This window comes from Bradyrhizobium sp. AZCC 1610 (assembly GCF_036924515.1).
Taxonomy (GTDB): domain Bacteria; phylum Pseudomonadota; class Alphaproteobacteria; order Rhizobiales; family Xanthobacteraceae; genus Bradyrhizobium.
In genome coordinates this window covers 7686132-7743802 of the sequence record NZ_JAZHRR010000001.1, presented here as the reverse complement: position 1 = coordinate 7743802, position 57671 = coordinate 7686132, and the positions used below count along the sequence as shown (strand labels likewise).

Sequence of the window (57671 nt, the reverse complement as noted above, 5' to 3'; positions counted from 1 at the left end):
GCCACTTCCATGCTTTCAACCGCAATGACTTTTTGGAGACGGTCGGCGTCCTCGCAACAGCGGCGGCCGTTGGACTCATTGCTTTCAGTCCCCTGATCGAGCAAACGCCGAGCCGAGATCCGCTGGGTTTTCTTGCGATCCTGCCAATGTTGTGGGCGGCGCTGCGCCGCGGTCCACGTGACACCGCAACGGTTGCGCTGGTGCTTTCCGGCATCACGATTTGGGGGACACTCACGGGCGGCGGCCCCTTCACGACCGCGGATCTCAACGCTTCATTCCTGCTGGTGTTGATGTTCTTGATCAGTATTACCGTTCCAAGCTTGCTGTTGAGCGCCGACGTCGAGGTGCGCAAGAAGGGGGAGAAACGTCTGCGCCGCGCGCAGATCGAACTAGAACGGAAGGTCGCAGAGCGTACGCAAGAGCTTGAGCTCGCAAATGCAGCAAAATCGCGCTTTCTTGCCATGGCAAGCCACGATTTGCGGCAGCCATTACATGCACTAGGCTTGTTTATTGCACAGCTGCGCACGCCGCTCAGATCGGGGGAAAGGACAAGGACGATCGAGCTGGTCGATGCAACGCGCAAAGAAATGGATGAAATGTTCAATTCGCTCCTGGATATGTCCAGACTCGATGCTGGGATCCTTACACCCAAACTGACTGAATTCCCGATCGCGCGCCTGTTGCAAAAAATTGAGACGACGTTTGATCAGGCAACGCTAGCAAAGGGCTTGCGTCTACGCGTTAGGCGAAGTGACTCCTGGGTGAGGAGCGACGCCATGCTGCTCGAACGCATACTCTTCAACTTGGTATCCAATGCTGTGCGCTATACATTGCGCGGCGGGATCATTGTCGGCTGTCGTCGGCGCGGTGAAATGTTGCGTATCGAAGTATGGGATAGCGGTCCCGGCATTCCTGAGGATCAGAAGCAGAATATCTTTGGCGAGTTTTTTCAACTTGCTGCCCCAGAACGGTACCGGTACGGCGGCCTGGGGCTCGGCTTGGCTATTGTCGACAGGCTTCGCCTACTTCTCAACCATCAAATCGACTTAGCTTCGACTGTGGGCCGAGGTTCGCGATTCGCAATCCTGGTTCCGATGGCCGATGAATGCGTCACGTCCACCGAGCCCGTCGACTCACCTCACCCCGTAGCCTTTGCGGTCGAAGGCAGGGTAATTCTTGTTATTGCCGATGCCCCAATTGTGCAGGAGGGAACGGGCGGATTGCTTGGCAAATGGGGATACTCCGTCCTTACCGCCGGATCCGACGAAGCGGCACTTATCCAACTTGCTGAGCGCCAACAACGCCCCGATCTTATAATCTCGGACTATCATCTTGCGAGCGGAAAGACGGGGATCCGAGCCATTGAACAAATCAATGCGGCGTTTGGTTCATCAATTCCAGCTATTCTCATCAGCGGCGATACGGCACCTGAACCATTACGTGACGCTAAGGATAGAGGATACGTTTTACTGCACAAGCCTGTCGACCCAATGCGGCTCCGCGCTGTCATGCAAGAGCTCTTTATGGATCATGACGATAGGAGAGATACCGGGCCGGCTTTATGATTCAGATTTCGGCGACGATTCCCAGCCCATTTTTCCTACTTTTATTACTGCCTCGGTGCGGCTCGTTACGCCGAGCGCCTTGAGAACGACCGTGATGTGGTTCTTCACTGTCGGCACTGCCATATTGAGGGTCTTGGCAATGACCTTGTTGCTTTTTCCCTTCATCAGGAGCGCAAGCACTTCAATCTGCCGATCGGTCAACCCGAGACCTTTAAGAGAGTCGCGCGTCGCTAGCTCGTTTGTAAGCCGCGGAGACGTTGCTTCCTCCAGAATTTCCGAGGGAATGTAAATACCGCCGGAGAACACTAACTTAATGGCGTTAAGCATGACCTCTCGTTTGGTAGTTTTCGGGATGAAACCCAGAGCGCCAAGTTTGAAAGCGCGCTTGACTGTGTCTTGATCATCCGAGGACGAAAGAATGATGATAGCAATGGTCGGATAGCGGTCTCGCAGTTCGCGGAGGACAGAGAAGCCATCTCGATCCGGCAAATTGATATCAAGTAAAATGAGGCTGATGTCGGGATGTTCCTCGACTATGTGCATTGCCTGACGGCTGTTCGAAGCTTCAAATATGACGGCTTCTTGCTTCAGTTGTTTCAGGACAGCGTGCAACGCCTCGCGAATCAATGCATGGTCGTCGACAATAAGAACTTTCATGAAAAGCTCTCCGTCATCCCATTGCACGGAGATCCAAATAAAGGAAAATCATACACCCACCTTCAGGTCTTTGGCGAGGAAGAGGCTGTCGGAAGACTGGCTCCCGAAACCATCCATCCTCCATCCTTGGCCCAACCAGCGGTCCACCGTCAGCCACTCAAGGTAGGAGCCGAATGCCGTTGTGTGCTGCAATTGTAATCACCTCACGGTAGGACACCGAAAAAGCGAGTGCGGACGACGAGACTCGCGGGGCTCAGAGTCTCCTTCGTCCATGCGCAATGGTGAACGTCCATGATGCGTCTGACGGATGTCAATTGATGCCGAGATCTGTACGGTACCTTGATCATAGGACCTAGGAACCTCTCTGTGTGGACCTCCGGCTGATTGACGCGCTGTGCCGTTGAACGATGATCGTCAATAGCCTCACGCGCTAGGATGTTCTACCAAGCGCCGCCATATGATCGTTATCGCAATAGCTTTCGTCGCCGGGTTCGGCGTGAAGCAGCGCCAAACTGCGGCGTTGGTACGATCCGGCAGTGCGGCGGCGATGTTTTTATCAATTCGGTCCCTCTTGAAGCGTGCTCGCACGTCGGATGGGGCAACCAGATGCACGATCGAATCGCCACCCCAAAGCTATTGATCGGCGAGCTGCCGGAGCTGAAAGGCCAGGGCCGCGACCTGCGCATTGACGCCTGCCGCGGCATCGCACTGTGGTGCATCTTTCTTGACCATGTCCCCAACAACATCGGAACTTGGCTGACGCTGCGGAACTACGGCTTCAGCGATGCCGCGGAAGTATTCATGTTCGTCTCGGGCGTAACCTGCGCACTGGCCTACGGCAAGGCGTGGCGCTGCGAGGGCTGGACCGGAGTGGTCAGCCGGACGCTGCACCGAAGCTGGGACATTTATGTCGCATTTCTGCTGCTCACGCTCGCCTGCGCCATCATGGTTCACCTCGCAGGCGGTGGCCGTCTTGCTGACGAGAGCAATACGCGTATCTTGCTGGACCATCCGGGCGCGACGCTCGCGCGCGCAGCGGTCCTGCAATACCGTCTAGTCAATGCCGACGTGTTGCCGGTCTTCGTGCTTCTTCACCTCTTGTTCGCGCCGCTGCTGTGGCTGCTGCTGCGAGTGCCGAATGTGGCGCTTGGCGCCTCGCTGGCGCTTTATGCGCTGGTGCATGCCTTCGGCTGGACCGTCCCGGCGTGGCCGAACGGCCACTGGGCCTTCAATCCGCTGGCTTGGCAGCTGCTGGTCGTGCTTGGCGCGTGGTGGATGATCGAGGGCAAGAGATTCCGGCAGTGGGTGATCTCACGTACCGCGCTTGTGGCTGCCGTTCTCTATCTGGTGTTCAGCCTCAGCATCGCATTGAGCTCGAGCATCAAACCGCTGGAAGCGCTGGTCCCGCAGGCGCTGCTGACGCTGCTTTACCCGATGGACAAATCGAATCTCGATCCATTGCGACTGCTGCATTTTTTGGCCCTTGCGGTTTTGGCAGCGTGGTTCGTACCTCACAATTGGCGAGGGCTGACGACGGCGGTGATGCGCGGCGCGATCCGCTGTGGCCAGAATTCGCTGCCAATCTACTGCCTCGGCGTTCTGCTGACGTTCGCCAGCCACCTGGCGCTGCTCGACATCTCGGAGGGGCTGACGATGCAGATCGCGCTCAGTGTTGGTGGCGTCCTGGTGATGATTCTGGCGGCGACGCTGCTGAACTTGATCAAGATCAAACCCAGGCAGCAGCCGCACGCGAAGCCCGCCGACCTGCCCGTCGAGCGGCCAACCAAGTTTGAGCTGGTCATCAATCTCAAGACAGCCAAGGCGCTCGGCGTTGACATTCCGCCCACGCTGCTTGCCCGTGCCGACGAGGTTGATCGAATAAAGATGTTGTTTGCTCCGGTGCGCAAGTCCGGCTGCGGTGCTGATCCAGCGCCAGCAATCGCATACGCCTTCGGGCCACCAGCGAAAAATGTGGGTCAGGATGCGAATTAGATCACAAGGGGGCCATCGTACAGGAGCCAAGGCCATGATTTCCCACCCAAGGGCCCACAAGGTAGCGGTGCTAATCGCGGCGTACGTGATGTTTGCCTGCGTAGCGGCATTACTGTCGGTCAACCTGACATCACCCACCAGCGCCGCGCTCGGCGCTGACTGGCAGTGCAGCCGGTTTGCGCTCGTAGTTACGACCTGCACCCCGGTGCGTGCACACGAGACCGTTTCCACTGCCGTGCGCAAGCCGACCTAGTACACGACAAACCGAACACCATGCTGCGAATTCGGCCTGACGCGATGTCCTCGGTCGCGTCAGCGGACGCCGACAAGATGATCGCGATGGCTGCGAGTTTCGAGGTCGCCGATCCCACGGTGGATTCGCAGATCCTCACGCTCGCCAACACCAAGGCCGACGTCTTCCTGATCTACAGCGTGACGCCGCGCGCGTGCGCGCAAGCGATCCGAAAAGCCTACGAAACCGGCTGGCGTCCGATGCGTTTCATCTCCTCAGGCTGCGCCAACAAGGAAACGGTGATGGTGCCGGCCGGGCTCGAAGCGGCGACCGGCATCATGTCGGTCGGGGCGCTAAAACCTTATGCGGCCGACTCCACCGACCCCGATCTGGTCGCCTACCGGGATTTCATGAAGGCGCGGCTGCCCAATATCGATCCAGCCAATCTGGCGGCAGGCTATGGCTACATGGTTGCCCAGGCGCTGGTCGTGGTGCTGACGCAGTGCAAAGACGACCTGAGTCGCCAAAACATCATGGCGCAGGCGGCCAACCTCAAGGGCGTAGCGCTGCCGATGCTGATGCCAGGCGTCAAGCTCAACACATCGCCGACGGACTACCGTCCGATCAAGGACGGCTATATGGTCGAGTTTCGCGACAACCAGTTCAACGTGATCAGCGAATTGCTGCGGGGTTCGTGAGGAGGCGCCACGCCGTCGATGGCGGCGGCCGATAGACTGGCGCCCCAGAAAGCAAGTCGTCGTTCAAGCATTGCCGTAGGCAGCATGAAGCTGCTGATGAAGCGCTTCAATGCTGGGGAATTCGTCGAACTCGCGAAGATCACCAAGATTATACTCAAGACAAACGCCTATGTCCCGTTGGGACATATAGTTTGCGTGGATCAACGCCTCGCGTATTTGATCACTGGCCTCCGAGTACTCCCGTTCGTCTGGGTCGTGGCTCTTGAGCAAAAATTCCCGATAACATCTTTCTATAACTGGTCTTGAATGCCTCTGGATCTCGTCCACGACGCGGAGAATCTCAGTGATCTTGATGTCCACCGCTGCCGGGGTGCTGAAATATATGTTGCCATTTGGGTGGGCCGAATTGTTGCGGTCATCCACCAGCTTAACATAGGTGCCAATCTTTCCATTGTCGCAGGCGATAAGCTTTAGGAAGCGCAACATCGTGCGTTCAGGGACAATGCTGAATGCAAACGGTGAAGTCGCCTCGATCAAGGTTTTCTCATCGCGCCCAAATCCGATAAGACCCTTCTCGAAGTCGCCCGGCTCAGTCTGCTTGATCTGCCAAATGTTAAAATAGACGAAGCTCATGGTGAGCATATGATAGGCAAGGAAAGCAAATTGGTACTTACCGTTCGTGTAGTTCATTTCGAAGGCGTCCCAGAGAAATTCGATATATTCCTGCTCCTTTGGCGTTTTGAATGAGAGTGGCAGATAGTTGGCGAGTTCAGCCGCCTCTTCCATTTGCTTATGCCTCCGTAACGACTGACTCTTGTTCGCCCCAGATTCGAGCAAGGGTCGATTGGACCTTTTGTTCGAAGCGGATGATCAGTTCGTGGTTACCAGCGACTAAGGCTTGCTCGGCTTCGATCTCGGCTACAAGGGCTTCCTGCGTGGCGAGCGGTGGAAGCGGAACCGGAATACGCTCGACGATACCCTGATTGATCTTGGGCATGCTGCCGGCAGCGCCTACGGCGTTTCTGACAATGAACTCGCGAACGGGCTCGCTCTGAAGAACGGTTAGCAAATAGCTGCTTCGAATCTTTGATTCATCCGCTCGAACGCGAATCATCAGGTCGGGGTAAATAAAATTCTGTTCGTCTGCGTCGAATATCGCGGCCGTACCCACCAATTCCCTTGTGTTGCCTCGTTGGAGGTAGATATCCCCGCGCCGACATCGACAAGAAGACTCCAATGGAATGTCCTCATCGAGATACTTAAATTTCGATAGGTCCATCTTTCCCGACGTCGTCGCGCTCAGGGACAATACTTTCACGTTCGTGGGACGATCCACCGGGCTACCGGAATACCCATTCTTAGGCTTGCTCTCGATTACTTCGCCGAGCCCAACCATCGGCCATTCAGGATGGATCGGGATGTGCGGGCGGTAGTGGTCGAGGACAGTCCGGGCGCCGCCGATGACTTTCTGATAGCCCTCGATCTCGGCCACGATCTCATTTTGCAGCGCCAACGGTGGCAGGGGGATTTCGAGAGCCTTGAATGCGTCTATGTCAATGTTCTTTTGAGCATGACCTCGAGCGCAGCGATAGATACGATCTTGGCTGTTTAGCAAAACTTGAGCGACAAACGTCTTTGTCGCAAGGCCTATGAATTTTTCCGAAATCGAAAACGTGAACCCTGAATCGAGCAAGTAGAACTTACCTGCGACCGCTCGGACGCATTCGGCTGACATCGCAAAACGCGAAATCACGATATCGTTTTCCCGAGTAAACGAATCGGTACGAAAGCTTTCCCCTCCTCCTCCGTAGACCGGAAAGAGCGTTCCTTCGTAATCTTTTTTGGTGATACGCGTGCCGAATTCCAGTTTGAGTAGCTCGCCAAGCTTAACCTTTGGAAATGTTGTTTCGCGATCGATCAATTCTCGATAACGCTCGCCACTAAGATTATAGTCGCCGTTTTCAACGATCTTTTCTTTCGGCACAATTAGACCGCAGGTGAGTCGAAGGTCGGCTGTAGATTGCTTGTTTCGCAAGGCATGAAGGTAGGCGTTAAGTTCAGCCCTGATCTGCGGGAGCTCGCTTCCTCCAATGGCTCGCCTCTGGGCACCGAGGCCGAAGCCGTCGTTCTCCACCTTGAAGAAGGCGATAGTTTCGGCATCTTTGGCGAGAGATTTGTCGAGGAGCAAAATGGACGTCTTAACTCCAGAATAGGGATTGAAGCATCCTGCCGGCAGCGAGACGACAGCGACTAATGAATTCTCGACGAGCATTCGACGCAGCTCGGTGTAAGCGGTCTGACTCTGGAAAATGATACCCTCCGGGACGATAATGCCCGCGCGCCCACAAGGCGTGAGATGCTCGGCCATGTAGTCCACAAAAAGAACTTCGCTGCGCTTGGCCTGAATAGAGAAGCGGCGGTGAGGCTTGATTCCTCCCTTGGGAGACATGAAAGGCGGGTTGGCAAGGATTATGTCGGCAAATTCATTCCAACGATCCTCAGAGGTTAGTGTGTCGTATTCGTAAATGTGCGGATCGGAAAAACCATGGAGATAAAGATTCACCAGAGAAAGGCGCACCATGTCTGGCGAGATGTCGTAACCCTTAAAGTTGCTAGCGAGTGCACCGCGCTCTTCGGGCGTGAGCAGATCACCGCGAGATGGAGGGATTCTGGATGAGTCAAGCGCCGCCTTGTCATTTTCGTCGATGGCTTTCGAGCTAACCGCCGTGGGTGAGCTATTTGCTTTCAGAATATGCTTATAAGCTGAAATCAAAAAGCCTGCTGTGCCGCACGCTGGATCAAGCACGCTCTCGTTCTTTTTCGGATCGAGGATCTCAACAATGAAATCAATGATGTGGCGCGGCGTACGGAACTGTCCGGCATCGCCCTGCGAGCCGAGGACCGACAGGAGATACTCGAATGCGTCGCCGAGGCGTTCGCTGTGATCGTAAGTGAATTCGTCTATGATTTTTAAAAATGCCTTGAGCGTCTCGGGGTCGCGGTACGGGAGGTAGGCGTTCTTGAAAATGTCGCGGAAAAGCAGCGGTATGCCAGGATTCTCCGGCATCGTGGAGATGCCTTCGGCATAGAGGCCGAGCATTTCATGACCTCCAATGCCCGTACGCATCAGTTGGGCCCAGCCAAATCGGGCGAAGTCGCCAGTGAAAAACTTGCGCTTACCTCCCAACTCCTCAGCTTCAGCGTCCATGTCATCCATGAACTTGTAGATCAGAGCGATGGTGATCTGTTCGACTTGGGACTTGGGATCGGGGACCTTGCCCACGAGGATGTCACGCGCCGTATCGATGCGCCGTTTAGTGTCAGTGTCGAGCATTCGGGTTCCTAGGTGACGAACTGGTTCAAGGAGACATAGTCCTTGACGTATTCAGGGATGAGCTTCCGGTATTTCGCGGGCACGGCCCTAAATTCTCTCGTCGAGAAAATGGGGTTCGTGGCCAAATCGGTCAGGTGACCGGACTCAATGATGTGACGAATCTGATCGCTTGCAGCATAGGCCTTGAAATAGTTCTTGATGGCCGGAATGGCCCCGGCTTCGTCGGGCTTGTAGTCAGCAACAAACTTTGAGAACTCCTCCTCCAGGAGATCGTCCTTGGATTTGAAACGTGGAATCAAACCAAAGATTTTTTCGAGTATTTCACGGAGCGTGAGGCGCCGATCTACACCTGCAGCTCTCCGTAGCTTCTCAAGGGAGTAGTATTCACTCGGCTTGTCGAAAATTTCCTTGTTCAAGTAATCGATGACGCGATCCCACTCACCAGCCTCAACGCTGGCCGCGACGAAAGCATTCTCACGCACGACATCCTCGAACCTAGCGTAAAATTCTCGATCAATCCTCATGCCCCCGTGGCCGATATCCTCCTCTTTGAGCGTGAGAAGAATGTCGTCGTCGAGGTGCTCGTAAATGGCTCCCGTGGAGCCGCCACCTGTAGCTTCCTCGCCTCCTTCACCGGTCCCGGATTTCGGTTTGGGAAGCTTGATAACCTGGTCGTAATCGAATTCTTCCTCGAAATATTCGCAGTTTGCGAAGAAGTCGAACAGCTTGAATCCGGATTTCTGTGGCTCCTTCACACTCTCCCTTATCGTCTCGTCAAAAAGCTGCTCCCGGAAGTCGTGCTTGCGAGTTCCGCGCCCCTTGATTTGAATGAAGTCCGTTGGAGAGAAGATCGGACGAAAAAGGCCCAAATTGAGGATATCCGGGCAATCATAACCGGTGGTCATCATGCCGACGGTAATGCAGACGCGGGCCTTACTGGTTTTATAAGTGGGGATAAAATTCGCTGATCCAAGCAGATTATTGTTTGCAAAGTTGATCGTGTATTGCTGCGCACCGTCAACATGCGACGTGACTTGAACGGCAAAGTCCGATTGATATTTACCGGGGAATATACGGTCTGCCATCCCGTTCAGAATCTGCGCCAGCTTGGCCGCATGGTTCTGGCTCACGGCAAAAATGATCGACTTGCCAATCTCACCGCTGATCGGATCGCGCAGGGCGTTCTCCAGGAAGGCCTTGCAAAAGAGCTGATTGGTGGCAGGCGAGAAAAACCGCTTCTCAAATTGTCGTTGCTTGTATGTTTCCTTCTGGTCGTCCCCCTCCTCGTCCTTGAACTCGACGACAAAGCCCCCGTCCGACAGAAGCTGGGTGGTCACTTCGCTGCGGGCGTCTACGACGGTTGGGTTGACGAGGTAGCCGTCTTTGACGCCATCGAGCAGCGAGTATCGGAAAGTGGGCTGGCCGTCCTCGCAGCCGAAAGTCCGGTAGGTATCGAGCAACAGACGGCGCTCGAACTCGCGAGGATCTTTGCTCGTGGACTTATCTTTAACAAATTTCTTGAGGTAGTCGCGGGGAGTAGCTGTAAGGCCGAGTTTATAGCCGATGAAGTAATCGAAGACGGCGCGGGCATTGCCGCCGATAGAACGGTGCGCTTCGTCAGAGATGACGAGATCGAAGTCGGTGGGCGAAAAGAGCTGGTGGTATTTATTGTTGAAGAGCAGCGACTGGACGGTGGAGACAACGATTTCGGCGTGACGCCAGTCATCGCGGTTCTCTTTGTAGATGACGCTCTTGTAGTCGTTTGCGAGCACCTTTCTGAAAGCTTTTAGTGCTTGGTCCTCCAGCTCGAGCCTGTCTACCAGGAAAAGCACACGGCGGGCATTGCCCGTCCGAAGAAACAGTTTGATGATCGCAGCCGAGGTGAGCGTTTTCCCGGTACCAGTGGCCATTTCCAAGAGAAAGCGGTCGCCACCTTTCGCCACTGTTTGCTGAATGGCCACAATGGCTCGCTTCTGGTACGGGCGAAGGAAACGAAGTCCGTTTAGCTCGATGAACCGAGGGCGCTCGGCATCGCTTTTCCAGGCGGCCTCGGAGGCATAGTTGGGTCGCTGCGTGAGTGCCACGTAGTCATTTTCGACGACTTCCTCGATGAGGCATTTTGGGTTAGGGACGCTTTTCTGGTAGCCGGTAACGGAGACCGGGGTTGGAAAACTCGTGATGACGTAGGGATTGCCCCTTTCGAGGTCCCAGAAGTAGTGCAGGTTTCCATTGGAGAGTATGACGAAGCGACAATTTTGAGACTTCGCATACTTCCGCGCCTGCTCCTTGCCAACGAGCGGATTCTTGTCTTCCGCCTTCGCTTCGAGGACGATGAACGGAAACCCCTTTTCGTTGAGCAGCAGGAAATCGATGAAGCCTTTGGAGACCTTCTCGAAGTTCTCACCAAGATTATCGAGGGTATGCTTTGTGAGTGCGACGCTTGGTTCAAGCTGGACGTTCGCTGGCCCTTTTGAGTCCGAGAAAAAACGCCAGCCCGCTGCTTCAAGCAGCTTGTTTATTTTTATGCGGGCGGTGGCCTCCTTCATTTAACGATCTGCGTTTCCCTAGTCGCCGACAGCATCACAACTCACGGACGAGTGAGTCCCTTACTAACCGTCTATAGGTTTTACAGCAACAAGGCCAACTGCGATTTTCTGGACCGAAGCGGCCGAAGGATATCTCGGCGCTCCAGCAACACAAGTGCGGATTTCGGATTTTCCGAATTTTACTTGACGACGAGGCCAAATCAGCAATATATCGATTTCGTCCCGTCCCGGTACGAGGGGCGTTTCGCGATCGTCACAAGCGCGGGATGGGATGCGGTGGACGTGGATGTGCCTTTGACGAACGGTGCTGATGCGTACGGCGAAGTCGTGTGGTCCTGACGCCCCGATGCTGGCGTCAAGTCTCGCGTTGCGCATCGATCCAATTGGATCGAGCGCGATATCCGCGAGGCGACGGTGACAACGAGCCCGGCCCGCCGGGGAGAGCACGATATAAGCCGTAAAGCCATTGCGCAGGGAATGTCGGATGCCTCCGCTGCCCTGTATGCTCGTGTGCGCATTTTTTGTGCCTATTGCACACGAGACCGCGGGTGCAGCGTGCACCCGGCATTCCCTGCGCCCTCTGACTGGAGGGTTGAGGAAATTCGATAGCAAGCCTCGGGCAAATCAGGCCGCGAGATCGTGAAGTCGTGTTTGCCGATTGAGATTAATTGGGCGCTGGAGCCACTCACCGTCATTGCGAGCGTAGCGAAGCAATCCATCGTGCGGCGCAGGAAAGTCTGGATTGCTTCGTCGCTACGCTCCTCGCAATGACGGCGCCTGTTGGGCGGCACCGCCCGGAACCGCCCCACCAATCCCCGCCCCAGCTACTCCACGCAAGACAGTGTCCCCATATGACGCCTCATCTACTGGACAGAATGCCATCGAGCAAAACCGGCGGCGCAAGACCGCCGGACGTGGAGGAAGCATGTCGTCGGTTCGCCATTACGACTGGATTGCGCATTTCGGCCGCCGCACGCCGGACAAGATCGCTGCCATCGACCTCGCCAGCGAACGCCGGCTTTCCTACGCGCAGTTCGATGCGCGGATTTCGCGTCTTGCCACCCATCTGCGCGACAAACTCGGCGTCACGCGCGGCGACCGCGTCGCTGTGCTGGCGCTGAACACGTCAGATACGCTCGAGGTGCAGTTCGCCTGCGGTCGGATCGGCGCGGTATTCCTGCCGCTGAACACGCGGCTTACGGTTCCCGAATTGCAGTTCATCGTCGGCGATTCCTCGCCGAAGGTGATGATCCACGACACTGATCTCGCCGAAGTTGCGCTGACGGTCGCAAAGCTCTGCAACGTTTCGTCAGCGCTATTGCTCGGACCTGATGGCTCCTATGAAGCGGCGATCGACACATCCAGGCCGCTCGACCGGTTCGAACATGTCACGCATGACGATATCTCGACCATCATGTATACCTCGGGCACCACCGGCTTGCCCAAGGGCGCGATCATCACCCATGGCATGACGTTCTGGAACTGCGTCAATCTCGGCGGCCCCGCCTATATCTCGCCATCGTCGGTACTGCTCACGGTGCTGCCGCTGTTCCACACCGGCGGGCTGAATTGCTACACCAATCCGGTGCTGCATGCCGGCGGCACCGTGCTGATCATGCGCGCGTTCGATCCCGCTCTCGCGCTGCAGCTGATCAGCGATCCCACATACGGCATCAACCAGTTCTTCGGCGTGCCCGCGATCTACCAGTTCATGTCGCAGCATCCGTTATTCGCAACGGCCGATTTCAGCCGGCTCGTGATCGGCGGCGTCGGCGGCGCGCCGATGCCGGTGCCGCTGCTGAAAATATGGGAAGCCCGCGGCGTCGCCCTGCAGCAGGGTTACGGCATGACCGAGACCAGTCCGGCCGTGCTCACGCTCGACAAGGAAGACGCCGCGCGCAAGGCCGGCTCGTCCGGCAAGCCGGTGCTGCATACGGAAGTGCGGATCGTTCGCCCGGACGGGACGGATGCGGATGTCGGCGAGCTCGGCGAGCTCTGGGTCAAGGGACCGAACGTCACGCCGGGCTACTGGAACAGGCCGGACGCCAACCAATCGTCCTTCACCGACGGATGGCTGCACACCGGCGATGCCACACGCGTCGATGAAGAAGGCTTCTACTACATCGTCGACCGCTGGAAGGACATGTACATTTCCGGCGGCGAGAACGTCTATCCGGCCGAGGTCGAGAGCGTGCTGCATCAGCTCACGGCAATCGCCGAGGCCGCCGTGATCGGTATCCCGAACGAGCAATGGGGTGAAGTCGGCATGGCGATCGTGGCGGTCAAGCCCGGCCATACGCTCCGGCCGGAGGAGATCCATGCGCACTGCCAGACCAATCTGGCGCGGTTCAAATGTCCGCGCCTGATCGAGTTCGTCGACGCCCTGCCGCGCAACGCCACGGGGAAAATTCACAAGCCGACATTGCGAAAGAATTTCAGCGCGCCGAAGCCGACCGACAAAGCGGCCATTGCTTCATGATCGCGCGCCGGCATGCGACAAACGAAAAGCCCGCCGGTTCATCACCGGCGGGCTCTTGTATCAGAGGCCAATCAGAGGATCCCAGTACATCCGTGGAAATCCCGAATCGGCAACCTTTAGTCGACGCGAAGGTTCTCGGCGCTGGTCTTGCCGCGCATCGGGTCCTTCTTCGCTTCGAACGAGATCTTCTGACCTTCATTGAGCGAGCTCAGACCTGCGCGTTCGACGGCCGAAATGTGAACGAAAACGTCCGTTCCACCATCATCGGGCTGAATGAAGCCAAAACCCTTGGTCGCGTTGAACCACTTAACTGTTCCGGTAGCCATGTAACTATCTCCAAGATGCGCGAAAGCGCTTTTGCCTGCACGACCTCCGCGCAGGCTTGATCCGATTTAACGATGTCTTGGGGAAAGGAGCCGGTTTTCGGTTCGGTCAACAAGGCAGAGCGATTATTCGAATATGGCCCATATAGTCTATTTCACCGGGAATGCAAGGCCTGAGAGCACTACCCCGGCAGGAACATCGCAAACGGCTCATCGGTCGTCCGGCGCAAATGCTGGCGGTAAACCGCATAGTTGGGGTCGCCGGACGAAACCCTGCCAAAGGTCGGGCTGGCAACCATCGTGATCGGCAGATAGGCGATTGGCGCAGCGATCGGCGTCAACAGCGAGCCGCGGCCTGCGAGCAGTGTCGTGATGATGCCGTACATCTCGCCCGAAATCGCCAGCCGCGCCACCGTGATCAGGCGGTGCTGGCCGTGCCGGTTGGTGACGAGATAGATGTGGCCGGACTGGTTCGGTACCGCCACCTCGCCGAACTGGGTGAAGGCCGCGTCCTGCCGTTCGCTCTCGTGAAACACCAGCGATGAGACCGCCGCGTCCCATGATATCTCGGTGCGGTAGGCGAAGATCGCGTCCTTGTCGCCGAACGAGGGACGCACCGTGACGTAGGTGCCTTCGATCCAGGCCACCGCGCGGCGCGAATAGGCGCCGAGCCCATCGGGCGCAACCTCGCCATTGAGGGCAGCCGCAGGCGCTGGCGCCGCCTCCGGCGTCTTGCGCAGGGAGACGCCGAGCGCCTGCTCAAGCCGCACTGTGGTGGCGAGCGTGAACGGACGGCGGCCGCCCAGCACCTTCTCCAGAGTCGACAGGCTGAGTTTTGCAAGCTCCGCCAGCGATTGCCGGGAGATGCGGCGACGGGCGACTTCCTCACGAATGGTGTCCGCGATCTGCCGGCTTTGCTCGGCGGAAAGCTGCTTGTCCGGCGTCGGCATCGTCACCCCTGGTTTGCGCGCGCCAGTCTAGCAGACGCACAATCCATCACAAACCCGCACAAAACCGCCCCGCCCGTGGCGGAGCGCGGTGGCTGGCGACCGAACAAGGCCGATCATTCCGCTCGCGCCAAATCACTGATTTCCGCACCTTCACGCCACGGCGAAAAACGCCGTTCGGGAGTGAGCGACATGACGACATGCGACGAAATTGAAGCCGACAAACGCAGCGAACAGCCCAACCTGATCAGGCTGGTGCTGTTCTTTGTGATGCAGGGCGTTGCCGTAATCCTGGTCGGATTTGCGGCATTATTTTTGAGCTTTGAGCCGGCCTGGTCCGCGGAACGCCTGCAAGCCGCCTTCGTCAAGCCTGGTGACGCGCGCTCTGGTTCGTTGCTCCTCAAGACGGACGACGGCTACGCCGATGCGTCGCGGCTCGGCATCGATGTCGACCTCATCGTATCGGGTCCCACGGTTCGCGCCCGCGTCACCCAGATTTTCCGCAACCCGACGCAAGATTGGGTCGAGGCGGTCTATGTCTATCCGCTCCCGTCGGGCGGCGCCGTCGACACGCTGAAGATGGTGATCGGCGATCGCGTCGTGGTCGGCGACATCAAGCAGCGGCAGCAGGCCAAGATCGTCTACGAACAAGCGAAGCAGAACGGACAGAAGGCGGCGCTGACCGAACAGGAGCGGCCGAACATCTTCACCAATTCGGTCGCCAATATCGGCCCCGGCGAAACCGTGCTGGTGCAGATCGAATATCAGGAGCCAGTCCAGCAATCCGGCGACGAGTTCTCGCTGCGGGTGCCGATGGTGGTCGCCCCGCGCTACAATCCCGCGCCCGTGGTGCAAAGCGTCGACTTCCGGCCCGATGGCAGTGGCTGGGGTTCGGTCAAATCCGATCCCGTGCCGGATCGCGACCGCATCTCGCCCGAAGTGCTCGATCCCGCGACGAACGCGCCGATCAATCCGACCCGCATCACCGTGCGGCTGCAGGCTGGTTTCCCGCTTGGCGAAATCAAGAGCCACCATCATGCGATCAAGACCGAAAAACCAGACGCCAACACGAGCATTCTGCGCCTTGCCGAAGGCCCTGTGCCGGCCGACCGCGATTTCGAGCTGACCTGGAAGCCGGTGGCCGAGAAGGCGCCGTCGGTAGGATTATTCCGCGAGCGCGTCGGCGACAGCGATTACCTGCTCGCCTTCGTTACACCGCCTTCGGTCGAGCAGACGCAGCAGAAACCGCTGCCGCGCGAGGTGATCTTCGTGATCGACAATTCCGGCTCGATGGGCGGCGTCTCGATCATCCAGGCCAAGGCGAGCCTGATCTACGCGCTCGGCCGTCTGCAGCCCGGCGACCGCTTCAACGTGATCCGGTTCGATCACACCATGGACGTGCTGTTCCCGGCGGCCGTGCCGGCCGACAGGGAGCATATCGGCCGGGCCGCCTCCTTTGTCGGCGCGCTGCAGGCCAATGGCGGCACCGAAATGGTGCCGGCGATGCGCGCGGCGTTGTCCGACACCATCAGCGATACCAACTACGTCCGCCAGGTCGTCTTCCTGACCGACGGCGCGATCGGCAACGAGCAGCAATTGTTCGAAACCGTCAGCGCGCTACGCGGCCGCTCGCGCATCTTCATGGTCGGCATCGGCTCGGCCCCGAATACCTACCTGATGACGCGCGCCGCCGAACTCGGCCGCGGCACCTTCACCCATATCGGCTCGGTGGAACAGGTCGAGGAACGCATGCGCGGCCTGTTCGCCAAACTGGAGAATCCAGCGGTGACCAATCTCACCGCAAGATTTTCCGACGCCAGCGCCGACATCACGCCGGTCGCGATCCCTGACGTCTATCGCGACGAGCCGCTGGTTCTGGCGGCCAAGCTCGACAAGCTCGCGGGCTCGGTCGAGATCAAGGGCCGTATCGGCGACCGTCCCTGGGTCGTCACCCTTCCGCTGGCGAACGCGGCCGAAGGCAAGGGCCTGTCCAAGCTCTGGGCGCGCCGCAAGATCGCGGATGCGGAAGTTGCGCGCACCACGCGGCAGGCCAGCCCGGAAGATGCCGACAAGACCATTCTGGCGCTGGCGCTCGAGCATCAGCTCGTCACGCGGCTGACCAGCCTGGTCGCGGTCGACAAGACTCCGAGCCGCCCCCAAGGCGAGCCGCTCAAGGTCTCGGAACTGCCGATCAACCTGCCGGCCGGCTGGGACTTTGAAAAGGTGTTCGGCGAACGCCCACGCGCTCCTGCAATGCCGACGGAACGGCGCGCGGATACGGAGGAGGCGCGGGTTCAGGTCGCCGCGCTGAAGCGAGCGCAGCCCGTCGTCACCCAGGCGCCCAGCACGGTCACGTTGCCGAAGACGGCGACTGACGCCGAACTGAAGATGATTGCGGGTGTGATCCTGCTCACGCTCAGCCTGATCCTGTTCGTATTCAATCGACGTCAGATGTCACTGCGTTGACATCGGCTGAAAGGAGGAGGCCTCCCCAACCTCCTCTTTCCAGAGCGCGCGCGGCTTCCACCCGTCCCCCCAGGGCCGCGCGCGCCGCTTTTTCCAAAGCCGTCATTGCGAGGAGCGAAGCGACGATGCAATCCATTCTTTCTTTTCCTGATGCGATGGATTGCTTCGCGGAGCCTGTCATCGGGCGCGCATTCGCGCGACCCGTTGGCCCGCAATGACGGGAAGTAACAAGATGCCCCGCTTCGTCCTTCCCCTGCTTCTCACCCTCATCGGCCTGATCCTGTTCGGCCAAGGGGCCTACATCCACGCCAAGGCGCTGCTGGCGCAAGTTCTGCTGGAACGCGCCTTCGAGAAAACCATCGCCACCGGGCGCGAGACAAAGCCGTGGTCGTGGGCGGATACATGGCCGGTCGCCCGCATCGAAGTGAAGCGGCTCCATGCCCGCGCCATCGTGCTTTCGGGAAGCAGCGGCCAGGCGCTCGCCTTCGGTCCGGGGCACGTCGAACGGACGCCCGATGCCGGCGAGCGCGGCGTCGCCGTCTATTCGGCGCATCGCGATACGCATTTCGCTTTCCTGAAGAATGTCGTGATCGGTGACGAGATCAACGTGATGCGAAGCGACGGCAAACACTTCCACTACCGAGTGGATGCCACCGCGGTCGTGCGCTTTGATACTTCCGGCATTGATCCGCTCGCAGACGGATATCAACTGGTGCTGTCGACCTGCTGGCCGTTCGACGCGCTGACGCAGGGACCTGAGCGCTATCTTGTGCATGCCACGATGATCGGTGACGCGCCGGGTTCACGCTGAATTCTCCGCAAGCCGGGATATCGTGCGCGGCGCGAATGGCGCTGCGCACGCAACGCGTGTTGCCACCCCCGTCAAGTCCCAATAGAAAGGCCTTAATCATAAGAACATCATGGCGCGGCGTTCGTCCTCGATCGCCGCGGCCAAGGAAAACAACAGAGTTAAGGGATATCCATGGACGCTCAGGCAAGCACCGCATCGCATCAGGCCGAAAAATGGTCGCCTTCGCCTGACGCCAGCGACATCGTCAAGAGCATCCATCCGATGCTGCATCCGCGCAATATCGTGCTGGTCGGCGCCACCGACAAGCCCGGCAACTATGCCGAGCGTATCTGGAACAATCTGATCAAGTACAAGTACGAAGGCGGACTGTTCCCGGTCAACGCCAAGCGCGAAACGATCTGGGGCGTGCCCTGCTACAAGGATTTCGCCAGCCTGCCGGAAAAGCCCGATCACGTGCTGGTGCTGGTGCCGGCGCGTTTCGCGGTGCAAGTGATTCGTGACGCCGCAGCGGCCGGCGCACGCTCGGCCACCATCGTCACTTCGGGCTTCAGCGAGTTGCAGGACGAGGACAGCCAGCGGCTGGCGCTCGAATTGAAGGAGGCGGTGCGCGAGACCGGCCTCGCCGTCACCGGCCCGAACTGCCTCGGCAATCTGAGCGCGGGCGAAAAGCTGTTCACCAATATCGACGATCGTATCGTCACCATGGAAGCAGGCCCGGTCGCGATTGCCGGGCAATCCGGCGCGATCGTGATGGCGATCCGCCAGACGCTGGAAGATCGCGGTGTCGGTGTCGGCTACATGGTCACGACCGGCAACGAGACCGGCCTGGAGACGCCCGACCTGATGGCCTATTTCGCGGCCGATCCGTCGATCCGCGTCATTGTGGTCTATCTCGAAGGCGTCCGGAACACGAAGGTGTTTCGCGAAGCCTGCAAGGCCGCACGCGCCGCCGGCAAGCCCGTGATCGCACTCAAGCTCGGCGCTTCCGAGGGCGGCCGCGCCGCCGCGATGGCGCATACCGGCGCGCTCGCCGGCTCGATCGAAACATTTGACGCGATCTCAACGCGCGAAGGCGTGATCCGCGTCCGCGGGCTCGACGAACTGATCGAAACCACCGAATGTTTCGTCCATGCCGATCCGCCGAAGGGCAACCGAATCGCCGCGGTGTCGCTATCCGGCGGCAAGCGCGGCCTCCTGATCGACGCGTTCTATTCGGCCGGCATGAACTTCGCGCCGCTCAGCCCGAATGCAACCGAGCAACTGGCAAAGATGCTCGGTCCCGGCAGCATCGTCGGCAATCCCCTCGATGCCGGTTTTGCCGCGGTCGTGGACCCCTCGGTCTACATGAACTCGATCAAGATCATGATCGACGACCCCGACACCGACATCGTTATCATCGACGCCGAACTGCCGAAGGCGCCGCATGAATTGCGCGAACGCAACTTACGGATCGTCAACGAGATGGCCGGCGCCGCCAGCAAACCCGTGGTCTACATCAGCGCGATGTCGATCGGATTTACCGAATTCACCAAGGCCTTGCGCAAATCGCTGCCGAACATCGCGGTCATGCAGGGTCTTGACCGCGCGGTCGGCGCGATCAAGTCGCTGATTGAATATTCTTCCCTGCGCAAGGAAGTGCCCGACATCGTGTCGAGCTCGAAGGCATCCGCGCGTGCGGTGCTGGAGAAGACGCTCAAGGCCGCCAACGGCGCCGCTGCGCTGGACGAAGTCGCTTCGAAAAAGCTTCTTAAGGCCTATGGCATCCCGGTTTCAAAGGAAGAGATCGCGCAGACTGCGGCGGAAGCGGTGAAAATCGCCAAGAAAATTGGCTTTCCCGTGGTCGCCAAGGTCGTCAGCGCCGACATCCTGCACAAGTCGGATATCGGCGGCGTGGTGCTGAACCTCAACAGCGCGGCCGAGGTGAAAAAAGCGTTCAACGATATCACCGCACGGGTGACGAAGCTGAAAGGCAAGCCGAAGCTCGAAGGCATTCTGATCGCGCAGCAGGTCAAGGCCGACCTTGAACTCGTGGTCGGCGCCTCGCTCGACGCCGAGATGGGGCCGGTAGTGCTGTTCGGCACCGGCGGCGTCGATATCGAACTGATGAAGGACGTCGCGCTCGCCGGCGCACCGCTGGATGAAGCCGAGGCGAAGCAGCTGATTGCCAGGACCAAGGCCGGCGTGAAAATGAAGGGCTATCGCGGCAAGCCGGCGCTGCACGAGCCTTCCGCGGTGAAGGCGCTGGTCGGCCTGTCTTATTTGATGGCCGACGCCGGCAACCGCATCGCGTCGATCGATGTGAATCCATTTTTGATCAACAGCAAGGTCGGCGTCGCCGTTGACGGCCTGATCGTGCTCAACAACGCCGCCGCGAACAAGGCGGCAAAGCATTAGCCGGCTGGCTCAGCGGTCATTGTCGTCCCTGCGAACGCATGCGAACGCAGGGACCCATAACCACCGATGCCAGTTGCTACGAAGACAACTAACGCCATCGCCCTGCCGATGGGCCGCGGCGTATGGGTCCCTGCGTTCGCAGGGACGACGGTTGTAATGTAGTTATAACCCCACACCCCACTTCTGTGCCGCCTGCAATATCCAATCCCGGTAGAGCGTCAGCGGCGTGACGCCGGTCATGCCGCCGCAGCCAGCGCTTCCGTTCGGCCCGGTCGACCAACTCACCACGCCAACGATAACGGGGCCGCTTTGCTTGTCCTCAAAAACCGGCGCGCCGGAATCGCCGGTGCAGGCGCCGAGCCCCTCACGCGTGCCCTGCCCCACGGGATCGACAAGCCTGATCTGCAGCGTCCCCGGCTTGCCGGTCGCGACCAGACCGGTGACGCGTATGGTGCCGCCGCTCTTGCCGTCGCCGCGCACGGTCACGCCGATGCCTGCGATGGAAAAACGGCTGCCGACGGCAATCGGGATATCAGGCGATCCGAGCACGGCCAGCGTCTTTCCCTTGGGCGGCGCGGCCAATTGCAGCAACGCGACATCCGCCGTCGCACGATGCGCCTGCATGGCCTGCATATTGAAGCCGGGATGAATGGCGACCGCCTTGACGTCCTGCAGCGACGGCTGCCGGTCCGCGCCATATTCGACGATCTTGTAGTCCGCGCCGGGCTGCACGCAATGCGCCGCGGTCAGCACCAGCTTCGGTGCGATCAACGCGCCGGTGCAAAAATTGCCGCGCGAGCCGACGATGGTAACGACCGAGCGGGCCACGCCTTCCGTCGACGGCGCGCCGCCGCCAACGATGGCGGGCGCGGGAACGGGCAGCAGCAGGGCAAGGCTGGCAACAAGGCCGGCAATCAAGCGAGGCAGGATTTTCATCGGCGCAGCAATAGCCCGCGCTGCGCATGTCGCCAAGCGCCCGATCGCACTGGTTCCAGCAGGCAATTCGTGTTAGCCGCTCGCCGACACATTTATTTCAGGCAGGGCATGATGATCGAGGCAGTGATCTGGGATTTCGGCGGCGTGCTGACCACCTCGCCGTTCGAGGCGTTTACACGGTTCGAGACCGAGCGTGGACTGCCTGCCGACATCATCCGGCGCACCAATGCCGCCAATCATCTTGAAAACGCCTGGGCGAAGTTCGAACGCGCCGAGGTCGATATCGAAGCCTTCGACGAATTGTTCGCGGCCGAATCGCTGGCGCTGGGCGCGGCGGTTCGCGGCAAGGACGTGCTGCCGCTGCTGTCAGGCGATCTGCGGCCCGAGATGGTCGAGGCACTCACGCGCGTGAAGGCGCGGTTCAAGACCGGCTGCATCACCAACAACCTTCCCGCCAACGCCATCGGCAGCCACAGCGGCCGCACGCTCTATGTCGCCGAGGTGATGGCGCTGTTCGACCACGTCATCGAGTCGGCAAAAATCGGCCTGCGAAAACCCGACTCGCGCATCTACCGGATGATGGTCGAGACGCTGCAGGTCGATCCCAAAAGCTGCGTCTATCTCGACGACCTCGGCGTCAACCTGAAGCCGGCACGCGAGATGGGCATGACCACGATCAAGGTGGTCAACGCAGCGCAGGCAATCACGGAGCTTGAGGCGGCGACCGGGCTGGCATTGCGCTAGGCGGAAAATACCGGAATTTGCGCCCTCGTTATGCCTAAACGGCGCTTGTTCTTTGCCGGGAACGCAGGCAGAACATTCCGAAATCCATCGAATTCGGAGTTGAAACCCCGTGGCTGATATCAGGCCGTCGGCCTCGATCGAGGCAGTGGAAAGCGGCCTTGCGGCGCAAGGCTATATTGCAAGCCGCCAGATCGCGACCGCGGTCTATCTGGCGCAGCAGATCGAGAAACCCATTCTGGTCGAAGGTCCCGCCGGTGTCGGCAAGACCGAGCTGGCGAAGGCGATCGCCGCATGGCGCGGCATGAAGATGATCCGCCTGCAATGCTACGAAGGGCTGGACGAAGCCAAGGCGCTCTACGAGTGGAAATACGCCAAGCAGCTTCTGTACACGCAGATCCTGAAAGACAAGCTCGGCGAAGTTCTCGGTGGCGCTCCGACGCTGGAAGCCGCGCTCAATCAGCTTCACGATTTCGGCGATGTCTTCTTCTCCAAGGAATTCGTCGAGCCGCGGCCGCTGCTGCAGGCACTGGAACAGCCGGCCGGCTGCGTGCTGCTGATCGACGAAATCGACAAATCGGACGCGGAGTTCGAATCGCTCCTCCTCGAAATTCTCAGCGACTTCCAGGTGACGATTCCGGAACTCGGAACGATCGTCGCGGTCGCGCCGCCGACGGTGATCCTGACCTCGAACAGCGAGCGCGATCTCGGCGATGCGCTGAAGCGGCGCTGCCTGCATCTGCATATCGGCTTTCCCGAGCAGAAGCTGGAAGAGCGGATCGTCGAAAGCCGGGTGCCCGGCATTTCGCAAACGCTGCGCAAGCAGATGGTGGGCTTCATCCACGAGATCCGGACGCTCGATCTGAAGAAACTGCCGTCGGTCAGCGAGACCATCGACTGGGCGCGCGTTCTGGTTCTGCTGCAGGCGCCCGAGCTTGGTCACGAGGTAGTCAAGGACACGCTGAACGTTCTCCTGAAATACGAGGCGGACATCGAGGCCACCATGCCTCAGGTCTCCACCTTTATCGCCAAGGCCTCGCGTCAAAACGTCTTCGGGTGACGGGCGAATGAGAGAGAACCTGCATCGCTTCTTTCGTGCGGCGCGGGGCGCAGGCGTCAGGCTCTCGCCGGCCGAAAGCATCGACGCGATGCGGGCCGTCTCCAAGGTCGGCTTTGCCGACCGCACTATCCTGCGCGACACCTTTCTGCTGACGCTCGCCAAGACGCAGGATGAGAAGAAGGCGCTCGGCGATTGCTTCGATCTGTTCTTCGATCAGCCTGAGCTGCAGTCACCGCCCGAGGACGGCAAGGCAGACGAGCAGGATCCGTCCGGATCCAGCGCGGCGTCCGATTCGCCGGGCGATTCAAGCGGCGGCGACGAGCAGGCCGACGGGCTCGGCCAACTCGCGCAGATGCTGTTGGCGCAGGACCGCAACCAGATTTCATCTGCCATCGCCAACGCGGCGAGCGCAGCCTCGCTGTCCGACATCCGCTATTTCACGCAGCGCGGCATCTTCTCCGGCCGCATCCTCGACCAGATGGGTATCCAGCAACTGCGCGACGATCTCGACAATCTCGCCGCGACCAACCCTGGTCTGGCCGAGCGACTGACCAACGCCCTGGACGGTCTGCGCGGCACGGTCCGCGATACCGTCTCGCAGGCGCTGATGCTGTACGGGCGCGAGGAAGCCGAAAACCTGCGCAACGAGATTTTGCGCAATGCGCCGCTGTCGCGGATCGAGCCGCGGCAGGTCGAACAGATGCGCCAACTCATCCGCCAGATCGCGCGCCGGCTGCGCGAGCGCTACTCCAAGCCGCGCAAGCGACAGCGCCGCGGCCATCTCGACGTTCGTCGTACCATCCGCCGCAACGCCGCCTGGGGCGGCGTGCCGTTCCTCACCGCGTGGAAGCGGCGGCACCGCGACAAGCCGAAGATCGTGGCAATCTGCGACGTCTCGGGTTCGGTGGCGCGGGTGTCGGATTTCTTCCTGCTGCTGATCCACAGCCTGCACGAGGTTGTGGACGACGTCCGCTCGTTTGCGTTCTCCGGACATCTGATCGAGGTCAGCGACATCCTGGAATCCAAATCGCCCGAAGAGGCGATGGCCGAGATCATGTCCAAGGTTGGCTTCGGCTCGTCCGATTACGGCAACTCTTTTTCCGATTTCGAACACGGTTGGATGAGCGCGATCACACCGCGAACTACCGTGATCGTGCTCGGCGACGCCCGCAGCAACAACCTCGATCCCCGCGCCGACATCCTACGCCGCATCGCCGAGCGGTCGAAGCGGCTGGTCTGGCTCAATCCGGAGGGCCGGATGGCCTGGGGCTGGGGCGATTCCGAAATGCCACGCTATTCGACCTTCTGCACCGTCGTCCGCCAATGCGCGACCGCGAAGCAACTCGAACGCGCGGTGTCCGATATCGTGGCAAGCTATCAGTAAGCGCCTTCACGCGTCGATCGCCTCCTTGATGCGCTTGCGCGTCAGCGGCAAATTCCGCAACCGCTTTCCCGTGGCATTGGCAATGGCGTTTGCAATCGATGCCGCCGCCGGCCCCTGCCCGGTTTCGCCACTGCCGAGAAACGGCTGCCCCGGCCGGTCGATGATGTGAACCTCGATGCTTTCAGGCACGGCATCGAAACGCAGGATCGGATAGGTCTGCCAGTCGATGCTTGTTATCCTGGTATCGTCGAAGGTAACGCTTTCGTACAATGTCCAGCTCATTGACTGCACGATTGCGCCTTCGATCTGGTTGATCAACCCGTCCGGATTGACCACCTGCCCGCTGTCAACCGCCGCCACCGCGCGGACCAGACGAGGACGGCCGGTCTCCCGATCTACCTCAACCTCGGAAGCAATAGCGCAATAGGCCGCCAGATTCTTGTAACGCGCAAAGGCAAAGCCGAAGCCGCGATCCTGCGGCGCTTTCTGGCCGCTCTTCCATCCGAAACTCAGCGCCGCCTTTTCGATCACGGCACGGCCACGCTGATCCTCAAGATGTTTCAAACGGAATTCGACGGGGTCGACATCGGCGAGGCCTGCGAGTTCGTCCATAAAGCTCTCGATCGCAAACACGTTGTGATAGGCGCCAAGCGCGCGCATCGCCGAAATCCGGAGCGGCATCGCCGGGATGAAGTGGTGTACCACCTGCGCGTTGGGAAACGTGTAAATCGGGATTGCGTTGCGGTCGCCGCCGCCTTCCGGCAGCGGCAGCGGCCTCGGAGCAGGCACGGCAAAGGGTTGCGCCATGTGCTGCGCCGCCAGCATCGATCCGGCGCCGCCCGGCCGCATCGAGTGCGTATTGCTCCAGACCTCGAAATGCCAGCCGGCGATCTTGCCATTGCTGTCGAGCGATGCCTTGAGTTTCGTCACCATCGCCGGGCCGAACGGCTCCCAGGCATGTTCCTGTTCGCGCATCCATTGCACGCGAACGGGGCGGCCGGGCAATGCACGGGCGATCAGCGCGGCGTCGGCCGCGGCATCGTCGGCGCCATTATGGCCATAGCAGCCAGAGCCTTCGACATGGATCAGGTGAACGCTGGCCGGAGGCATACGCAGCATTTCGGCGATGCCCTGACGATCGGGATAGACGCCTTGCGTATGCGTCCATACCGTCATCGCACCATCGATCAATTGCGCCACGGCACAGGACGGTCCGATCGATCCGTGCGCATGATAGGGCCGCGTATAGGTCGCTTCGATTGTCCTCTGGCCACTGACTGCGGGATTGTTGCGCTCAAGGATGGTCGTGTTCTGCGAAGGCAAGCCGGTCAAGACGCGCGGCAGATCGTCCTGCTTCGGCAAGCTTGCGGTCTCCTGCCACTTCGCGGCGGTGGCAAGCGCATTCATCGCCTTGATCGACTGGAACTCCTTTTCCGCGACCACCGCAAGGAAATTGCCGTCACGCACCACCTTGACGACGCCGGGCAGCTTCTCGACCGCGGCGGTATCGCATTCGGTCAGCTGCGCGCCGTAGCTCGGCGGCCGCACGACGCGGGCATGCACCATCCCGGGCAGCCGCATGTCCTGAACATAGGCCGCACCGCCGGTAACCTTGGCGGGGATATCGACGCGCGGCACAGGCCGGCCAATGACCTTGAATGTCGCCGGGTCCTTCAGTTTCGACTTCGGCTGCGCCTGGACATGCAGCATATCGTCCCGGACGAGTTCACCATACGACAGACGTTTGCCATCCGGTGCGATCACCGCACCGTCTGCCGTTCGCAGATTCTCGACCGGCAGACCAAGCCGCCTTGCTGCTTCTGCAATCAGCAGTTCGCGCGCCTGTGCCGCCGCATTCTGGATCGCCGTACCGCTGTCCTTCATGGAGTTGCTACCTGCCGTATAGCCTTCGTTCGCGGTCAGGCGCGTGTCCGCCGTCGTCACCTTGAGGGATTCAAAGGCAACGTCGAGCTCCTCAGCCGCGATCTGCTGAAACGCCGTCTTGAAGCCCTGACCCAGTTCGGCCTTGCCCGTGAACACCTCGATACTGCCATTGGCGTCGATGCGGATCCACGCGTCGAGATAGGGCGACGTTTTCAAGCTGCCGGGCGGGCTCGGTGCGGGAACTGCTGTGGGCGCGTCTTGCTGCTGCGCCAAAGCTCCTGATAACGAGAAGCTGACGATCAGCGCGCCGCCGCCTGCCAGCACACGGCGGCGATCGATAATCACTGAGGCGTTCATCGGGCTCTCCCGTCGGCTGTCGACGACGCATCCGCCGTGTCCATCAACCTTGCGGCACGATGCACCGCGCGCAGGATGCGCATGTGGGTGCCGCAACGACACAGATGGGGCTCAAGCTCGGAAACGATCTGCTCGTTGGTCGGTCTGGAGTTTCTCTGCAGAAGGGCCTGCGCCCGCATCATGATTCCGGCGATGCAGTAGCCGCATTGTGCTGCCTGCTCTTCCATAAAGGCGCGCTGGATCGGCGCGGGTTTGGACGCCGTGCCGAGGCCCTCAAGCGTCGTCACTTGCTTGCCTTCCAGCAAAATCATCGGCGTCACGCAGGAGAGCACGGCCTTGCCGTCGACGATCACCGTGCATGAGCCGCATTGGCCTAATCCGCAGCCGAATTTGGCGGCGTTGAGCTTGATGTCTTCGCGCAGCACATAGAGCAGCGGCGTATCCGGATCGGCATCCACCTGATGCTCCCGACCGTTGACCTTCAATGTCATCATGGCTTTTCTCGCTGCTGAGGATCGGCCGGAGCATTACGCGGCCCGGCCGATGTCTGGAGGTAGACCGTCATGGCGCGGCGCGCGTCCGCGACGGTTTTTTCAACGCCGATCCACGCCGGCTGCTTGCTGAAGCGAGCGCGCAGATAGTTCAGCAGGACTGCCATCTGCGCGTCGTTCATGCTATCGGCAAAGCTCGGCATGATCGGGCTGCGTTCGCCTTCGACGGCCGAGACGCCCGACAGCACGACATTGGCGAGATTGCGCGGATCGGGGCTGGAGACTGCCGTGCTGAGCGCGAGATTGACGCCGCCATAGGGTAGCGGCCGGCTCGTCTCATGGCAGGATGCACAGGCGCCGGCATAGATCGTCGCGCCAGCCATGTCGGTCTGCGAGGCCTGAGCCGGTGATCTGGCTTGCGCGAGCGCTGCCTCGCCTTCTCGTTTGCGGTCTGGCGTCGGTACCCCTGATATGTCGGCCATATAGACCGCGATGGCGCGGACATCGCTATCCGGCACCGACGACAGATTGCTGACCACTTGTGCCATCGGCCCACGCGCCGTGCCGTGAGCGGGATGCCAGCCGCTGCGCAAGTACATGTACAGGGCGTCGGCATCCCATGGCACCGGCGCATGCGAGCGGTCGTTCAGGGCATAGGCGAGCCAATTATCGACGTCGCCTCCGGCAAACTGGGCGTTCACGCGTTCCGCGCCAAGCGTGTTGCGCGGCGTGTGGCAAGCGCCGCAATGGGCAAGGCCGGCGACCAGATAGGCGCCGCGATTCCATTCGGCGCTTTTGGTCGCGTCGGGCTGATAGGTATCGCGGCGAAGGAACAACAGTTTCCACCCGGCGATGACTGGCCGCTGGTTAAGCGGAAAGGAAATCTGGTTTTCGCGCGAGGGCGCATGGACCGGTTGTCGCGTCATCAGGAAGGCATAGAGTGCCCGGTCGTCTTCATCGGAAACATGGGTGAAATGATCGTAGGGAAAGGTCGGATAGAGGTGCTCGCCCTTACGGTTGACCCCGTCGCGCATCGCGCGGCGGAATGCTGCTTCCGACCATTGGCCAATCCCGGTCTCGGCATCCGGCGTGATGTTGGAGGAGTAGATCGTTCCGAACGGCGTCGGCACCGGCAGGCCACCGGCAAAGTTTTTTCCCCCGCGCACGGTGTGGCATTCGTTGCAATTGCCGATCGCCGCGAGATCGCGGCCGCGCTTGATCAGGGCGGCATCGAACGCGGGTGGCGCCGGGGGATCGATCGCCGCAATGACCGGCCGCCAAACAATCGCAAAAGCCGTCGCCACGCCGGCGATCAGCATGACAGCGATACCGCTTGCGATGAGCCGAGACGACCTGGTCATGCTCATTTGAATTTGTTGTTCGGCCGTGTTCTAACACGGACATCCCGGCCTCGTTCGCCCGAGACGGCATCGATCACCGCCTGTTGACCCCTTTTGAAGCCGATATGGAAGCGAACACAGCCCTCAATAGCTGCTCGGGAACCGCTCGGGACGCGCTTTCGGTACTGAATCACGTGTTCGGCCTGCCTGCCTTCCGCGGCGCGCAGGAGGAAATCGTGCGGCACGTGACGGACGGAGGCAACTGCCTGGTGCTGATGCCGACCGGCGGCGGCAAGTCGCTGTGCTATCAACTGCCGTCTCTGTTGCGCGAAGGCTGCGGCATCGTGGTGTCGCCGCTGATCGCGCTGATGCGCGACCAGGTCGCGGGACTGCTGGAGGCCGGCGTCAACGCGGCGGTGTTGAACTCGACGCTGTCGTTTGACGAAGCCTCGGAAGTCGAGCGGCGGCTGCTCGCCGGCGACCTCGACCTGCTCTACGTCGCGCCTGAACGATTGTTGACACCACGCTGCCTCACCTTGCTCGGCCAGGCCAATATCGCGCTGTTCGCGATCGACGAGGCGCATTGCGTGTCACAATGGGGGCACGATTTCCGCCCCGAATATATCGGGCTGTCGATGATCGCCGAACGCTTTCCGGACGTGCCGCGCATCGCACTGACCGCGACCGCCGATGAGATGACGCGCAAGGAGATCATCGCCCGGCTCGGGCTTGCCGGCGCACCAAGCTTCGTCGCGAGTTTCGACCGCCCCAATATTCGTTATGAAATCGTCGAGAAACAGAACGCCCCGGCTCAGCTCAAGGCCTTCATCAGCGAACGCCACGCGGGCGACGCCGGCATCGTCTATTGCCTGTCGCGCGCCAAGGTCGAGGACACCGCGGCAGCCCTGACCAGCGCCGGCATCCCGGCGCTGCCCTATCACGCCGGGCTTGACGCAGGCTTGCGCGCCCGAAACCAGGATCGCTTCATCAACGAGGACGGCGTCGTGATCGTCGCCACCATCGCGTTCGGCATGGGCATCGACAAGCCGGACGTGCGCTTTGTGGCGCATCTCGACCTGCCGAAAAGCATTGAGGCCTATTACCAGGAAACCGGACGCGCCGGACGCGACGGCAAGCCCTCCAGCGCCTGGATGGCCTATGGCCTGTCCGACATCGTGCAGCAGCGCCGAATGATCGACGAATCAACCGGCGCCGACGCGTTCAAGCGCGTATCGATCGGCAAGCTCGATGCGCTGGTGGCGCTGGCGGAAACTGCGGGCTGCCGGCGCAGCCGCCTGCTCGGCTATTTCGGCGAGGAAGTCACCGGCGGCAACTGCGGCAATTGCGACAACTGTCTAACGCCGCCGCAGCTTCGCGACGGCAAGGTCGCCGCGCAAAAACTTTTGTCCTGCGCTTACCGCACGGGCCAGCGTTTCGGCGCCATGCATCTGATCGACGTGCTGGTCGGCCGCATGACCGAGAAGGTCACGCAGTTCGGACATGACAAGTTGACCGTGTTCGGCATCGGAAATGATCTGAACGAAAAGCAGTGGCGCGCCGTGATCCGCCAGTTGGTTGCCATGGGCCACCTGCGCGCGGACAGCGAGGCATACAACGCACTGAAGCTGACCGAGAGCGCACGCGGAGTCCTGAGAGGCGAGACGGACATCATGCTGCGCGAGGCGGCGCCCGGCACGCGCATTCGCGCCAGCCGCGCCAAATCAAGGCGCGGCGATCTGGCGCCGCGCGCCGAGACCAAGCCCGCCGACGCCGGCCTGCAGGCGGCGCTGCGGGCCTGGCGCGCCGACATCGCGCGCCAGCGCAGCGTGCCGGCCTATGTCGTGCTGCACGATTCCACCATCGACGGCATCGCCGCCGCGCGGCCTGCGACAATCAACGAGCTCCGCAACATCCCGGGCATCGGCGACAAGAAGCTCGAACATTACGGCGACGAACTGCTCGCGCTGGTGAAGGCGGCGGACAGTTAACCCCATCTCATCCATTACGGAACGCGTAGGCGTATCCGTTGATCGCGGGCGCGCCGCCGAGATGGGCGTAGAGCACCTTCGAGCCCGCCGGGAAATAGCCCTTGTTCACGAGGTCGATCATGCCCTGCATGGATTTTCCCTCGTAGACGGGATCGGTGATCATGCCTTCGAGGCGCGCGCACAGCCGGATCGCTTCCTTGGTTTCCTCTGAGGGAACGCCATAGGCCGGATAGGCGTAGTCCTCAATCAGGACGACATCGTCCTCGACGATCCCTTGGCCCAATTCAACGAGGCCGGCGGTGCCACGGGCGATATCGAGCACCTGCGCCTTGGTCTGGGCCGGAGTGAAGGAAGCGTCGATGCCGATCACCTTTCGGGCGCGGCCGTCCTTGGCAAATCCCACCAGCATGCCGGCATGGGTCGAGCCGGTGACCGTGCAGACCACGATGTAGTCGAAGGCGAAGCCCTGCTCCTTCTCCTGCGCCCTGACTTCTTCCGCAAAGCCGACATAGCCGAGCCCGCCATATTTATGCACGGAGGCGCCGGCCGGGATCGCATAGGGCTTGCCGCCCTTGGCCTTCACATCCGCGATTGCCTCTTCCCAGCTTTGGCGGATGCCGATGTCGAAACCTTCATCGACCATCTGGACGTCGGCGCCCATGACGCGGCTGAGCAGGATATTGCCGACGCGGTCGTAGACGGCGTCCTCATGCGGCACCCAGCTTTCCTGCACCAGGCGGCACTTCATGCCGATCTTGGCCGCAACCGCTGCGACCATGCGGGTGTGGTTGGACTGCACGCCGCCGATCGAGACCAGCGTGTCGGCATTGGAAGCGATCGCATCGGGGATGATGTATTCGAGCTTGCGCAGCTTGTTGCCGCCGAAGGCCAACCCCGAATTGCAATCCTCCCGCTTGGCGTAGAGCTCGACCTTGCCGCCGAGATGCTGCGACAGCCGCTCCAGCTTTTCGATATGGGTGGGCCCGAAGGTGAGCGGATAGCGTTCGAATTTCTCCAGCATCGTCGTCCCCGTTGATGGTCTGATGTCCGGGAAACGCCCTATCATCGGATCCTGGAAAGGTGCTCTCAAAATTATCGGTCACTTTGCGAAAATATTCCGCTACTGTCGGGATAATCGTCCGCTATTATGCATATGAGTGAAAGCTTCTTTCATGGCCGGCAGGCTCGACCGCATCGATCTTAAGATATTGCGTTTGCTGCAGAATAGCGGCCGGCTGACCAATGCCGAGCTGGCCGAAACGGCTGGTGTCAGCGCCGCGACCTGTCACCGCCGCACCCAGCGCCTGTTCGACGAGGGCTATATCGCCCAGGTCAGGGCGATGGTGGCGCCGCGCAAGGTCGGCAAAGGGGCGCTGGTCATGGTGGGCGTCGTGCTCGACCGCTCCACACCGGAAAGCTTTGCCGCCTTCGAGCGGGCAATCGCGCAACTAAAATTCGTGCTCGATTGCCATCTGGTGGCCGGCGATTTCGACTATTTCCTCAAGATCCGTGTCGGCGACATGGAGGATTTCAACCGCATCCATGGCGAACAATTGATCGCGCTGCCGGGCGTCCGCCAGACCCGGACCTTCTTCGTCATGAAGGAAGTGGTCGACAACGCGCCGCTTGATTTCTGACGGCGTTCGGCATCGCAACACCGGGCTACCTTGCCCTCATGCTGTTGCCGGAACCTTGCGAGACTCTGGTCACACAGCGCGCCATGTCCTATCAAACCGGCATGACCATGAAATTTTGCCGGCATGCTTTCGCCCTTGCCATCATTTTCATTGCAGTGCCGGCCCGCGCCTCGGACGAACTTCAGCGGCAAGAGCCCGATACCGTCATCTTCGCGATGATGTCCGGCAAGTGCAGCACGCTCAAGGTCGCGGGACGGGACTTTGCCTGCCGGGCCGTTGCCTTTTTCCAGACCGAGGAAGGCAGGGCGAACTTTACCGTGGCGCTCGACGATCCTGACGATGGCAGCCACATCATCACGTTCTCCGGCGACAATGGGCGAAGGCCGGAGGCCAATCTGTACGAATTGCCGATCGACCGGATGCTGCTGAAATCCAAGGACCGGCCGAAGGCCGACGGCCTGCCGGTGCCGTCAGTCGAATCGACCGCCGGCCTCTGCAAGCAGGTCGGCAACTTCGTGACGCTCGAACTTTCCAGCATCACCTGCAGCGCAGTCGACAGGAACGGCAAGAAATACGAACTGCAGTACCAGTCCGACGGCGCGCCGATGGCGGTGCGCCGCATCAAGCGGATGCGCGTCGGCAGCCCCGCGGTGTCGCCGTTCGACGACGTGAAATGAAAGCGTGGGGTGTGAAATGAAAGGCCGCCGGCGGAAAACCGACGGCGGCCAGTATCGATCCACGCATGGCTCGCGACTGCGCAGACAAGCTCATGCTAGTTCGAAAGTCTTCCCAGGTAGTGGAGGCCATCAGTCAAGATCGGGCGATTGCCTTCGCACGGGCTTTACCGTGAGCTGCCTCGCTCGCGCCCGCTCCTCGTTGGCAGGATGGCGGCCGCGATTTCAAACGCGACAGCCCATCTCGGCTTTTCTTCCTCCGCGCCGGGCACGTTGATCTGAACGCCGACGCCGTCGCTGATAGAATAGGATGCGGCCAGTGCGGCGGCCTCGAGAGGCGGCGCCTCGCGAATCGTAGACGCCGCCGATCTTGACGTTGTCGGCAAATACCGACCAACCTAGCGGCGCCTTCACGATTTCAAACACTGATCGTTCCATTAGCTCACCTGTCCCGTTTCACCTGTATCGCTTCCGCCCCTCGCCTACGTGACGAATCCTGGCCATGGGAGCGCGGCGTCGGGACGTTGGCTTGTCGCCGGCGGCCTTCGCTCGCCAGTCGGAAGCCCGCAACCCGGTCAACGAATTCAACGCCGGTGCAAGCGCGACTTCCTTCCGCACGGCATCGACAATTCGATCGAATTCAACTTCGCTCATCGCACGCTCCATTGCGCCGGGCCGGCATTCTGCCGCCAGGATGATAAGAGGGACCGCGCTGAGCACAGCTCGCCATGCAAGTTTGTTGTTTGAAGGCTCGTCCGCGGTCGCTTCGATGGCAAAAAAGGGTCGAAATCGGGAACGGCCGGACCGCACCTTGCGAAACCGGTGACCCCGATGACCTGCGGCCGCCACCCCTTGGCCCAACTTGCCCGATGCGTGCTAGATTCGGCCACGAATCAGGAGGGTTTGCATGCCGGTAGACAGTGATAGCGCCATTGCGTGGCACCGCGCCCAGCTCAAGAAGCTTCGCGAGACCTTGAAGAGCATCGAGACCGCGAGGTTCATGGTGGGCGAGCCTGCCCAATCGAGCAGGACCGGCAAGACGCAGAAGGCGATTGCTGAACTCGAGCAGAAAATCCGGCAGTCGCAGCACATCATCGCGGCCTATGAGCGGCAGACCCGGCGGCCGCTCGCGACCGACCAGCGAAGCCTCGCCAGCGTGAGCTGGAGTAGCTGGAATGCCCGAGCTGCCCAAACCCGCAGCTAATTCGCGGTAAGCGTTGCATGGCCCGAAGGCCGCCGGGCCATCCGGCTGGTCTTGCCCCAGGTTTCGAGCTAGCGGCACGTCATGTTGACGCGGCGAAGGTGTGCGTTGCGTTCACGGCCGAACGCCATAAGGCACTTGACCGGAGATGGCAGTGACCAGTGCGTAAACGGCGGGCGGCGTCTGTCCCTAGTTCTTTGCGGTCTCTTTTTCCCTCGCCTTGGCCTTGCAGGAAATCAGGAACGTAAACGCTCTCGCATTGCGCGCGATGTCGGCCGTCTTCAATTCGGCCTTGGCGTCGGAAATCTGATACGGCACCACGCTGTTATCGAGAAAATCCCTCAACGCCCCGGTCTTGATGGCGAAATTGATGTTCTCGGGAATGTTGCCCGTTGCCCTCACGAACTTGATGGCATTCAGTTTGGCCGCAACCACGCCGACCACGTCGCCGCTCGAGGCCAATAGCGGCCCGCCGCTGTTGCCGGGTTGAACGGCCGCGCTGATCTGGAGAAAGCGCGTATCGTTCAGGATGCCGCTGAGCGAGCTCACGATCCCGGTTGTTACCGTGAAATCGGATGTCAGCAGTCCATGGAATGGATAGCCGATCGCCACCACGCTGTCGCCGGACTGGATCGCCTTGTCCCTGATTCTGGCGACGTCCTTGAACGAGCCCGTCACTTGCAAAAGAGCAAGATCGTTGGTTTCGTCGCTCGACACCAGGCGCAGTTTGGCGGGCGCCTCGCCGGACGGATTGCCCTGAATGTCGCTGACGCAGCCCTGCACCACGTGCGCATTGGTCACGAGGTGTCCATTCGAACTCACCAGGAAGCCGGTGCCCTTCTGGTCGAACAGTCTGTCGGGCTTGGCCGGCGCCGAGTCCGATGCCGCTGCAGCGACCGCCTTGGCTGCGGGAAGGACCGAGAAATCACTGGCAGCGGTTACGCCCGATTGCCTGACCTTGGCAACGCAATGCGCCAATACCGGCAATAGCTGCCCGGTCTGGTCGAGATTGAACTGGAAGAGCTGGCCTTGCGTAAAGGCCGTCATCGCCTTCGCCTTTCGAAATTGGGCGATGAGCGAGGAATTGCTCGGCATCGGAACGCGAACCAGCTTGTCGGCGATCGGCACGCCGTGAACGTTGAACGGTTGCTGGCCGTCGAATGTCAGGGTAAGCGGAAACGCCTCCCCGGTCGTCAGCCTCCATTGTTCGTGCATGAAGCCGAGGCTCCACCCGCCATTGCTGTCGATCATCACGAGAAAAAAGACGCCGCTGGCGTATCGGGCGCCGGCTGCACAGTGCGTGAAAGACCCGGTCTCGTCGTTGGTGTAGGCCCCACCCTTCCAGTTGCCGACGCTGATCGAGCCGTAGGGCCCGCGCGCCTCGGCATTCGAACTGGCAAAAATCGTAGACAATAACACTGCGACCGCAGCAGCACGGCATTTCATAAGCGTTTTTCCCCACACACCCAGAGCGAGCATATTGGCCTTTGCAACCGAAGTCCATTTGGACCGTGCGAGGAGGCCGAAATTTCTTCATGCAAGCGAATAATCAAGTTCGCGAGCGGCTTTTGCGCGTAGTCCCGCAATGGGCTGAGCTACCAAAAACCCCTTTGCCGCGCGCCTTGCCGGACCCGGCGTTTCCGCCTCAATCCGCGCACAATAGCCGTATACGCCCCTCCCGGATCGCCTTCGGCGCAGCCGTTTACTGGAGCAGCGGGCGCCGCTGTCCGCGGGAGCGACCAAACGTCCCGGTGCCTGCCCGTTCCGGCCGCTCATTTTGATGGATCATGCGTGGCATCTTGCATACGGTAGGGCCCGCTGGCCCGCCCATTCCGGGCTAACACCGGAATCAGGGAAGCAAAAATCACAATCGCGCCGCCAATGGCGGACGCCAATCTGCAATAACCGGAGGAATATCCTGTGAAGCCAAGAGTTGTTCGGTGCGTCCTGTTTACAGTCCTGGCGGTCGTATCCGCCCTAGCCGGCCAGGCGCAGGCCCAATCATGGCCGGAGAAGCCGATCACCTTCATCGTCCCGTTTGCGGCCGGCGGCGGCACCGATGCCTTTGCCCGTCCGCTGGCGGCCCAGCTCGACACGCAGCTGGGCAAGCGCGTGCTGATCGAAAACCGCGCCGGCGCAGGCGGCACCGTTGGCGCATCGCTCGCGTCGAAGGCCGCGCCGGACGGCTACACCTTCTTCATGGGCGCGGCGCATCACGCCATTGCACCGTCGCTCTATCCCAATCTCGACTACAATTTCGAGAAGGACTTCGTTGCAGTTGCCTTGGTCGCGCGGCCGCCCCAGGTCGTCGTCGTCAATCCCGAAAAGGTCGCTGCCAAAACGCTGGCTGAATTCATCACCTACGCCAAGGCCAATCCGGGCAAATTGAACTACGGTTCTGCCGGAGCCGGTACCACGCATCACCTAGCGGGCGAGTTGTTCAAGATCCTGACCAAGACCAACATCCAGCACGTCCCCTATCGCGGGGCCGGGCCCGCGATGCAGGACCTCATCGCCGGCCACGTGCCGGTCGTGTTTGACGGGCTCGGCTCGTCGGCCGGGCCCGTCAGGGCCGGGCAGTTGCGCGCGCTTGCGGTCGCCGCGCCGAAACGCGTGGCTGCATTCCCCGATCTTCCGACCGCCGCGGAAGCAGGCCTTCCCGGTTATGAAGTATCGACCTGGTACGGCCTGTTCGCACCCAAGAACACGCCGCCGGCGATTGTGCAGCAGATGGCCAAGGAAGTGCAGAAGGCGATGCAGACACCCGCCATCAAGGAAGCCTGGGAGCGCAACGGCTCCGATGTTCCCGATGTCACGGGCCCTGCGTTCGCGAAAATGGTGTCATCGGAAGTCGAGCGCTGGCGTAAGGTCGTGACCGATGCGAACGTGAAGCTGGATTAGCCTCGCAGCTCAGGCGCGGCATCGTTTCACGACGAGTTCGCCGCGCCTGATTAGTTACTGCCGCGCACGCCATAGCGCATGAAGTCGTCATCGATTCCGGCCTGGATCGTCTTTGCCGCGGAAATATCGGCATCGCCGCCAGCCCTGTCGCCGTTCTTGAGCCTGGCGAGCCCGCGCCCATAGAGCGCACTCGCCAGCTTCGAATCTACTCGCAGCGCGGAACTGAAATCATCGATCGCCGCGTTAGCTTGCCCCATCTTCAGGTGGATCAGTCCACGCGAGTCATACGTGGCGGCGTCGTTCGGCCACGACTGAAGCACCTTGTTGCAGTCCTCAAGCGCCGCTTGCAACGAGCCGAGGATGGCCCGGGTCCAGCAGCGTCCGCTCCACGCTGCTTCCAGATTGGGCTCAAGGCGAATTGCCTCGTCGTAGTCTCGCGCCGCGCGATCGTACTGGTTCTTTTTCAGGTAGACTCCGGCCCGGTTGACGAAAGCTCTGGCGTAGTTCGGGTTGAGCTTGATCGCGTCGTCCAGCGCTTTGAGGGCGAGATCGTATTCGCCTTTCCTCAAGTAGGCCGCGCCGCGGTTGTTGAAGGGCTTTGCGAAAGTTGGATCGAGCTTGATCGATTGATCGAAATCCAGGATGGCGCGGTCAAAGTCTTCCTTTGCCGTGTGGGCATTGCCGCGATTGTTATAGGCAATCGCAAGCGCCGTCGTCGTCGTCGTCCCTTGACCGGAATCGATGAGCGCCGTGCAACCATTGATCCGGGCTGCAAGCGACGTGCGATCCGAGCCGTTGCACAGCTCGATGTTCCCGAGATAGTCGCTCTTCCTGGGGCTCTGCGCGGCAGCCGGTGACCCGAGCAGCAGCAAGACAAAAGCAGGCGCGAGGCCCTGAATGATGCGCCCGCTCGCACTGCATCTCATATCAGGCTCTCCGATCTTGGCACCGGAGAATGGGCGGCCGTCGATTTGAACTCCCGGACCTGCCTGGCTGCCAAGTCTCTCGCACCGCGAACATGCCTAGCACCCCCGACAGATGTTCAGATTTGTCTTGGGATAAGGCTTTGGGTCGGGTTGCTGCGCCGCCGGTGCCCCCGGCTTTCGCGCGACCCTGCTCTTGCCTTCTTCAATGAGGGTGGAAAATCTGACCGTCCCGTCGTCTGAAATTTCGACGCGTGGCGTGGTGCCTCGAACGCCCATCGTCGCGACCGGCGTGTCGACCTTCATATCGCCGGTCTTCGCGACTTTGCCCGCGACGAAGGTGAAGGTTCCCTTGGTTAGATTGAACAAGGACGCATTGGACGTACTATTTGGATCGTACACGAACTCGTTCAAAACCATGCGCGCGCTGTTCGACAGATTAAAGGAAGTGCCGTCGGTGAAGTTGATGCCGACCCGGCCGTCGGCGCCGGTCGCAACCGCATCGCCCTGATAGACGAGATCGCCTACCTTTGCCTGACCAGCTTGACCTGCGGTACTCGCCTGAACGACCATCGCACCCGCACGTTCAAGGGTGACCGAACCCGTGGCGACAACAATTTTTCCAATTGGTCTTGATGCGAGATCCTGAACGGCGGGCTTGGCGATATCGCGTTGCGCGTGAGCCGGTCCGGCGAAAAGCCCGCCCGCCGTCAGAACGAAACCTGTCACCAATACGGCAATCGCATGCGTGCACATGATCCCCCCTTCCTGAGAAGATCTTGTCCGAGAGACCGCTCACTGGCTCTTTGAACCGTCGGCCAGGGCGACATTAGACCCCAACCTTAGACCCGATGCCGGGAGAAGGCATCCTCTACCCACCGTTCAAAAGGATTACTCCTTTTGAGCCTAAAGCCTAACGCCCATGGATTGGGGTAGCTTGGAGGTCTTGGCGGCTAGCCTTCGGCTGGCCGCATGAGGATATTTTGACCTTTTGGGCTGGCAAAGCCAGACCACGAAGATTTCGCACGAGGGCGGGGGTTGAAGCCATGCTCGTCGGGTCCCACGTCGAGACTGGGGACGAACGGAAGGCCGCTGCGGCCCCGCTTCCCCAAACTATCGGCAACGTTCAGACCGCGGCCGGCTTCGGCACCCTTAGGCGCGTGACCTGCACTTCCGCTCAAGCCACAGTCGGCGATCCGCGAAGCCGGGCTCATGCCGGCGGGTTCGGCATGCTGTGGCTCACGGCACTGACCTTCTCGCTTACGAAGAAAGTCCAGGCCGCCGACCCGAACGTCACATTCCTGGACGATGGCAGCATCACATACAAGGACCTCGAGCATGGCGCATTCGAGCTGGTCACCAAGGAGGTGATCCCTCGATATTTCCTCGTTGAGGATCCCGGACAGACCGTCATCCTGCGTCCGCAGGGGTCCTCGGTCAGCGTGAGTCAGAGCACGAACTCCGCGGCGCGCATGGCCGAATTGCAGGCGGCCCAGCAGGAAGCGCTCGCCACCTATGAGAAGGGGCTGGGTTCAACCGGGTCGAGCACGCCTCCTCCCCTCGAGCGGCTGCCGGTGCAACCGATCAATTTCATTCAGATTGATGGTCCTTCCCCAGCGCGGGATTTGCCTGCTTTGCCCGCGGTGATCCTCGCATCAGCGCCGGAGATGATTATCGGACAACTGCCGCCCCCGCAGCCAACGCCGCCGACGCTGAATGCGGTCGCCGGGCCGACCGAAACCGACACCGCGGTCTTTGACGTTTTCACCGCGACAAGCGGCACTTTCCTTGCCAGCAGTCCCAACAGCGACGCCACACTGACCTTCGGCATCAGCGGGGGAACCGCCGGCAGCACCTTAATCGACGGGGTAACGTACGATGTATCGAGGGCCGGTCCCTACGGTACGCTTTACGTCGATAGCACGACCGGCGCCTATACGTTCGTTCCGGATAGTGACGCGATCAATGCGCTAGTTGCGCCCACGACAGCGGACTTCACGATCACCGTATCCGACGGCACGCTCTCGGCCGATCAAACCTTCACGATCGCCATCAACGGCACCAACGACGCGGCCATCATTTCCGGCGCCACATCAGGCACAGTTATCGAAGCCAGCGGCGTCGCCAATACCACGCTCGGCGCACCGAGCGCCACCGGCACGCTCACCAACACCGACGTCGACAATGCGCCCAATACTTTCACGGCCGTGAACTCGCCAACCGCGAGCGCGCGCGGCTTCGGCACCTTCACGCTGGCGGCGAATGGCGTGTGGGCCTACACCATCGACCAGGCCAACAGCGCGGTGCAGGCACTCAATGTCGGCGATACGCTGACCGACACCTTCACGGTGACCACCATCGACGGCACCGTCCAAGTGGTGACAGTCACCATCAACGGCGCCAACGACGCGGCAGTCATTTCCGGCGCCACGGCCGGCTCGGTGATCGAGGACAGCGGCGCCAAGTGCGACGAGCCTACGGCGACCGGCACGCTCACCAATACCGACGTCGACAACGCGCCCGGTTTTACGGCCGTCACCTGCCCGACGGCCAGCGATGCCGGCTATGGCACCTTCACGATGACGACGGACGGCGTGTGGACCTACAAGCTCGACGACAACAACTGCGCGGTGCAGGCGCTCGACGCCGGCGACACGCTGACCGACAGCTTCACGGTGACCACCATCGATGGCACGGAACAGGTGATAACAATCACCGTCCACGGCGCCAGCGATGCCGACCCCAACGATTTCGACTACCTGGCGACCGGGAAGGACGTGATCTGCGATCCGCCGTACGTTTACGGCACCCCCAGAGGCGACAGCATCGCGGGCGGCGGTCATCATGGTCAGATCATCTATGGAGGCGCCGGTAATGACACCATCAACGGCACCGGCAAATGCGATCTGATCTACGCCGGCTCCGGCAATGACACGGTCAAGGGCAATGACGGGGATGACAAGATCTACGGAGGCTCGGGAAGCGATACGATCAACGGCAACAATGGCTGCGATACCATCATCGGTGGATATGGAGCGGACAAGCTCACGGGCAGCAATGGTGAGGACCGTTTCGTTTTCTTGTCCGCAACTGATTCACGCGCGGGCCGGTTCGACGTTATCACTGATTTCAGATCGGGGTCCGACAGGATCGATTTAACGGCTCTCGGCGCACTTGCCTTTCTGGCACTGACGTCCACAAGCACATCCGTACCGGCACATACGATCGCCTGGCTCTATGACAGCGCAACGAATCAAACCATTCTGTACGTCAATCCGACAGATCAGACCCTCGATATCGGCAATTCCGCTCTGCTGGAAATTCATCTGGAGGGAATGGTGACCGTTCAGGCTTCGGATTTCGTCCCGGAGCCGACGGCGGCGCCAGTCGTGGTCGCTGCCGAGCCCATCGATCCTGCGCTGGCCGCAACGGCCGAAGCCGACGCGGCTGTCATCACGACGGTCGCCGCCGACGCTTCGCCTGACTGGACCGACAGTGACGGCGCGCACCTCGACAGCGGAAACTGGACGTTGCCAACAGCTTCGAACGGCGACAGCTTCGACTTTTCCCGCCTTGACGAAGCGCGGACGCAGCCAACCGAGCACACCAATGATGACGAAGCGATTGCTCTCACAAGCGGACCGTCAATCGAACCACAGCGTGTTCACGTTACAGAAACAGAGGATCATGGCCTCGCGCTGGATCAGACCTCGACGCTCGATACCATCGTCCACAATACATGCATTACCGTGCTGAACGACGATGGTGACGCGCCGCAGCGGATCGAAGACCATGCTTACATGTGGAAGCACGACGGACACAGTCACCATTCGAATTCAGGCAAGCACGATACCGCGTCCAAGCACGGGGCCGCTGATTTCGAGCCAACAACTGTTCTCGTGACATTTAGCTCAGCGGCTGCCCATAAGCATGGGCATGGCGACTCGTTCCACTTCAAGGACAAGATTTCCGTTCTTGGAACTTCAGGCGCCGCAGATATGGACCATGCTTCGGCATCCATCGGTCACCACTGGTACAGTGCGAAGACCAGCGAACCGCTGGCGATTTCAGAGGTTGCACAAGCGATAGAGATGGCTTCGGCAAAACATCACACGCCGGACAATTCGAAGCATCACTGGTCGGACAACTTCAGTAACGGCCCGGACCATTCGTGGAGCGGCGCCAGCCCCCATGCACCGCACGATCTGATCGTGTGAAGGAGCTGCGCCGATTTCAGTGCAGCCCTTCCGCATCGCGCGAGGCGCCCTACTTCGCTTCGCTCGCCTTGATTCCCGAGCTCTCGATGAGCTTTGCCACGCGTGGCAGGTCGGCGGCGAACAGGCGTGCATGCGCCTCAGGCGTCAACTCACCGTCGGGGAATGGCAGGGTTCCGAGCTGCTTCAGCTTCTCCAATAGCTCCGGCTCGGACAGCGCCGCGCGGAGCGCCGAATTCAGCGCATTGATGGTCTCCTTGGGCGTGCCCTTTGCCACGTAGAGCCCATGCCACATCGAGTAGCTGACCTCGGGCATGCCGAGCTCGGCGGTGGTCGGCACCTCCTTCAATTGCTCGAGACGTTTCGGCGACGTAATGGCGATGCCGTGAAGTTTTCCGGCCTGAATCTGCGGCAGCGCGTTGGTCACCTGATCCCACAAAAGATCGATCTGCCCCGCCAGGAGATCACCGATTGCGGGGGCTGATCCGCGATAAGCCACGACCGTCGGCTTGAAGCCGAGCACATTGCCCATCATCACGGCGCACAAATGACTGTTTGTCCCGAGACCACCATGCGCGAAGTTCGCCTTGTCGCCCTGCGCCTTGATCCAGGCGACATGGTCCTTCGGTCCCTCGCCGGGGATCGACTTGCGGCCGATCAGGACCATCGGCGCATTGTTGACGAGGCCGACCGGCTCGAACGCCGTTTTCGTATCATACCGCAGGTTGGTGAACAGGCTGGGCGCCGCGAGCAGCGCGACGTGATTGATCAGGATGGTCGAACCGTCGGGCGCCGACCGGGCCACACGATCATTGGCCAGCGTGCTGCCGCCTCCGACCACGTTCTCGATGATCACGGTCTGGCCGAGCGTCCGCGACATCCGCTCGCCAATGAGGCGAGCGACGGTGTCCGTGCCACCGCCGGCCGCAAAGGGCACCACCAGCGTCACGGTTTTGGAGATCGATTGCGCGGAGGCCTGCGTCGAAAGCGCGGCAAGCAAGAGGCCAACGCCTGTGAGCACGCTTCTTAAATGCCGGTTGATCACGTGGGCGTCCTCCAGAGTTTTTCTTTGTTGGCGTGCCGCATTGTTGCGGACATGCGCTCGTTGGCGAAACCGCGCCGCAGCAAACAGCGTGGTGTGCCGCATGACTTCAGATCATGCTGAATGCACATCTGCAAATCAAATACAAAAGTAGTGTAGCCCCCTTATGATCCAAGCGACATGTACGAAGATGCCAACGCCGGGCGATCTGGCGGTCCGACTCCACTTCCCTCGCAGAGGCGATGCCTCGCTCACGGAACCTGCGGTTGCGATCACCGCATCTGCGAAGCGGTGTGATGGAACGTTCACCTTTGTGCAGGGTTGCCAGTCCAATGCGAAGCAGAGGGCCTGGGACTGTGGCTTTTCATATCAGTCTTGTTGATCGAAATGACCTCAGTGGTGAGATCTACCGTCAGATCCGGCAGGCAATTCTGGACGGGCGCCTTCGGCCTGGAGAGCGGCTGCCTCCCACGCGCGAACTGGCCGCCGGGCTGACGGTTGCGCGATCGACGGTGACGGTCGCGTATGAAAGCCTTCTCGCGGAAGGATTCGCGACATCCCATACCGGCGCCGGGACGTTCGTCAGCCATCAGTTCGAGGCAAAACGTCCGGCGTCGAAAACAAGGCGATCGACGGTCCGCGCGTTTCAGGTGCGTGGAGTTTGGGAGACGATAACGCTTCCGCCGCCGGAATTTTTCCACGGGGCGCCTTTCGACTTCAGAACCGGGTTTACAGACGCTTCGCTGTTTCCACACCGGGCCTGGCGGCGGGTCGTCGCCCGTGCGCTGCGCTCGCGCGAGATAGCGGCAAGCGGTTACGAGCTTCCTGCGGGCAATTGGGACCTGCGCGCGGCGATATCTCGCCACATCGGCATCTCACGCAGCGTTTCCGGATCGCCCGACGACGTCATCGTGACCAATGGCACCCAGCAGGCACTCGACATCATCGCTCGCGTGCTTCTCGAGCCCGGCGATGTCATTGCGGTGGAGGATCCGGGCTATCGGCCTCCCAGGTATCTGTTCAAGACGCTGGGTGCGCGCGTGATCGGTGTGCCGGTCGATAGCGAAGGTCTGGTCGTGGAGGCGCTGCCGGCCGAGGCAAAAGCCGTCTACGTGACGCCGTCGCATCAGTATCCCCTCGGCGTGGCCATGAGCCTGTCGCGTCGACGTGCGCTGCTTGCCTGGGCCGAGCGCAACAACGCCGTTGTCATTGAGGACGACTATGACAGCGAGTTTCGCTTCGGCGGGCGCCCGCTCGAGCCGCTTCAGACCCTGGATACGACCGGTCGCGTTGTATATGTCGGCACGTTTTCAAAGACGTTGCTGCCGACTCTCCGGCTGGGCTTCATGGTCGTGCCGCCGTCGCTGCGAGAAGCGGCGCACAAGGTGAAGCATGTCACCGACTGGCATACGGCGACAATAGCGCAGAGCGCCTTGGCGCAGTTCATCGACGAGGGCGCGTTTGCGCGCCACATTCGCAGGGTGAGCCGCATCTATAGCGAACGGCATGAGGTGCTGACCACGGCGATCAAGAGGAACTTCGTCGATGACCTCGACCTTGTTCCATCGAGCACCGGGCTGCATGTCGCCGCCTACGCGCGAGCAGCGTCGGTTGATGATATCGAGGCGATTGCATCACGAGCCTTTGATCTCGGCGTCGCCATTCAAACGGTCTCGCGGGTGGACGGAAAGCGTCAGGCTGCCATCGTCCTGGGGTATGGGGCGATCGAGGCGGCGCGGATTGCCGAAGGGCTGAGGCGGCTGCGCCGGTGCTTCGATGAACGTGTGCCTCGACGCCCGAAGCGGCGTGAGCGATGTCGCTTGAGGTGACGGCACGCGGCGAACGAAGTGATCGGGCGAGCGCTACGCGCTCAGGTCAATCCGACAACTAACAGTCCCGAGGCGCCGCCCGAATTGGACTGATTGATTATCCGCAAATTGGACCTTCCGTCATACCGCTTCGTTTTCTAACGTTGGGCCGCTGAAGCGCGCGGTGTCAGGCAGCAGCGCCGATATTGACAGACGGCGGGCTACGCGGAGCGCGATGCGATCGTGCGCGGGTACGCGGGCCCGCCACGACGGTGGCCGCTCGCGTTGAGACCACAAGCATACCTTGACCGCCGACCATGGTTCGTCATCGCACGAATGCGTGAGGGGTGAACAAGCTCACACGCCAGCGACGCGCATGTCGATAGTTCTGTCCGCAACTTCTGACGTATCAGGAGGACTTATCATGTCCGTTGTTGGCAATTCGTTCACGAGTTGGAAGGAAGTCGCGGCATCCAGCCATCGTCGACCTGGATGGGGATTACGGTTCCTACACTGGTGTGTCCGGTGTTCGGAGCGGTCGCGGCAGCGGCAAGCCCTGGCAGAGCTTGATGACCACGCTCTCAAGGACATCGGCGTGACGCGGCAACAGGCGATCGCCGAAGCAGCCAAGCCCTTCTGGAAATGACATCGTTCATCGCGGCCTTTCTGCCGGCGGTGGCACTAGGCCTGTGCGTCGCTATCCCGTTCGGTCCGGTTGGCTTGATGTGCGTACAGCGGACGCTGGCATTCGGTGTTTGGTTTGGGATCGCGAGCGGCATGGGTGCGGCGACAGCGCACGGCATATTCAGTTGCCTGGCCGCGCTGAGCGCGACCCTGTTGACGCAGATGGCGCTCATCCTGCACACGCCGCTGCGCATCACTGGAGGGGTCGTCCTGGTCCTGATGGGCCTCAGAACCATCCTCGTGTCCACACCCGCGGCGCACGGCGCGACATGCGGAGATTTGTTTTCGGCCTATACATCGACCCTGCTGATCGCCGCCGCCAACCCGATGACGATACTGCCGTACCTGGGCGTCGCGTCCGCGCTGGAAGCCGGCAAACCGCTGATCATGGATCCCGCGCTGGCGACGCCCATCGGGGTGATGCTCGGCAGTGCATCCTGGTATCTGGTCCTCGCCCTCAGCACGAACACCATGTTTCGGAGCTTGCAGGAAGCCGCGCTGGATCGGCTTAACGGTCTAGCTGGGGTCCTCCTGATGGCCCTGGGAGCCGCGCTATGCGCCCGCATCGTCTGACGGCGACGGTAGAACTGGCACCATCGACAGGACACCGGTCGGTCGATCGTGCGTCGCGTATCAGGGCACTTCCGGCGCTGCGCATCCTCTGCCAGCCGTCTGCGAACTGCGAGGCCACCATGAGCAACAATAAGCTTGTCGCGAATGCCGCAGCGATCGATCCAGCGATCTCAGACAAAGTAGCTCGCGCGCGGCTCCGACGCATTCTCGCCACCGCCGAACAGCGAGGCCGCAGCGGAGCAGCCCGCGAGTGGCGTCCCGGTGATCGAGCTCATCGAATGAGGGAGATTAGGTGATGCACATGAAGCCTGTTGACCGCATGAAGAAGAACGGCCGCCTTATGGTGGGCTCGATGGCGCATGATGCGGCTCAAACGAAGCGGGCCGTGGACGGAGTCCTTGATCTCGTCCACGCCGCAGCCGATGAAATCGAGCGCAGCCGTCGCCTCCCCGACGCGATCGTCGCTGCCCTGCGCGACACAGGGATCAACCGCCTGCTGATCCCGGCAGCCCTCGGTGGAATGGAGGCGCCGATCACAGAGGTGATGGACGTCATGGAGCGCATCGCGGCAGTCGACGGCAGCGCCGGGTGGTGCGCGGCGATCGGCGCGGGAAGCAACGTGTTCGCCGGCTACATGCCCGCAACGGGCGCCGGCACGGTGTTCGCCGACCCGGATCAAGGCAGCGCCACCATGTTCGCCCCGGTCGGCCGGGTGGTCAGCGACCACGGCCGAGCCATGCTGAGCGGCCGCTGGCCATTCACGAGCAACTGCCTCCACAGTGCATGGGTCGGCCTCGGCGCACTGTTCCAACAGGCCGATGGAATCGATCCCGTGCCGCACATCGTGTTCGTGCCCGTGGCCGACCTGACGATCGAGGACACCTGGGATGTCGTGGGCCTCCGCGGGACCGGCAGCCACCACGTCGCCGCCGCCGAAGTTCCGGTCTACCCGGATCGCTGCGCTCGCTTCGCCGACCGGCCGTGGCCCGACGGCACGTTATGGCGGCTGCCCATCTACACGACGCTGCTGCCGACCCTCGTCGCCGTCCCGCTCGGCATCGCCCGCGGCGCCGTCGACGAGGTTTCGCGGCAGGCGCGCGAAGGTCGGACCGCGCGGCGCGGCCAATTGGCCGACGCACCGATCTCGATGGCCGAACTGGCCGTCGCAGACACGCGACTGCGGGCGGCCCGGGCCGGATTGCGCGACGCGGTCGGTGAGGCCCACACGCACGCCGAACGAGGCGAGCCGATTAGCCGGCAACTTCAGGCTCGCATTTGCCTGGCTGGCATGCACGCCTGCGACACGAGCGTGGAGGTGACGTCCACTGCGCACCACCTTGGCGGCGGCGCCGCCGCTTACCGTGGGAGCCGCCTGCTGCGGGCCCTCAGCGACGTGCAGGCCGCGCGCCAGCACCTGCTGTTCTCCCACCAGCACTTGAGCGAGCTGGGCAAGCTCGTCGCAGGCCTGGACGTAGCCTATCCTCCCTACGTCATATGACGGCCGGCCACTGGTCAGCTCGATTCCGTTGCCATTGAGATCATGCTGGTTGCATCTCGGTAAATCAAATGGAAGCTGGCGTAGCTCGCCGGCAGACCGGCGTGGTACCATGTCCTTGAGGCGCGGGTAGCAGCGGGACGGAGTTGAGATGAGCGAGGCTGCATATGTCGCGGTCGATTGGGGCACGAGCAGTTTTCGACTTTGGCTCGTCGATCGGACTGGCGACGTGCTCGGGGAAAGGCGCAGCCACGAGGGCATGATGGCGGCAGGCAAGCTTGGCTTTCCGACCGTGCTGCAATCGCATCTGCAGGCCATCGGCGCCGCGGATGGGCTGCCCGTGGTCGTCTGCGGCATGGCTGGTGCCCGAGGGGGATGGATTGAAGCCGGATATGTCGATACGCCGGCGCCGCTCGCATCGATCCTGAAACATGCCGTCGCGGTGCCGGGACGAGACCGTGACATCCGCATCCTTCCAGGAATCGCACAACGCGACCCCAGGGCGCCGGACGTCATGCGCGGCGAGGAGACCCAGTTGCTCGGTGCCTTAGGCTTAGACGCGGCCGGCAACGCGACCATCTGCATGCCGGGCACGCATTCGAAGTGGGTCAGGGCGCGCGGGGCGACCGTCGAACGCTTCGCCACGTTCATGACGGGAGAGCTGTTCGACGTCGTGTCGCGCGAAACGATCCTGTCCCACGCGGTGACCGGCGCCGTTCAAGCGGAAGATATCGACGCCTTCAAGTCGGCGGTCATTGCCGCGTTCGAGGCGCCTGCGTTCGCCGCCAATCTGCTATTCCAGGTGCGATCGGGTCAGCTCCTCTACGGCGGCACGCCAGCCTCGGCCCGCGAGAAAATATCCGGCACCCTGATCGGTCTCGAATTGGCGGCGGGGCTCGCCGACGTACCCAGGACGGGCATCATGCTGGTGGCGTCAGGGAGGCTCCAGATGCTTTACCAGTTGGCGTTTGACACGGTTTCCGTTCCTATCCGATCAATCGGGGCCGAGGATGCGGCCCGTCGCGGCCTTTCGATGGCCGCGGAATCGATTTGGAGTGTATGAATGAGCGTTGTCCCGTTCCCCCCGATGAAGCGTCCGCTGATCGCGATCCTGCGCGGCGTGAGGCCTGAGGAAGCGACGGATATCGTTAGCGCGCTGATCGACAGCGGCATGACGGCGATCGAGATTCCGCTCAACTCGCCGGATCCATTCCGCTCCATCGAGATCGCCGTCAAGAAGGCCCCAGCCGGGATCCTGGTGGGTGCCGGCACTGTCCTGACGCTGGAAGCCGTCGAGCGGCTCCATGACGTTGGCGGCCGGCTCCTGGTAACCCCCAACGTCGATCCCGAAATCATTGCCCGCGCCCGGGCGCACGGCATGGTCACGATGCCCGGTGTCTTTACCCCGACGGAGGCGCTGCATGCCGCCAAGGCGGGCGCCTCCGGCCTCAAATTCTTTCCGGCGAGCGTGCTTGGCGCCGCGGGGATCACCGCCATTCGCGCCGTGCTTCCCGCAGACCTGATGATCGCCGCCGTGGGTGGCGTCTCCGACCAAAACTTCGCGGACTATACCAAGGCCGGCATTGTTGCGTTCGGCCTCGGCAGCAGCCTCTACAAGCCCGGCATGAAAACCGCGGAAGTAGCTGTTCGCGCCAAGGCGACGATCGAGGCGTACGACATGGCCATTCAGCGGGCGAAGTAGGCGGGCTCGCCGCGCTGAAGCATCCGCGAAGGCCTGGCGGAGGGAGAGGACCTGGGATCCAACATTCTCCACCTGCGGTCGCTCGTCTATCCGCCCCGGCTGAGACCGAACTGGCGAAACGTGTGAGTCCGAGGAGTGCCCACCAGACGTTCGGTCCCTACGGGCGCCAATCTGTTTGTCGCCTTGGGATTGCTTTTCTGCCCAATTGTGCATCGCAATCCTGACCGATCGCCGCGGCCATTCATCCGCTGGCACCCGGACGGCCGCTAAGCTAGCATCGGGATCATTTGAGAGGAGCGGTGGGTCGCACTGGACGGTTTACTCTTATGGGGAAGTCCACGGCGAGCGCCGTCTGGGCATACTGCAATGGCCAACATTTCTGCTTCGCCAAAGCCCATGCCATCCCGCGGCTATTTGGCCGTCATCCGCAGCATCGACAGGTTCACGGAATTGTCCGGGTACCTCTTCGTCCTCTCGATCATTCCCCTGATTTGCGCCAATGTGGTCGAGGTTTTTGCCCGCTACGTCCTGGCGGATCCGACGGTCTGGGCCCTCGATGTGACGACGATGTCCTACGCGACCTTGTTCATGCTGGGCTCGGCATTGGCGCTCCTGAAGGGCGCTCACATCCGCACCGATGTACTGTGGGAAACATTCTCGGATCGCACGAAAGGCATGATCGACAGCCTGGCGTTCCTGCTGTTCTTCCTGCCGACAATGGTCGTGCTGTTCTTCCTCTCGATTGACGATTTCTTGTACTCACTCTCGATCGACGAACGCGGAAGTTCTGGCGCGTGGACGCCGGTCCTGTGGCCGCTGCGCGGGGTTATTCCGCTGACGGCCTTCATGCTGTTCCTGCAGGGTATCTCGGAGCTGATGAAGAGCCTCTGGGCTTGGCGAACCGGCGCATTCTTGGCCAGGCACGAGAAGATCGAGGTCTAAAGAACCATGACCGCCGCCGAAGCTCTCGGAATTGCCATGCTCGTCGGTATGGTCCTCGTCATTTTCATCGGTTTCCCGATTTCCTTCACCTTGCTGTTTCTCGCCCTTGTTTTTGGTGGCATTGGCCTCGGGTGGGAGCAGACTTTCAATCTGGGCTACCTGCAAATCTGGGGCACGATGAAAGACGAGATCTTTCCCGCCGTGCCGCTGTTCATTTTCATGGGTTACATGACCGAACAGGCCGGACTCATGGAGCGGCTGTTCGTGGCTTTGCGCAGCGTTCTCGCGCCGGTGCGCGGATCGCTCTATTTGGCCGTGATTCTAACGGCGACTATTTTCGCGATGGCGACCGGCATCGTGGGCGCTGCGGTGACCGTGCTCGGCATCATGGCCGGATCGATGATGATCAAAACCGGCTACGACGCGCGGCTGTCAGCGGGTGCAATCGCCGCCGGCGGTACGCTCGGCATTCTGGTCCCTCCGAGCGTGATGCTGGTAGTCATGGGCCCGGTCATGGGCGTGCCCGTCAACCTTCTTTATTCAGCGGCGTTCGGCCCGGGCTTTCTGCTCGCTGGCTGTTATATCGCCTATACGCTCGTCCGCAGCTTGATCAATCCGAAGCTCGGTCCAGCCATGACCATGGAGGAGCGCAGAGCCACCTATGACGCGATGACCACGGAAAAGGTAGGCGCTCCTGTAGTCGGATTGGGCCTCGTGTGCTTGGTCGCATTGGCGTATTTGCTGCTCGATTTGTTGTTGAGCCAAGCGCGTGTACCGCGTCCGTCGTTTGCGATCGGCCCGCTTAGCCTATCGGCCATCGCTTCGGTGTTAGCAATTCTGATGGCCTATCCCTACTTCCGGAACGCGTACTTCCGCGCCGTCATGCTCGGCATTACGCCTCTCAGCGCGCTGATCGGATTTACCCTCGGAACCATCGTCGGTGGAATCGCCACCCCGACCGAGGCAGCCTCGTGCGGGGCTTTCGGCGCCATCCTCCTTGCATTCTTTTACGGCCGGCTCAGCATGCAGTCGATCACCAACGCGGCTATCGGCACGATGGTGACCTCGGCCATGGTGCTGTTTCTGGCGGTGGCCTCGACGGTGTTCGGCGCTGTCTTCACCAAGCTGGGTACGGCGAACTTGATTACCAACTATCTGCTCGCCCTTCCGCTGAGTGACTGGTGGAAGCTGGCGTTGATCATGGTGATCTTTTTCGTCCTCGGCTGGCCGTTCGAATGGCCCGTGATCATCCTGGTCTTTCTTCCGATCGTTTTGCCCGTGGTCGAAAAGCTTCAGTTCGGTTTGAACAAGCTCGACCTGCTGATTTGGTTTGGCGCACTGACCGCCATCAATATGCAGACTTCGTATTTGAGCCCGCCCGTTGCAATGTCGGCGTACTACTTGCGGAACGTCGTTCCGCAATGGAGCTTGAGCACGATTTACAGGGGCATGTCCGATTATATGGTGATTCAGGTCATAGTCTTGGCGCTGCTGCTGTTGTTCCCGCAAATCGCACTGTGGTTGCCGAACCTTGTCAGGTAAGCGCGATCGGCTGCTTATCCATATCAAGGAAAGGCGGCCAAGGCCGCCTTTCCTGCAATGTCATCCCTTCGCCGGAGCCCGTCTTATTCTTTAACGGGCCAATAATGGTCCGCCTGCAATGCGTAGGACGGAAACATGAAGCGCTTGGCGGGCACGACCTTGGCGGCATAGGCCTTCTGAGATTCGTAGACTTTCTTGAAGAAGGGGTTCTTCGCCGCCTCCGCCGCGGCAAATTCGTCCCACGTCTTGAGGAAGGCCTGATTGACCTCGGGCGGTGTCGTCAGGAGCTTAACGCCGTGCTTCTCCTTGAACTCTGCGATCGCGTCCGCGTTTTGTCGCTGGAAGCTGGCCCACCAGCGCAGGAATGTCTCTGATGTAGCCGACTTGATGGCCTCCTGGTTCTGCGGCGGCAGGCTGTCCCACACGTCCTTGTTGATCGCGATCTCGGCGACCGAGGCGCTCTCATGCATGCCGGGTGTGTAGTGGTATTTCCAGACCGTATGCAGGCCGAGCCGCAGATCCTCAATTCCGCCGACCCACTCGGCACAATCGATCGTGCCGCGCTCTGCGGCGGGCAAGATCTCACCACCCGGCATGTTGACGACCGCCATACCCATTTTGGCGTAGAGCTGGGAGACGATGCCGGTCTGGCGACACTTCATTCCCTTGAAGTCCGGCAGGTCCTTGATCGGACGCTTGAACCAGCCGAGCGCCTGCGGGCTCGGCGGAATACTCGGAAATGCCACCAGATTGAGCTTGAGCTCCTTCTGATAGAACTCGTTCCACAGATCGAGGCCGCCGCCCTCGTAAACCCATCCAATGAAGTCGATAGCATCCATGCCAAAAATGCCGGCCGGTGTATTGGCGAACAGCGTCGCGGTGACGCTCTTGCCGTACCACCAGTAGGAGATGCCATAGGCACCGTCGATTACCTTCTTGTGCGTGGCATCCAGGATCTCGAACGGCGGAACGACCGCGCCGCCGGGCAGCGCCTCGATCTTGAGATTGCCGCCGGTCAGCTTGTCGACGCGCTCGGCAAAAAACTTGAGAGCATCGTGCGTAGTGGACGATGGCGGAACCGCCGATTGTATCTTGAGGACTCGAGGCTGTTGGGCGAGCGCTGTGCCCGCGAACGCCAATGTGGCAGAGGTTGCAGCGAACAGTGCGACTTTCCTGAGCGAACTCATTTTCATCGGACGTCTCCCTCCCTTTTGCTCCCTTTTTTGCAGAGTGCGGGCGAGCCAGGGGCGGCCAGCCCGCGAATAGCCTACAGCGGTGAGGTGCTGTCAGCCAGTGTACCCCTCTGGGCTTCGTAAAGCTGCCAGTAAGATGAACCCGCAGGCCCCTTAAACAGCGGTCCGGCCGCCCGGTTCAGGATTGGACCAGACAGCAGCCTGGGGTAGCAAAACGGCCATCTGGCAGCGGCGGAGCCGTTCAAATGGATCGGCTGGACAATTCTTGAGCGCCGGCGGAGCGACGCGCCTTCCGGACGGTGCCGTCGCGCCGGGTCGCCGCGGCTCCCACCAAAAATATCGAAAACAACCCCATGCAAAGTAGCCGGCGGCCGCCGCAACCGACGGTTTGGGCCGAAAACTTGACACGTCGGGCAAATCAGCGGCACAATTTCATCATCCCGGAATTCGCTAAACGACAGCGTGAGCGCAATATTGATGCGATCATGTTCCGCGTGGCTGGACCGTTGAGGACACGCCGCCGTCGCTTGCGCGAGGGTGCAGAAACCGCGAAAATCCGAGCTGTTTCAGAGCTTGTCAGCGGAATCCCACACAGATGCAGTTTGATGACGTTATTCTCGGTCGCCGGAGTATCCGCGGTTACAAACCTGATCCAGTACCCAAGGCGCTGATTGCGGAAGTCATTGGTTTGGCGATGCGCGCTCCGTCGTCGATGAACACCCAGCCCTGGAATTTCTACGTCATATCAGGCGAACCGCTGGATCGGATCCGCGCCGGCAACACCGAGCGGATGGTGGCGGGCATCCCGCAGTCGCGCGAATTCCGCACGGGTCAGGCCTTTGCAGGCAAGCACCGCGACAGGCAGGTCGGCGTCGCCAAGCAATTATTCGCCGCGATGGGGATCGAGCGCGATAACAAGGACAAGCGCCAGGATTGGGTGCTGCGCGGCTTCCGCCAGTTCGACGCGCCGGTCTGCGTGATCATCACCTATGATCGCGCGCTTGACGGCAGCGACGATACGCCCTTCGATTGCGGCGCTGTGGCCACCGCCCTGGTCAATGCCGCCTGGTCTCGCGGGCTGGGCGCCGTGATCAACAGCCAGGGCATCATGCAATCCCCCGTGGTGCGCGAGCACGCAGGGATTGCCGACGATCAGGTCATCATGAAAAGCATCGCGCTGGGCTGGCCGGATGAAACTTTTCCGGCGAATGCGGTGGTGTCGGAGCGGAAGTCGGTCGAGGAGGCTACGGTGTTCGTCGGGTTTGAGAAGTAGCGGCGCGCGGGCGGAAGGGCTGGAGGTACAGCAGTGATACGCGCCATGGTCCGACGTGCACTAGAGCGTTTTCCAGCGAAAGCCTGCCCCGGACTTGATCCGGGGTGGGTACCGGTTCGCGTCAAGAAAACGCGTCAAAACAAGAAGCGAGAGCCCCGTTCCGATTCAATCGGAACGGCTAAGGCTCTCGTGCTGGCGGCGGCTTTTGCCGCTGCCTTGACGCCGGTCACGTGCCTTGGCGAAAGCAGCAAGCCGTTGCCGGCCAAGGCGACACAGGAATTACCGGCCGAGCTGCTCGCGCTTCTCGAACAGAAGAAGATGCCAAAATACTCACCTATCGTTGTGCGTCTGTTCAAGGAAGAGGCGGAGCTCGACGTCTGGAAGCAGGACACGGCCGGCCGTTTCCAATTCCTCAAGACCTATCCGATCTGCCGGTGGTCGGGCGACCTCGGGCCGAAGTTGTACGAGGGCGACCGACAGGCTCCGGAAGGGTTTTATACAGTTACACCCGAGTTGATGAATCCCAACTCCAACTTCTATCTTTCGATCAACCTCGGCTACCCCAACAGCTTCGACAGGGCAAACAAGCGCAACGGCAGCTTCCTCATGATCCACGGCGACTGCTGGTCGAGCGGTTGCTATGCCATGACCGACGAACAGATCAGCGAAATCTATTCGCTGGCGCGCGACTCACTCCGCGGCCGGCCGTCGTTCCAGGTCCAGGCCTATCCGTTCCGCCTGACGCCGGCGAATCTGGCGCGGCATCGAAACAGTCCCAACCTGGCCTTCTGGAAAATGCTCAAGGTCGGCAACGATCATTTCGAGACGACGGGGCTCGAACCCAAGGTGGATGTGTGCAACCGCCGCTATGTATTCGATGCGCAACCTCCGCCGAATTCGCCGCACCCGCTCGTGTTCAACGCGAACGAAAAATGTCCGCCCTTCGTCGTCAACCCCGAAATCGCGCGGCGAGCGCTGAAAAAGCAGCGCGCCGACGAGCGCGCGTACGCGCAATTGCTTGAAGACAATTTGCCGGCTGCCCCGATCTACAGCGGGCTTGACGGCGGAATGAACAAGGTTTTCCTCGCACAGTTCCCGGGCAGAGTGACGCTCGCGAAAGTGATGCCGTATGCATCCTACCTGCCGCAACTGCCGCCGATCCTCTGGATCGATGGTGATGGCTCGTTGACGAGCAAATGGTTTGGTACGTCGTTCTCCAAGCTGGCTCTGTGCGATGCGGCCCGTGCCGGCTTCCCATCGAGCCGGTGCTAAATACCTATCTGACGTCAGCGATGGGCCATCAGAGACCTCGCCTGAAGAAGTCAATTAGTGTAAACAACAAATCGCGCGGGCGTCCGGCAACCGGTCACGATCCTGTTTCGGCCGTGCGGCTGTCGGAAGAGCTTGCGGCCAAGATTGATGCCTGGTCAGCGAAAAACGACGCGCCCAATCGATCAGAAGCGATACGCCGCTTGGTCGAGCTAGCCTCAAAGGCGAAGTGACGGTGAGTGACACTCAAATTTGGAGCTAGAAATGCCTTCATCGAAATTCGCGGCGGAAGTTAAAGAGCGCCAAGCAGGCGAACCGTGCTTCGTCGTTATCAATACAGATCAGGCGATCGGCCTGGATCACAAACAGGTCTCTTTCAACTTGCCGCACGGCACCGGCCTCGCCGAAGCGGAAGCTCTTGCGCAAGCGCTTCGGGCGAGTGGTGCCACTATCTCTGTTGGGTGATCCGGGGCTTGGGCTACGAAGAATGGCGTCGCAAGCCGCTCTGAGGCGATACGCCGATTGGTCGAATTAGCTTTGAAGGTTCATCGGAAAGGATGAGCGCCGGCCCCTACACTCTCGAATGAAGGCTTGAGGCACAAATGCTCGATTTAGCAATCGGATCGCCTGGTGTGTATGACGTGGGCTTTCTGCAGCCGTTTGTCGACGCGCTACCGCCAGCAGAACACCCGGGCGCTATGGTGCTGATATTCAATCTCGTCCAGATCAGCCGGCTTGTGGACGATTTTGGAGCAGCGGTTGCGTTGCTGGATTATGTCGAAAAGTCAGCAGCCGACGTAAACGCGGTCAGCCCGGGCACAAGCAAGCCAATCGAGATCGCGCGCGTCGTGCACGTTCTGAGGCTGTGGAACGGTATGGCCGGCCGCGACGCTGCTATGACAGTCTTCCATTTTGGAAAAACGCTCGCGGCTATACGGAGCGGCCTTAACAGCCTTCCCAGCATAATAGACGACGTAGAGCACACTCGACTGCGCGCGGCGGCAAAGCGATTTCGCCAGGATTTTCCGAATTTTGAAAAGACTAGGAATGGTACAGGGCACCGCGCGGAACTGACCGCGTCGGTCAACTCACTGAGCGAGCATCTCGCAGGCGGCGAATTCATCTTTGACGGGTTGGAAGACCGAACATATACGATCACCTATGAGGGTAGCCACCGCACCCTTGTCATAGATCATCAAACGCGGGGAAATCTCGCCGAAACTGCCAATGAGGTTTTTGCGGCCTTTCCGAAAATTTCAGCGAATCTGCCGCCCTTGAACTTGTCGAAGGCTTCGCCGAATTAGTTTTCTAAAAATTTTCAGATGGCCAAACCACGTGCCGGCTGTGGGAACGGGCTCAAATCTTGAGGATTGTGGACTTAACAAACCACGCCACATTTCCGCCTCCCTGATGGTGAGGCTGGTTCCATTGTCGTCATCGGCAACCTTTCTGTGATTCGGCCTAAAGCCGAAGGCTCAACTAGCCGGGTTCCCGCGTACAGGGGACGAGCCAGCGGGCTTTGTTCGCTCGCCAAACAGAAAGGAGCCCGCCATGCCAACACATGGCAAAGGGCCAAAGGACGTGTTTGTCAGACAGTATGGGCGTTGGCGTTTTGGTCGCTACGAACGTGTGCGCGACGCGCACAGGGGTTCGCGGCACCAGATAGGCAAGGGCCATTCACCTGACCAACTCGACTTTGGCTTTTGAATGCGAGGGGGCACGGCCCCCGAGCATCCGCCGATGACGGCAAGTTCTTCCCGCGAAGGGCTTCGCCTCTTCGCCGGGTTCGTTCGGGCTTGTAACATTGAGAAGCCAAATGCCGACGCACAAGCCGCTCCATCAGTTCAAGGCGAGTTCCGCTTCCGCTTGGATTTTGGCCGAGACGCCGAAAGAGGTGCGACTGCACTTCTTGCTTCAGAGCGGCGACTTCTTGGCGGTCGAAATTCCCCGGCACGTTCTAGCGCGATTAGTTC

Annotated in this window: 45 protein-coding genes and 1 pseudogene (1 of these 46 only partly in view); 30 read left to right on the top strand and 16 right to left on the bottom strand. The window is 60.8% G+C overall.

Annotation, left to right across the window (positions count from 1 at the left end; genetic code table 11):
* Positions 1-1565, top strand: partial view of an MASE1 domain-containing protein gene (locus V1279_RS37685; protein ID WP_334446095.1) — the 3' portion only. Its footprint begins 541 nt before the window's first position; the window shows 1565 of its 2106 coding nt (coding positions 542-2106); its start codon lies beyond the left edge, outside the window; the stop codon is at positions 1563-1565.
* Here the strand turns inward: V1279_RS37685 and V1279_RS37680 are convergent.
* The gene (locus V1279_RS37680; protein ID WP_334446094.1) at positions 1560-2222 is read right to left on the bottom strand and encodes a response regulator transcription factor; all 663 of its coding nucleotides are present in this window, start codon (positions 2220-2222) and stop codon (positions 1560-1562) included. The genes V1279_RS37685 and V1279_RS37680 overlap by 6 nt on opposite strands.
* Before the next feature lie 435 nt (positions 2223-2657).
* Here V1279_RS37680 and opgC point away from each other — a divergent pair, with 435 nt between their 5' ends.
* The 3 genes and pseudogenes from opgC to V1279_RS37665 form a co-directional block, all read left to right on the top strand.
* Positions 2658-4214, top strand: a complete 1557-nt coding sequence (opgC, locus tag V1279_RS37675; protein ID WP_334446092.1) for an OpgC domain-containing protein — start codon at positions 2658-2660, stop codon at positions 4212-4214.
* Between the two features lie 34 nt (positions 4215-4248).
* Positions 4249-4467: a hypothetical protein gene (locus tag V1279_RS37670; protein ID WP_334446090.1), complete on the top strand. Its 219-nt coding sequence runs from the start codon at positions 4249-4251 to the stop codon at positions 4465-4467.
* Between the two features lie 38 nt (positions 4468-4505).
* A pseudogene (locus V1279_RS37665) lies at positions 4506-5144 on the top strand (ABC transporter substrate-binding protein); the annotation flags it as partial.
* A 63-nt stretch (positions 5145-5207) separates the two neighbouring features.
* Here V1279_RS37665 and V1279_RS37660 read toward each other — a convergent pair.
* From V1279_RS37660 to V1279_RS37650, 3 genes are read right to left on the bottom strand one after another with little or no spacing between them, the layout of a single operon-like run.
* The gene (locus V1279_RS37660; protein WP_334446088.1) at positions 5208-5930 is read right to left on the bottom strand and encodes a hypothetical protein; all 723 of its coding nucleotides are present in this window, start codon (positions 5928-5930) and stop codon (positions 5208-5210) included.
* Positions 5931-5934: 4 nt separating this feature from the next.
* A complete protein-coding gene (locus tag V1279_RS37655) occupies positions 5935-8478 on the bottom strand; it encodes an N-6 DNA methylase (RefSeq protein ID WP_334446086.1) in 2544 nt (847 codons plus the stop codon).
* Positions 8479-8486: 8 nt separating this feature from the next.
* Entirely contained in the window at positions 8487-11024 is a 2538-nt protein-coding gene (locus V1279_RS37650; RefSeq protein WP_334446084.1) for a DEAD/DEAH box helicase family protein, read from the bottom strand.
* Between the two features lie 925 nt (positions 11025-11949).
* Between V1279_RS37650 and V1279_RS37645 the strand changes: the two genes are divergently transcribed.
* On the top strand, positions 11950-13503 hold the full coding sequence (locus V1279_RS37645; protein ID WP_334446082.1) for an acyl-CoA synthetase: 1554 nt from the start codon (positions 11950-11952) through the stop codon (positions 13501-13503).
* 116 nt (positions 13504-13619) lie between these two features.
* Here V1279_RS37645 and V1279_RS37640 read toward each other — a convergent pair whose 3' ends face one another.
* Together V1279_RS37640 and V1279_RS37635 are read right to left on the bottom strand one after the other, a co-directional pair.
* Positions 13620-13829, bottom strand: coding sequence for a cold-shock protein (locus V1279_RS37640; RefSeq protein WP_192735591.1), 210 nt, complete (start codon positions 13827-13829; stop codon positions 13620-13622).
* Between the two features lie 179 nt (positions 13830-14008).
* Positions 14009-14776, bottom strand: coding sequence for a helix-turn-helix domain-containing protein (locus V1279_RS37635; protein ID WP_334446079.1), 768 nt, complete (start codon positions 14774-14776; stop codon positions 14009-14011).
* 189 nt (positions 14777-14965) lie between these two features.
* On the opposite strand from V1279_RS37635, the gene V1279_RS37630 reads away from it, so the two are divergent.
* The 3 genes from V1279_RS37630 (at position 14966) to V1279_RS37620 (ending at position 20444) form a co-directional block, all read left to right on the top strand.
* Positions 14966-17239 (top strand): marine proteobacterial sortase target protein, encoded by a 2274-nt coding sequence (locus V1279_RS37630; protein WP_334446077.1) that lies wholly within the window; start codon positions 14966-14968, stop codon positions 17237-17239.
* Positions 17240-17471: 232 nt separating this feature from the next.
* A complete protein-coding gene (locus V1279_RS37625) occupies positions 17472-18050 on the top strand; it encodes a class GN sortase (RefSeq protein ID WP_334446075.1) in 579 nt (192 codons plus the stop codon).
* Between the two features lie 171 nt (positions 18051-18221).
* Positions 18222-20444: an acetate--CoA ligase family protein gene (locus tag V1279_RS37620; protein ID WP_334446073.1), complete on the top strand. Its 2223-nt coding sequence runs from the start codon at positions 18222-18224 to the stop codon at positions 20442-20444.
* A gap of 162 nt (positions 20445-20606) precedes the next feature.
* Here V1279_RS37620 and V1279_RS37615 read toward each other — a convergent pair whose 3' ends face one another.
* A complete protein-coding gene (locus tag V1279_RS37615; protein WP_334446071.1) occupies positions 20607-21380 on the bottom strand; it encodes a S1 family peptidase in 774 nt (257 codons plus the stop codon).
* A 108-nt stretch (positions 21381-21488) separates the two neighbouring features.
* On the opposite strand from V1279_RS37615, the gene V1279_RS37610 reads away from it, so the two are divergent.
* The 3 genes from V1279_RS37610 to V1279_RS37600 all read left to right on the top strand — a co-directional run bounded on the left by V1279_RS37610 (position 21489) and on the right by V1279_RS37600 (position 24565).
* Positions 21489-22124, top strand: coding sequence for an HAD-IA family hydrolase (locus tag V1279_RS37610; RefSeq protein ID WP_334446069.1), 636 nt, complete (start codon positions 21489-21491; stop codon positions 22122-22124).
* Between the two features lie 109 nt (positions 22125-22233).
* Entirely contained in the window at positions 22234-23181 is a 948-nt protein-coding gene (locus V1279_RS37605; protein WP_334446067.1) for an AAA family ATPase, read from the top strand.
* 7 nt (positions 23182-23188) lie between these two features.
* Positions 23189-24565: a vWA domain-containing protein gene (locus V1279_RS37600; protein ID WP_334446065.1), complete on the top strand. Its 1377-nt coding sequence runs from the start codon at positions 23189-23191 to the stop codon at positions 24563-24565.
* A gap of 6 nt (positions 24566-24571) precedes the next feature.
* Here the strand turns inward: V1279_RS37600 and V1279_RS37595 are convergent, their stop codons facing one another.
* From V1279_RS37595 to V1279_RS37585, 3 genes are read right to left on the bottom strand one after another with little or no spacing between them, the layout of a single operon-like run.
* Complete coding sequence (locus V1279_RS37595; protein ID WP_334446063.1) at positions 24572-26806, bottom strand: xanthine dehydrogenase family protein molybdopterin-binding subunit; 2235 nt, start codon at positions 26804-26806, stop codon at positions 24572-24574.
* On the bottom strand, positions 26803-27300 hold the full coding sequence (locus V1279_RS37590; protein WP_334446061.1) for a (2Fe-2S)-binding protein: 498 nt from the start codon (positions 27298-27300) through the stop codon (positions 26803-26805). The genes V1279_RS37595 and V1279_RS37590 overlap by 4 nt, the downstream gene beginning before the upstream one ends.
* Positions 27297-28658, bottom strand: a complete 1362-nt coding sequence (locus V1279_RS37585; RefSeq protein ID WP_334446059.1) for a c-type cytochrome — start codon at positions 28656-28658, stop codon at positions 27297-27299. Before V1279_RS37585 ends, V1279_RS37590 begins: the two co-directional genes overlap by 4 nt.
* Positions 28659-28762: 104 nt before the next feature.
* Between V1279_RS37585 and recQ the strand changes: the two genes are divergently transcribed.
* Positions 28763-30625: a DNA helicase RecQ gene (gene recQ / locus V1279_RS37580; RefSeq protein ID WP_334446057.1), complete on the top strand. Its 1863-nt coding sequence runs from the start codon at positions 28763-28765 to the stop codon at positions 30623-30625.
* A 7-nt stretch (positions 30626-30632) separates the two neighbouring features.
* On the opposite strand, the gene V1279_RS37575 is transcribed toward recQ, so the two are convergent.
* Complete coding sequence (locus tag V1279_RS37575) at positions 30633-31646, bottom strand: 1-aminocyclopropane-1-carboxylate deaminase (RefSeq protein WP_334446055.1); 1014 nt, start codon at positions 31644-31646, stop codon at positions 30633-30635.
* 151 nt (positions 31647-31797) lie between these two features.
* Here V1279_RS37575 and V1279_RS37570 point away from each other — a divergent pair, with 151 nt between their 5' ends.
* From V1279_RS37570 to V1279_RS37560, 3 genes are all read left to right on the top strand, one after another.
* Positions 31798-32262 (top strand): Lrp/AsnC family transcriptional regulator, encoded by a 465-nt coding sequence (locus tag V1279_RS37570; RefSeq protein ID WP_334446053.1) that lies wholly within the window; start codon positions 31798-31800, stop codon positions 32260-32262.
* An 83-nt stretch (positions 32263-32345) separates the two neighbouring features.
* Positions 32346-32939 (top strand): hypothetical protein, encoded by a 594-nt coding sequence (locus V1279_RS37565; protein ID WP_334446050.1) that lies wholly within the window; start codon positions 32346-32348, stop codon positions 32937-32939.
* A 904-nt stretch (positions 32940-33843) separates the two neighbouring features.
* Entirely contained in the window at positions 33844-34140 is a 297-nt protein-coding gene (locus V1279_RS37560) for a hypothetical protein (RefSeq protein WP_334446048.1), read from the top strand.
* A gap of 186 nt (positions 34141-34326) precedes the next feature.
* On the opposite strand, the gene V1279_RS37555 is transcribed toward V1279_RS37560, so the two are convergent.
* The gene (locus V1279_RS37555) at positions 34327-35583 is read right to left on the bottom strand and encodes a S1C family serine protease (protein ID WP_334446046.1); all 1257 of its coding nucleotides are present in this window, start codon (positions 35581-35583) and stop codon (positions 34327-34329) included.
* Positions 35584-36057: 474 nt separating this feature from the next.
* On the opposite strand from V1279_RS37555, the gene V1279_RS37550 reads away from it, so the two are divergent.
* Positions 36058-37038, top strand: a complete 981-nt coding sequence (locus tag V1279_RS37550) for a Bug family tripartite tricarboxylate transporter substrate binding protein (protein WP_334446044.1) — start codon at positions 36058-36060, stop codon at positions 37036-37038.
* A 50-nt stretch (positions 37039-37088) separates the two neighbouring features.
* Here the strand turns inward: V1279_RS37550 and V1279_RS37545 are convergent, their stop codons facing one another.
* Together V1279_RS37545 and V1279_RS37540 are read right to left on the bottom strand one after the other, a co-directional pair.
* Complete coding sequence (locus V1279_RS37545) at positions 37089-37964, bottom strand: tetratricopeptide repeat protein (RefSeq protein WP_334446042.1); 876 nt, start codon at positions 37962-37964, stop codon at positions 37089-37091.
* A 96-nt stretch (positions 37965-38060) separates the two neighbouring features.
* Positions 38061-38717, bottom strand: a complete 657-nt coding sequence (locus V1279_RS37540) for a FecR family protein (protein ID WP_334446041.1) — start codon at positions 38715-38717, stop codon at positions 38061-38063.
* Between the two features lie 290 nt (positions 38718-39007).
* Here V1279_RS37540 and V1279_RS37535 point away from each other — a divergent pair, with 290 nt between their 5' ends.
* Positions 39008-42178 carry a VCBS domain-containing protein gene (locus V1279_RS37535; RefSeq protein ID WP_334446039.1) on the top strand — a complete coding sequence of 1057 codons (3171 nt, stop codon included), beginning with the start codon at positions 39008-39010 and terminating at the stop codon, positions 42176-42178.
* A 49-nt stretch (positions 42179-42227) separates the two neighbouring features.
* Here V1279_RS37535 and V1279_RS37530 read toward each other — a convergent pair whose 3' ends face one another.
* Positions 42228-43220 (bottom strand): Bug family tripartite tricarboxylate transporter substrate binding protein, encoded by a 993-nt coding sequence (locus V1279_RS37530; protein WP_334446037.1) that lies wholly within the window; start codon positions 43218-43220, stop codon positions 42228-42230.
* A 353-nt stretch (positions 43221-43573) separates the two neighbouring features.
* Here V1279_RS37530 and pdxR point away from each other — a divergent pair, with 353 nt between their 5' ends.
* The 8 genes from pdxR to V1279_RS37490 all read left to right on the top strand — a co-directional run bounded on the left by pdxR (position 43574) and on the right by V1279_RS37490 (position 51963).
* On the top strand, positions 43574-45046 hold the full coding sequence (gene pdxR, locus V1279_RS37525; protein WP_334446035.1) for a MocR-like pyridoxine biosynthesis transcription factor PdxR: 1473 nt from the start codon (positions 43574-43576) through the stop codon (positions 45044-45046).
* Positions 45047-45449: 403 nt separating this feature from the next.
* A complete protein-coding gene (locus V1279_RS37520; RefSeq protein ID WP_334446033.1) occupies positions 45450-45671 on the top strand; it encodes a DUF1127 domain-containing protein in 222 nt (73 codons plus the stop codon).
* Complete coding sequence (locus V1279_RS37515) at positions 45668-46282, top strand: LysE family translocator (RefSeq protein WP_334446031.1); 615 nt, start codon at positions 45668-45670, stop codon at positions 46280-46282. The genes V1279_RS37520 and V1279_RS37515 overlap by 4 nt, the downstream gene beginning before the upstream one ends.
* A 301-nt stretch (positions 46283-46583) precedes the next feature.
* Positions 46584-47780: an acyl-CoA dehydrogenase family protein gene (locus tag V1279_RS37510; protein WP_334446029.1), complete on the top strand. Its 1197-nt coding sequence runs from the start codon at positions 46584-46586 to the stop codon at positions 47778-47780.
* A gap of 148 nt (positions 47781-47928) precedes the next feature.
* Positions 47929-48840, top strand: coding sequence for a 2-dehydro-3-deoxygalactonokinase (locus V1279_RS37505; protein WP_334446027.1), 912 nt, complete (start codon positions 47929-47931; stop codon positions 48838-48840).
* The gene (locus V1279_RS37500) at positions 48841-49479 is read left to right on the top strand and encodes a 2-dehydro-3-deoxy-6-phosphogalactonate aldolase (RefSeq protein ID WP_334446025.1); all 639 of its coding nucleotides are present in this window, start codon (positions 48841-48843) and stop codon (positions 49477-49479) included.
* Between the two features lie 366 nt (positions 49480-49845).
* Positions 49846-50421, top strand: a complete 576-nt coding sequence (locus V1279_RS37495) for a TRAP transporter small permease subunit (RefSeq protein ID WP_334446022.1) — start codon at positions 49846-49848, stop codon at positions 50419-50421.
* Positions 50422-50427: 6 nt separating this feature from the next.
* Positions 50428-51963, top strand: coding sequence for a TRAP transporter large permease (locus tag V1279_RS37490; RefSeq protein WP_334446020.1), 1536 nt, complete (start codon positions 50428-50430; stop codon positions 51961-51963).
* Between the two features lie 83 nt (positions 51964-52046).
* Here V1279_RS37490 and V1279_RS37485 read toward each other — a convergent pair whose 3' ends face one another.
* Positions 52047-53156 (bottom strand): TRAP transporter substrate-binding protein, encoded by a 1110-nt coding sequence (locus V1279_RS37485; RefSeq protein ID WP_334446018.1) that lies wholly within the window; start codon positions 53154-53156, stop codon positions 52047-52049.
* 595 nt (positions 53157-53751) lie between these two features.
* Between V1279_RS37485 and V1279_RS37480 the strand changes: the two genes are divergently transcribed.
* From V1279_RS37480 to V1279_RS37460, 5 genes are all read left to right on the top strand, one after another.
* On the top strand, positions 53752-54429 hold the full coding sequence (locus tag V1279_RS37480) for a nitroreductase (RefSeq protein WP_334446016.1): 678 nt from the start codon (positions 53752-53754) through the stop codon (positions 54427-54429).
* A gap of 189 nt (positions 54430-54618) precedes the next feature.
* On the top strand, positions 54619-55701 hold the full coding sequence (locus V1279_RS37475; RefSeq protein ID WP_334446014.1) for a murein L,D-transpeptidase family protein: 1083 nt from the start codon (positions 54619-54621) through the stop codon (positions 55699-55701).
* Positions 55626-55931: a ribbon-helix-helix domain-containing protein gene (locus tag V1279_RS37470; protein ID WP_334446012.1), complete on the top strand. Its 306-nt coding sequence runs from the start codon at positions 55626-55628 to the stop codon at positions 55929-55931. The genes V1279_RS37475 and V1279_RS37470 overlap by 76 nt, the downstream gene beginning before the upstream one ends.
* A gap of 31 nt (positions 55932-55962) precedes the next feature.
* Positions 55963-56163 carry a hypothetical protein gene (locus tag V1279_RS37465; protein ID WP_334446009.1) on the top strand — a complete coding sequence of 67 codons (201 nt, stop codon included), beginning with the start codon at positions 55963-55965 and terminating at the stop codon, positions 56161-56163.
* A gap of 137 nt (positions 56164-56300) precedes the next feature.
* Positions 56301-57002: a hypothetical protein gene (locus tag V1279_RS37460; RefSeq protein ID WP_334446007.1), complete on the top strand. Its 702-nt coding sequence runs from the start codon at positions 56301-56303 to the stop codon at positions 57000-57002.
* The last annotated feature ends 669 nt before the right edge of the window (positions 57003-57671 follow it).

Excerpts from the sequence above, each read along its gene's own strand:
- V1279_RS37520 (WP_334446033.1), top strand. The coding sequence starts at position 45,450 with ATGTCCGTTGTTGGCAATTCGTTCACGAGTTGGAAGGAAGTCGCGGCA.
- V1279_RS37470 (WP_334446012.1), top strand. The coding sequence starts at position 55,626 with ATGGTTTGGTACGTCGTTCTCCAAGCTGGCTCTGTGCGATGCGGCCCG.
- opgC (WP_334446092.1), top strand. The coding sequence starts at position 2,658 with ATGTTCTACCAAGCGCCGCCATATGATCGTTATCGCAATAGCTTTCGT.
- V1279_RS37490 (WP_334446020.1), top strand. The coding sequence starts at position 50,428 with ATGACCGCCGCCGAAGCTCTCGGAATTGCCATGCTCGTCGGTATGGTC.
- V1279_RS37570 (WP_334446053.1), top strand. The coding sequence starts at position 31,798 with ATGGCCGGCAGGCTCGACCGCATCGATCTTAAGATATTGCGTTTGCTG.
- V1279_RS37590 (WP_334446061.1), bottom strand. The coding sequence starts at position 27,300 with ATGATGACATTGAAGGTCAACGGTCGGGAGCATCAGGTGGATGCCGAT.
- V1279_RS37610 (WP_334446069.1), top strand. The coding sequence starts at position 21,489 with ATGATGATCGAGGCAGTGATCTGGGATTTCGGCGGCGTGCTGACCACC.
- V1279_RS37650 (WP_334446084.1), bottom strand. The coding sequence starts at position 11,024 with ATGAAGGAGGCCACCGCCCGCATAAAAATAAACAAGCTGCTTGAAGCA.
- V1279_RS37645 (WP_334446082.1), top strand. The coding sequence starts at position 11,950 with ATGTCGTCGGTTCGCCATTACGACTGGATTGCGCATTTCGGCCGCCGC.
- V1279_RS37540 (WP_334446041.1), bottom strand. The coding sequence starts at position 38,717 with ATGTGCACGCATGCGATTGCCGTATTGGTGACAGGTTTCGTTCTGACG.
- V1279_RS37555 (WP_334446046.1), bottom strand. The coding sequence starts at position 35,583 with ATGAAATGCCGTGCTGCTGCGGTCGCAGTGTTATTGTCTACGATTTTT.
- V1279_RS37485 (WP_334446018.1), bottom strand. The coding sequence starts at position 53,156 with ATGAAAATGAGTTCGCTCAGGAAAGTCGCACTGTTCGCTGCAACCTCT.
- V1279_RS37660 (WP_334446088.1), bottom strand. The coding sequence starts at position 5,930 with ATGGAAGAGGCGGCTGAACTCGCCAACTATCTGCCACTCTCATTCAAA.
- V1279_RS37620 (WP_334446073.1), top strand. The coding sequence starts at position 18,222 with ATGGACGCTCAGGCAAGCACCGCATCGCATCAGGCCGAAAAATGGTCG.
- V1279_RS37640 (WP_192735591.1), bottom strand. The coding sequence starts at position 13,829 with ATGGCTACCGGAACAGTTAAGTGGTTCAACGCGACCAAGGGTTTTGGC.
- V1279_RS37595 (WP_334446063.1), bottom strand. The coding sequence starts at position 26,806 with ATGAACGCCTCAGTGATTATCGATCGCCGCCGTGTGCTGGCAGGCGGC.
- V1279_RS37575 (WP_334446055.1), bottom strand. The coding sequence starts at position 31,646 with ATGCTGGAGAAATTCGAACGCTATCCGCTCACCTTCGGGCCCACCCAT.
- V1279_RS37615 (WP_334446071.1), bottom strand. The coding sequence starts at position 21,380 with ATGAAAATCCTGCCTCGCTTGATTGCCGGCCTTGTTGCCAGCCTTGCC.
- V1279_RS37630 (WP_334446077.1), top strand. The coding sequence starts at position 14,966 with ATGACGACATGCGACGAAATTGAAGCCGACAAACGCAGCGAACAGCCC.
- V1279_RS37680 (WP_334446094.1), bottom strand. The coding sequence starts at position 2,222 with ATGAAAGTTCTTATTGTCGACGACCATGCATTGATTCGCGAGGCGTTG.
- recQ (WP_334446057.1), top strand. The coding sequence starts at position 28,763 with ATGGAAGCGAACACAGCCCTCAATAGCTGCTCGGGAACCGCTCGGGAC.
- V1279_RS37460 (WP_334446007.1), top strand. The coding sequence starts at position 56,301 with ATGCTCGATTTAGCAATCGGATCGCCTGGTGTGTATGACGTGGGCTTT.
- V1279_RS37505 (WP_334446027.1), top strand. The coding sequence starts at position 47,929 with ATGAGCGAGGCTGCATATGTCGCGGTCGATTGGGGCACGAGCAGTTTT.
- V1279_RS37565 (WP_334446050.1), top strand. The coding sequence starts at position 32,346 with ATGTCCTATCAAACCGGCATGACCATGAAATTTTGCCGGCATGCTTTC.
- V1279_RS37635 (WP_334446079.1), bottom strand. The coding sequence starts at position 14,776 with ATGCCGACGCCGGACAAGCAGCTTTCCGCCGAGCAAAGCCGGCAGATC.
- V1279_RS37515 (WP_334446031.1), top strand. The coding sequence starts at position 45,668 with ATGACATCGTTCATCGCGGCCTTTCTGCCGGCGGTGGCACTAGGCCTG.
- V1279_RS37465 (WP_334446009.1), top strand. The coding sequence starts at position 55,963 with ATGCCTTCATCGAAATTCGCGGCGGAAGTTAAAGAGCGCCAAGCAGGC.
- V1279_RS37600 (WP_334446065.1), top strand. The coding sequence starts at position 23,189 with ATGAGAGAGAACCTGCATCGCTTCTTTCGTGCGGCGCGGGGCGCAGGC.
- V1279_RS37500 (WP_334446025.1), top strand. The coding sequence starts at position 48,841 with ATGAGCGTTGTCCCGTTCCCCCCGATGAAGCGTCCGCTGATCGCGATC.
- V1279_RS37585 (WP_334446059.1), bottom strand. The coding sequence starts at position 28,658 with ATGACCAGGTCGTCTCGGCTCATCGCAAGCGGTATCGCTGTCATGCTG.
- V1279_RS37480 (WP_334446016.1), top strand. The coding sequence starts at position 53,752 with ATGCAGTTTGATGACGTTATTCTCGGTCGCCGGAGTATCCGCGGTTAC.
- V1279_RS37655 (WP_334446086.1), bottom strand. The coding sequence starts at position 8,478 with ATGCTCGACACTGACACTAAACGGCGCATCGATACGGCGCGTGACATC.
- V1279_RS37670 (WP_334446090.1), top strand. The coding sequence starts at position 4,249 with ATGATTTCCCACCCAAGGGCCCACAAGGTAGCGGTGCTAATCGCGGCG.
- V1279_RS37510 (WP_334446029.1), top strand. The coding sequence starts at position 46,584 with ATGAAGCCTGTTGACCGCATGAAGAAGAACGGCCGCCTTATGGTGGGC.
- V1279_RS37560 (WP_334446048.1), top strand. The coding sequence starts at position 33,844 with ATGCCGGTAGACAGTGATAGCGCCATTGCGTGGCACCGCGCCCAGCTC.
- V1279_RS37495 (WP_334446022.1), top strand. The coding sequence starts at position 49,846 with ATGGCCAACATTTCTGCTTCGCCAAAGCCCATGCCATCCCGCGGCTAT.
- V1279_RS37535 (WP_334446039.1), top strand. The coding sequence starts at position 39,008 with ATGCTCGTCGGGTCCCACGTCGAGACTGGGGACGAACGGAAGGCCGCT.
- V1279_RS37545 (WP_334446042.1), bottom strand. The coding sequence starts at position 37,964 with ATGAGATGCAGTGCGAGCGGGCGCATCATTCAGGGCCTCGCGCCTGCT.
- V1279_RS37625 (WP_334446075.1), top strand. The coding sequence starts at position 17,472 with ATGCCCCGCTTCGTCCTTCCCCTGCTTCTCACCCTCATCGGCCTGATC.